General features: G+C 68.3%; 52 protein-coding genes and 1 pseudogene (1 of these 53 cut by a window edge). 10 read left to right on the top strand and 43 right to left on the bottom strand.

Annotated elements, in window-relative coordinates; genetic code table 11:
* The 4 genes from CY658_RS20365 to CY658_RS20375 all read right to left on the bottom strand — a co-directional run.
* Positions 1-248 (bottom strand): helix-turn-helix domain-containing protein (locus CY658_RS20365; protein ID WP_143713725.1); only part of this gene is annotated, 248 nt, incomplete at its 3' end.
* 66 nt (positions 249-314) lie between these two features.
* A complete protein-coding gene (locus CY658_RS32805) occupies positions 315-452 on the bottom strand; it encodes a hypothetical protein (protein WP_180839004.1) in 138 nt (45 codons plus the stop codon).
* Positions 453-790: 338 nt separating this feature from the next.
* On the bottom strand, positions 791-1,996 hold the full coding sequence (locus CY658_RS20370; protein WP_101491936.1) for a porin: 1,206 nt from the start codon (positions 1,994-1,996) through the stop codon (positions 791-793).
* A 159-nt stretch (positions 1,997-2,155) separates the two neighbouring features.
* Complete coding sequence (locus tag CY658_RS20375; protein WP_257884944.1) at positions 2,156-3,733, bottom strand: amidohydrolase family protein; 1,578 nt, start codon at positions 3,731-3,733, stop codon at positions 2,156-2,158.
* Positions 3,734-3,833: 100 nt separating this feature from the next.
* Here CY658_RS20375 and CY658_RS20380 point away from each other — a divergent pair, with 100 nt between their 5' ends.
* From CY658_RS20380 to CY658_RS20390, 3 genes are all read left to right on the top strand, one after another.
* Positions 3,834-4,766 carry a LysR family transcriptional regulator gene (locus CY658_RS20380; protein WP_101491937.1) on the top strand — a complete coding sequence of 311 codons (933 nt, stop codon included), beginning with the start codon at positions 3,834-3,836 and terminating at the stop codon, positions 4,764-4,766.
* 100 nt (positions 4,767-4,866) lie between these two features.
* Positions 4,867-6,285, top strand: a complete 1,419-nt coding sequence (locus CY658_RS20385; RefSeq protein WP_101491938.1) for an amidohydrolase family protein — start codon at positions 4,867-4,869, stop codon at positions 6,283-6,285.
* Positions 6,286-6,309: 24 nt separating this feature from the next.
* Entirely contained in the window at positions 6,310-7,287 is a 978-nt protein-coding gene (locus tag CY658_RS20390) for a Bug family tripartite tricarboxylate transporter substrate binding protein (RefSeq protein WP_101491939.1), read from the top strand.
* A gap of 34 nt (positions 7,288-7,321) precedes the next feature.
* Here CY658_RS20390 and CY658_RS20395 read toward each other — a convergent pair whose 3' ends face one another.
* From CY658_RS20395 to CY658_RS20425, 7 genes are all read right to left on the bottom strand, one after another.
* On the bottom strand, positions 7,322-9,097 hold the full coding sequence (locus tag CY658_RS20395; protein ID WP_101491940.1) for an amidohydrolase: 1,776 nt from the start codon (positions 9,095-9,097) through the stop codon (positions 7,322-7,324).
* 9 nt (positions 9,098-9,106) lie between these two features.
* Positions 9,107-10,129, bottom strand: coding sequence for a porin (locus CY658_RS20400; protein ID WP_101491941.1), 1,023 nt, complete (start codon positions 10,127-10,129; stop codon positions 9,107-9,109).
* A 35-nt stretch (positions 10,130-10,164) separates the two neighbouring features.
* Positions 10,165-11,151: a Bug family tripartite tricarboxylate transporter substrate binding protein gene (locus CY658_RS20405; RefSeq protein ID WP_257884945.1), complete on the bottom strand. Its 987-nt coding sequence runs from the start codon at positions 11,149-11,151 to the stop codon at positions 10,165-10,167.
* Between the two features lie 86 nt (positions 11,152-11,237).
* Positions 11,238-12,227: a quinone oxidoreductase family protein gene (locus CY658_RS20410; RefSeq protein ID WP_095946534.1), complete on the bottom strand. Its 990-nt coding sequence runs from the start codon at positions 12,225-12,227 to the stop codon at positions 11,238-11,240.
* Positions 12,228-12,282: 55 nt separating this feature from the next.
* Positions 12,283-13,203, bottom strand: a complete 921-nt coding sequence (locus CY658_RS20415; protein ID WP_101491943.1) for a dioxygenase family protein — start codon at positions 13,201-13,203, stop codon at positions 12,283-12,285.
* A 92-nt stretch (positions 13,204-13,295) separates the two neighbouring features.
* Entirely contained in the window at positions 13,296-14,330 is a 1,035-nt protein-coding gene (locus tag CY658_RS20420) for a tripartite tricarboxylate transporter substrate binding protein (RefSeq protein WP_095946536.1), read from the bottom strand.
* Positions 14,331-14,392: 62 nt separating this feature from the next.
* Complete coding sequence (locus CY658_RS20425) at positions 14,393-14,929, bottom strand: cupin (protein ID WP_095946537.1); 537 nt, start codon at positions 14,927-14,929, stop codon at positions 14,393-14,395.
* Positions 14,930-15,115: 186 nt separating this feature from the next.
* Between CY658_RS20425 and CY658_RS20430 the strand changes: the two genes are divergently transcribed.
* The gene (locus CY658_RS20430) at positions 15,116-16,045 is read left to right on the top strand and encodes a LysR family transcriptional regulator (protein WP_101491944.1); all 930 of its coding nucleotides are present in this window, start codon (positions 15,116-15,118) and stop codon (positions 16,043-16,045) included.
* Between the two features lie 33 nt (positions 16,046-16,078).
* On the opposite strand, the gene CY658_RS20435 is transcribed toward CY658_RS20430, so the two are convergent.
* The 14 genes from CY658_RS20435 to CY658_RS20500 form a co-directional block, all read right to left on the bottom strand.
* Positions 16,079-17,017 (bottom strand): VOC family protein, encoded by a 939-nt coding sequence (locus CY658_RS20435; RefSeq protein WP_101491945.1) that lies wholly within the window; start codon positions 17,015-17,017, stop codon positions 16,079-16,081.
* A gap of 25 nt (positions 17,018-17,042) precedes the next feature.
* A complete protein-coding gene (locus CY658_RS20440; protein WP_101491946.1) occupies positions 17,043-18,800 on the bottom strand; it encodes an FAD-dependent monooxygenase in 1,758 nt (585 codons plus the stop codon).
* A gap of 44 nt (positions 18,801-18,844) precedes the next feature.
* Entirely contained in the window at positions 18,845-19,399 is a 555-nt protein-coding gene (locus CY658_RS20445; RefSeq protein ID WP_101491947.1) for an antibiotic biosynthesis monooxygenase, read from the bottom strand.
* A gap of 31 nt (positions 19,400-19,430) precedes the next feature.
* Positions 19,431-20,024 (bottom strand): malonic semialdehyde reductase, encoded by a 594-nt coding sequence (locus CY658_RS20450; RefSeq protein ID WP_101491948.1) that lies wholly within the window; start codon positions 20,022-20,024, stop codon positions 19,431-19,433.
* Positions 20,021-20,758, bottom strand: a complete 738-nt coding sequence (locus CY658_RS20455) for an NIPSNAP family protein (RefSeq protein ID WP_101491949.1) — start codon at positions 20,756-20,758, stop codon at positions 20,021-20,023. The genes CY658_RS20450 and CY658_RS20455 overlap by 4 nt, the downstream gene beginning before the upstream one ends.
* Positions 20,755-21,141 carry a nuclear transport factor 2 family protein gene (locus CY658_RS20460; RefSeq protein WP_095946546.1) on the bottom strand — a complete coding sequence of 129 codons (387 nt, stop codon included), beginning with the start codon at positions 21,139-21,141 and terminating at the stop codon, positions 20,755-20,757. Before CY658_RS20460 ends, CY658_RS20455 begins: the two co-directional genes overlap by 4 nt.
* On the bottom strand, positions 21,134-21,853 hold the full coding sequence (locus CY658_RS20465) for an ABC transporter ATP-binding protein (RefSeq protein ID WP_101491950.1): 720 nt from the start codon (positions 21,851-21,853) through the stop codon (positions 21,134-21,136). Before CY658_RS20465 ends, CY658_RS20460 begins: the two co-directional genes overlap by 8 nt.
* A 2-nt stretch (positions 21,854-21,855) precedes the next feature.
* Positions 21,856-22,665 carry an ABC transporter ATP-binding protein gene (locus CY658_RS20470; protein ID WP_101492385.1) on the bottom strand — a complete coding sequence of 270 codons (810 nt, stop codon included), beginning with the start codon at positions 22,663-22,665 and terminating at the stop codon, positions 21,856-21,858.
* The gene (locus CY658_RS20475; protein ID WP_101491951.1) at positions 22,662-23,615 is read right to left on the bottom strand and encodes a branched-chain amino acid ABC transporter permease; all 954 of its coding nucleotides are present in this window, start codon (positions 23,613-23,615) and stop codon (positions 22,662-22,664) included. The genes CY658_RS20470 and CY658_RS20475 overlap by 4 nt, the downstream gene beginning before the upstream one ends.
* 4 nt (positions 23,616-23,619) lie before the next feature.
* Positions 23,620-24,507, bottom strand: a complete 888-nt coding sequence (locus CY658_RS20480) for a branched-chain amino acid ABC transporter permease (RefSeq protein ID WP_101491952.1) — start codon at positions 24,505-24,507, stop codon at positions 23,620-23,622.
* An 11-nt stretch (positions 24,508-24,518) separates the two neighbouring features.
* The gene (locus tag CY658_RS20485) at positions 24,519-25,688 is read right to left on the bottom strand and encodes an ABC transporter substrate-binding protein (RefSeq protein ID WP_101491953.1); all 1,170 of its coding nucleotides are present in this window, start codon (positions 25,686-25,688) and stop codon (positions 24,519-24,521) included.
* Positions 25,685-26,599, bottom strand: a complete 915-nt coding sequence (locus tag CY658_RS20490) for an NAD(P)-dependent oxidoreductase (protein ID WP_257884946.1) — start codon at positions 26,597-26,599, stop codon at positions 25,685-25,687. Before CY658_RS20490 ends, CY658_RS20485 begins: the two co-directional genes overlap by 4 nt.
* A 71-nt stretch (positions 26,600-26,670) precedes the next feature.
* Entirely contained in the window at positions 26,671-27,624 is a 954-nt protein-coding gene (locus tag CY658_RS20495) for a VOC family protein (RefSeq protein ID WP_180839005.1), read from the bottom strand.
* A gap of 58 nt (positions 27,625-27,682) precedes the next feature.
* A complete protein-coding gene (locus CY658_RS20500) occupies positions 27,683-28,537 on the bottom strand; it encodes a fumarylacetoacetate hydrolase family protein (RefSeq protein WP_101491955.1) in 855 nt (284 codons plus the stop codon).
* 153 nt (positions 28,538-28,690) lie between these two features.
* On the opposite strand from CY658_RS20500, the gene CY658_RS20505 reads away from it, so the two are divergent.
* Positions 28,691-29,401, top strand: a complete 711-nt coding sequence (locus CY658_RS20505; protein ID WP_101491956.1) for a GntR family transcriptional regulator — start codon at positions 28,691-28,693, stop codon at positions 29,399-29,401.
* Positions 29,402-29,495: 94 nt separating this feature from the next.
* Here the strand turns inward: CY658_RS20505 and CY658_RS20510 are convergent.
* Both CY658_RS20510 and CY658_RS20520 read right to left on the bottom strand, forming a co-directional pair.
* Positions 29,496-29,900 (bottom strand): annotated as a pseudogene (locus CY658_RS20510) (LysR substrate-binding domain-containing protein); the annotation flags it as partial.
* A 623-nt stretch (positions 29,901-30,523) separates the two neighbouring features.
* Positions 30,524-31,417, bottom strand: a complete 894-nt coding sequence (locus CY658_RS20520; protein WP_101491958.1) for an arginase family protein — start codon at positions 31,415-31,417, stop codon at positions 30,524-30,526.
* Positions 31,418-31,948: 531 nt separating this feature from the next.
* Here CY658_RS20520 and mrdA point away from each other — a divergent pair.
* Entirely contained in the window at positions 31,949-33,925 is a 1,977-nt protein-coding gene (gene mrdA, locus CY658_RS20525; protein WP_101491959.1) for a penicillin-binding protein 2, read from the top strand.
* Between the two features lie 122 nt (positions 33,926-34,047).
* Here mrdA and CY658_RS20530 read toward each other — a convergent pair whose 3' ends face one another.
* Genes CY658_RS20530 through CY658_RS20540 form a run of 3 tightly spaced genes read right to left on the bottom strand, consistent with a single transcriptional unit; the run spans position 34,048 to position 37,408 of the window.
* A complete protein-coding gene (locus CY658_RS20530) occupies positions 34,048-35,274 on the bottom strand; it encodes an SAM-dependent methyltransferase (protein ID WP_101491960.1) in 1,227 nt (408 codons plus the stop codon).
* Entirely contained in the window at positions 35,271-36,062 is a 792-nt protein-coding gene (locus tag CY658_RS20535; RefSeq protein WP_101491961.1) for a DUF1365 domain-containing protein, read from the bottom strand. The genes CY658_RS20530 and CY658_RS20535 overlap by 4 nt, the downstream gene beginning before the upstream one ends.
* Positions 36,059-37,408, bottom strand: a complete 1,350-nt coding sequence (locus CY658_RS20540; RefSeq protein ID WP_101491962.1) for an NAD(P)/FAD-dependent oxidoreductase — start codon at positions 37,406-37,408, stop codon at positions 36,059-36,061. Before CY658_RS20540 ends, CY658_RS20535 begins: the two co-directional genes overlap by 4 nt.
* A gap of 230 nt (positions 37,409-37,638) precedes the next feature.
* Here CY658_RS20540 and CY658_RS20545 point away from each other — a divergent pair, with 230 nt between their 5' ends.
* Entirely contained in the window at positions 37,639-38,217 is a 579-nt protein-coding gene (locus CY658_RS20545) for a sigma-70 family RNA polymerase sigma factor (RefSeq protein WP_257884966.1), read from the top strand.
* A 2-nt stretch (positions 38,218-38,219) separates the two neighbouring features.
* The gene (locus CY658_RS20550) at positions 38,220-38,876 is read left to right on the top strand and encodes a ChrR family anti-sigma-E factor (protein WP_101491964.1); all 657 of its coding nucleotides are present in this window, start codon (positions 38,220-38,222) and stop codon (positions 38,874-38,876) included.
* Here CY658_RS20550 and CY658_RS20555 read toward each other — a convergent pair.
* The 4 genes from CY658_RS20555 to CY658_RS20570 are packed head-to-tail and all read right to left on the bottom strand — an operon-like array spanning position 38,839 to position 41,736.
* Positions 38,839-39,270, bottom strand: coding sequence for a DUF2177 family protein (locus CY658_RS20555; protein WP_101491965.1), 432 nt, complete (start codon positions 39,268-39,270; stop codon positions 38,839-38,841). The two genes, CY658_RS20550 and CY658_RS20555, sit on opposite strands and share 38 nt — an antisense overlap.
* The gene (locus CY658_RS20560) at positions 39,267-39,899 is read right to left on the bottom strand and encodes a DUF6134 family protein (protein WP_101491966.1); all 633 of its coding nucleotides are present in this window, start codon (positions 39,897-39,899) and stop codon (positions 39,267-39,269) included. Before CY658_RS20560 ends, CY658_RS20555 begins: the two co-directional genes overlap by 4 nt.
* Positions 39,896-40,687, bottom strand: coding sequence for a DUF1295 domain-containing protein (locus CY658_RS20565; RefSeq protein WP_101491967.1), 792 nt, complete (start codon positions 40,685-40,687; stop codon positions 39,896-39,898). The genes CY658_RS20560 and CY658_RS20565 overlap by 4 nt, the downstream gene beginning before the upstream one ends.
* Complete coding sequence (locus CY658_RS20570) at positions 40,687-41,736, bottom strand: SAM-dependent methyltransferase (RefSeq protein WP_101491968.1); 1,050 nt, start codon at positions 41,734-41,736, stop codon at positions 40,687-40,689. The genes CY658_RS20565 and CY658_RS20570 overlap by 1 nt, the downstream gene beginning before the upstream one ends.
* Before the next feature lie 325 nt (positions 41,737-42,061).
* Here CY658_RS20570 and CY658_RS20575 point away from each other — a divergent pair, with 325 nt between their 5' ends.
* Both CY658_RS20575 and CY658_RS20580 read left to right on the top strand, forming a co-directional pair.
* Positions 42,062-42,388, top strand: coding sequence for a LysR substrate-binding domain-containing protein (locus CY658_RS20575; RefSeq protein ID WP_225616983.1), 327 nt, complete (start codon positions 42,062-42,064; stop codon positions 42,386-42,388).
* Positions 42,389-42,516: 128 nt separating this feature from the next.
* A complete protein-coding gene (locus CY658_RS20580; RefSeq protein ID WP_101491970.1) occupies positions 42,517-43,134 on the top strand; it encodes a DUF4337 domain-containing protein in 618 nt (205 codons plus the stop codon).
* Between the two features lie 86 nt (positions 43,135-43,220).
* On the opposite strand, the gene CY658_RS20585 is transcribed toward CY658_RS20580, so the two are convergent.
* The 9 genes from CY658_RS20585 to CY658_RS20625 form a co-directional block, all read right to left on the bottom strand.
* Positions 43,221-45,971 carry an NAD(P)/FAD-dependent oxidoreductase gene (locus tag CY658_RS20585; RefSeq protein WP_180839006.1) on the bottom strand — a complete coding sequence of 917 codons (2,751 nt, stop codon included), beginning with the start codon at positions 45,969-45,971 and terminating at the stop codon, positions 43,221-43,223.
* A gap of 177 nt (positions 45,972-46,148) precedes the next feature.
* On the bottom strand, positions 46,149-46,805 hold the full coding sequence (locus CY658_RS20590; protein ID WP_180839007.1) for a winged helix-turn-helix domain-containing protein: 657 nt from the start codon (positions 46,803-46,805) through the stop codon (positions 46,149-46,151).
* Positions 46,806-46,916: 111 nt separating this feature from the next.
* Complete coding sequence (locus tag CY658_RS20595; protein ID WP_101491973.1) at positions 46,917-48,278, bottom strand: TolC family outer membrane protein; 1,362 nt, start codon at positions 48,276-48,278, stop codon at positions 46,917-46,919.
* An 86-nt stretch (positions 48,279-48,364) separates the two neighbouring features.
* The gene (locus CY658_RS20600) at positions 48,365-49,018 is read right to left on the bottom strand and encodes an SCO family protein (RefSeq protein WP_101491974.1); all 654 of its coding nucleotides are present in this window, start codon (positions 49,016-49,018) and stop codon (positions 48,365-48,367) included.
* A 29-nt stretch (positions 49,019-49,047) separates the two neighbouring features.
* Positions 49,048-50,832, bottom strand: coding sequence for a multicopper oxidase family protein (locus CY658_RS20605; protein WP_257884947.1), 1,785 nt, complete (start codon positions 50,830-50,832; stop codon positions 49,048-49,050).
* Positions 50,833-50,866: 34 nt separating this feature from the next.
* Entirely contained in the window at positions 50,867-52,204 is a 1,338-nt protein-coding gene (locus CY658_RS20610; protein ID WP_101491975.1) for an HlyD family type I secretion periplasmic adaptor subunit, read from the bottom strand.
* A gap of 36 nt (positions 52,205-52,240) precedes the next feature.
* Positions 52,241-53,923: a type I secretion system permease/ATPase gene (locus tag CY658_RS20615; protein ID WP_101491976.1), complete on the bottom strand. Its 1,683-nt coding sequence runs from the start codon at positions 53,921-53,923 to the stop codon at positions 52,241-52,243.
* Between the two features lie 31 nt (positions 53,924-53,954).
* Entirely contained in the window at positions 53,955-54,224 is a 270-nt protein-coding gene (locus tag CY658_RS20620; RefSeq protein WP_101491977.1) for a hypothetical protein, read from the bottom strand.
* Between the two features lie 41 nt (positions 54,225-54,265).
* A protein-coding gene (locus tag CY658_RS20625; RefSeq protein WP_101491978.1) for a peroxidase family protein crosses the window boundary here: on the bottom strand, positions 54,266-55,900 show its final stretch. The gene runs 9,360 nt beyond the window's last position; the window shows 1,635 of its 10,995 coding nt (coding positions 9,361-10,995); its start codon lies beyond the right edge, outside the window; the stop codon is at positions 54,266-54,268.

Raw genomic sequence — 55,900 nt, forward strand, 5'->3', positions numbered from 1 at the left:
CGCAGATTGCGCCGCTGTTTGCGCGATTTGGTTGCCTCGATCGCGAGCCAGGTCGCGAGCTTCTCGGCATAGGGATCGAGCTTGCTTGAGCTCGTCCGCTTGGCGTAGCGCGGCTCTTCATCGCCGGCTCGCAGGTACTTCTTTACGGTGTTGCGAGACAGGCCTGTACGCCTGGCTATCTCGCGAATGGACATCTGCTCGCGCAGGGCCCAGCGTCTGATGACACTCAATGTCGCCACGTCTATCACTCCTAGGATCCCCTGCTTTAAAAATCAGCAGGGTAGGGTTTTACGTGGGTCAGTCTTAGACGGAAATTACTGCGTTAGCTGGGTCAATTTTCGGCGGCAATCAACAGAGACGATTTGAACGACTCCCACCCAGGCGCCGCCCGATTTTTGTTGCCTGGAGATCGGGAAATACAGGGCATTGCCGTCGCAGACGATGTCGAGCATACGACCAGCGTAGTTCAGAATTCATGTTGTTTCAACAAGCGCCACCCCGTTGAGGTCGCCCTAGGAATTCCACTGCAGATCGAGTTCTACCGCCGATCCCATCAGCCTGTCCCACGAACCTGGATGTCGGCTGTCAGCCTCGATGCAGACATCGGCGACTCCGAGTCCGACGACAGCAATCGCTGCAGAGCGGGCGCTCGAGGACGTTGCTCAGTCGTTCGATGTACCGCGGCGCGTCTTTTCCCCCAAGACGCCCTCGTGGGCGGTCGATACGCAGGTGGTGTCGCGTTCCGGAGCGCTGCGAGCAGCGAGGCGCGACATCGAAGCGCGAGTCGTCTTTAGAACGCGTGGCGAATGCCGAAGTCGTAGCCCGTGGACGTCTTTGGCGTGAGCCCCGCGCTCTGCACGAAGGCCGGGCCGCCCGTGGTGAGCGCCGCGCCGTTCTTGTTGCGTACGTGGCCCACGGTCGCGTACAGCGCGGTGCGTTTCGACAGATTGTGCACGTAGCCCAGCGCTAGCTTGCCGGCCTTCGGGTTCTTCGTAGTGGCAAACGGTGCGCCGGTGGGGTCCTGGTCGTAGGTGACGTGCGAGTACGCTGCGCGGATCACCCCGGCGCCGACTGGCACGGTGACGCCGACGACGTAGCCCTCGAGGTCCGCCTTGCGCATACCCCCGCCGAGCTGGGGCTGAGCCAGATCGCGCGCATGCCGCGAGCGCGACCATTCGCCGAAGAGCTTGACGCTGCCGAAGTTGTACGAGGCACCGAGGTTCATCGTCTTCACCGAATCGGTGCTGCCCGCGTAGTAGTTGTCGGCGACGGTGCTGTCGCCGTAGGCCGCGGCCAGCTGCAATGGACCGCTCGCGTAGCCGAGGCGCCCGCCGATGTAGCGGCCTGCGCGAGAAGGCGCGACTGTGCCGGCGTTGCGTGCGCCGGTGACGGGGTGCACGCCCGGCGGCGTCGCAGTGCCGGGCGTGTAGCTGTCGCGCTCGTGCAGCGCGTACTGCAACTGCCCGTGGAAGCCGCCGAGGTTCGGCGGCAGGAAGTAGCCGATGGAGTTGCTCGCGCGCACGTAGTTCGCGTTGCCCGCGAAGGCCGTGTTGGCCGCGAGGATCAGGTTGCCGCCGGCGCCGTTGGTGTTGATCGGGTCGAACAGCGTGTCGTTCCAGAAGGTCGGCGTGAAGTCGCGGCCGAGACGAAGCTCGCCGAAGCCGCCCGAGAGACTGACGGTCGAGCGGCGCGAGAAGTTGGCGATGCCCATGGCGCCGTCGTCGTTGGTGATCGGGGCTTCGAGCCAGAAGCTGGCGGCGAGGCCGCCGCCGAGGTCTTCGGTGCCGCGAAAGCCCAGGCGGCTGGTGTTGTAGCCGGAGTGGCCGAGGGCGGTGCGGCGCACGGTCACGGCGGGCGTGAGGCCGCGCGGGTCTGCCGAGCGATTCGAATAATTGCTGACCATCGCATCGATCACGCCGAAGACGGTGACGGAGGATTGAGCCGAAGCGGTGCCGGCCAGGGAGATGGTGGCCAGTGCAATCAGGGATTTGTTCATCGCGTGGAATTCAGAAGGTGGGAAGGCGCAGGACGAGCGGCGCCACGACAGCCCGGGAACGGGCTGCACGGAGGTGTTCAGTGAGCGGAGATGAAGAGGGGCGCGCGCGACGAGGACGTCACGCGGCACCTGCGGGCCGGGGGAGGCCTGCGCCGTGCGCTAGGTCGTGAAGGTGATGCTGGCCTGCTGCGGCCCGATGCGCTGCTGCGCGGCCACCTGCTGGGCCTTGAGCTTCGCCCAGTCGACGCCGAGCATCTTTCCGTGCCGCTTGCGCGCTTTGCCAGCGACCCACACGCTGTCGACGTCGGCCTGTGAGGCGAAGTTCATCACCCGGTCGGCCAGGCTGCCCAGCATCGCGAAGCCGATGCGGTCGGTGCGCAGCAGGACCAGGTCGGCGCGCTTGCCGACAGTGAGGCTGCCCGTGACATCGTCCAGGCGCACGGCCTTGGCGCCGAGCGCGGTGGCGAAGTCGAGCGTGTCTTCCGATTTGTAGTTGCGCACGATCTCGCGGCCTTCGGGCTCGAGAAAGAGGCTGAGGAAGGCGCAGCGTACGTGTTCGAAGTAATCCTGTTGCAGCACCGAGTTCACGTCGATGCCGATGCCGGTGGCCACGCCGGCATGGCGCGCGCGGCCGTGCGCGGAGGCCATGAGGTGCGGCGTCATCATGTAGGGGAATTCGCCAACCACCGTGGCGCAGAGCATCCCGCCGGTGTCGCGCAGCATCTTGAGCTCTTCATCGGTGAGGCGGTTGCCGTGGGAGGCGTGGTAGTCGGGCCCGAGTAGCCCCGCCTCGTGCAGGTCGACGATGCCGGAGCCGCGGTGGCCGATGGTGCCGGCGGGTTGCGGCTGCGCGGTCTTGTGCACGTGCGCGGCAATCATCTTCACGCCTGTGGCACGGGCGCGCTCCCATTCCTTGCGCACCTCGGCGACGGGGCGGCCGGTGGCATTCGACGGGGCCAGGCCCAGTTGCAGCAGGCCGTTGCTGTCGGAGAACAGCTCCTTCTGCAGGCGCTCGACAGTCTTCCAGTTGGTTTCGGTCGTCGTGTTGAGGTCGGCATGCACGCGCGCCGTCGAGATCGTTGAGCCCGGTCCGAAGGCGGTTGCACGTCCGAGCTGGAAGGTGAACCAGCCGGCCACGCCCGAGTCCTTGACGCCGCGCGCGGCGGACAGCGCTTTCTCTTCGGTGGGCTGGCCGTGGGCGTAGTCGAGCACGGTCGTCACGCCCGCGTCGATGGCCTGCAGGCCGCCGATCAGTTCCGCAAGGTAGTTGTCCTCGGGCGTCATGCAGGCCATGGTGCGCCGCTGCCAGCCGATGTAGCCCTTGGCGTAGGCATTGGGTTCGGCCTTGACGATGCGCCCCGCATCCAGGCCGTGCCACATGTGGCGGTGGCCGTCGATCATGCCGGGCATCAGGATCATGCCGCGCGCCTCGATCACCTCGGCATCGCCAGCGGGCAGGCGCTTGCCGATGGCGGCGATCTTGCCGTTCTCGACCAGCACGTCGGTCGCCTGCAGTTCCTTGTTCAGCGGGTCCATCGTGAGCAGGTCGGCGCCGCGGATCAGCGTGCGCCGGGCGGGGCCGCGCGGGGTCGCCGCGGGCTTCGGCGCCTGGGCCATCGCCTGCGGGGCAAAGGCCGCTGCGGCGGCGGCGCCGGCCGACAGTCCGAGGAAAGCCTTGCGGGTCAATCCGGCCGGTGGCGCCGAGCCCGAAGGCGGGGCGATCTTGGGTGGGGTCATGTCTCGTTCCGTGGTTGTAAGAGTCCGAGGATGTTGACATTTTCGTTTTTGACAATAAACATCGCCCGGAGAAAAAACTGTTTTCCTGAGAGGAAAGAATATGGACCGCCTCACGGCCATGTGTGTGTTCCGCAAGGTGGTCGAACGCGGCAGTTTCACGGTCGCCGCCGAGCAGATGCGCATGTCCAACGCGTCGGTGAGCAAGTACGTCGCGGCGCTCGAAAACCACATCGGCACGCCGCTGCTGGCGCGCACCACGCGGCGCATCAACCTCACCGATGCCGGGCGCAGCTACTACGACAAGTGCGTGCGCATCCTCGACGACGTGGAGGAGGCCGAGAAGTCCGCCGGCCAGCTGCAGACCACGCCGCGCGGCCTGCTCAAAGTGCGCGCGCCGGTGTCGCTCGGCACGGCGCACCTGGGCCGCACGGTGGCGGATTTCCTGGCCGGCTTTCCCGAGGTGACGATCGACATGACGCTCAACGACCGCTTCGTCGATCCGGCGGAAGAGGGCGTCGATGTCGCGCTGTTCATCGCCGACCACGTGAAGGACCCGACCGGCGCCACCCGGGCCATCGCGAAGATGCCGCGCATGCTGGTCGCCGCACCGGCGTACCTGGCGGCACGCGGTGCGCCCGAAACGTTGGCGGACCTCGTGCGCCACAACTGCCTGGTCTACACGCGCGGCCAGACGCCCGACGAGTGGCGCTTCACCGAAGCCGGCAGCGAACGCATGGTGCGCGTCGGCGGCAACTGCCGCTGCAACAACAGCCTGGTGCTGCGCGAGGCGCTGCTGGCCGGCGCGGGCATCGGCCTGCTGCCCGCTTTCCTGGTGACGGGGCATCTTGCCGACGGCAACCTGCACACCGTGCTGCCCGGCGTGGTGCCCGAACCGCGCACGCTGTTCGCCGTGTTCCCCCAACCGCGCCGGCCCTCGCCGAAGGTGCGCGAGTTCGTGAACTTCGTGGCGCGCAGCTTCGCGGCCGACAGCCAGTGGCAGCTCGAAGCCGAAGACGCCACGGCAGTGGCTTAGATTTTTTCCTTTCAAGAAATCATTTCTTTCTTTGGACGCCGTTTATTGATCGAAACGAAATCGTCAACATCCTCGGACCCTTTGAAACCCCGAGTGAGACATGACGCATACCCTGATCAAGAACGCCAGCATCCTGACGCGAGACCCCAAGCTCGGAGACCTGCTCGGCAGTGACCTGCTGATCGACGGCGACCGCATTGCCGCCGTCGGCCCGAACCTGCAGGCGCCGCCCGACGCCGAAGTCATCGATGCGAAAGGCATGGTGCTCATGCCCGGCCTGATCGACGGCCACCGCCACGTCTGGGAAATCATCGACATGGGCCGCCTGGTCAAGACGCGTCCGGCCGAGTACGCGCCGTACTACCAGCAGTGGAAGATGCGCACGATCGTCTCGATGACGCCCGAGGACAACTACCTCGCGGAACTGATCGGCGGCCTGCAGGCCATCGACTCCGGCGTGACCACCGTGCTCGACTACGCGCACGGCCAGCCCAGCGAAGACCGGGCCATGGCCGCTGCGCAGGGCCTGCGCGACTCGGGCATTGCCGGCTGGTTCGCGTTCCAGCTCGGCGTGTCGTCTTCGTACAAGCCGGGCGACACCGTGTCGCTGGCCAAGGCCGACGGCGAGCGCATCGCGATGACCAACGAGTCGCACTGGAAGACCGCCGAACGGTTGCAGAAAGAGTTGTTCTCCGACAGCACGGCGCTGCTGCAACTCGGCCTGGCACCGAGCGGCAACAACGGCAGCCGCATCGACGACATCCGCAAGGAATGGACGCGTGCGCGCGGCATGGGCGTGAAGATGCTCGCGGCCCACATCCACAAGCCCGAGCGGCCCCACGCACCGGGCGTGATGGGGCATCGCGATTCGGGCATGCCCGACCTGCATGAAGCCGGCCTGCTCGGCCCCGACTACCAGGCCACCCATGCCAACCGGTTCACGTCGGACGAGCTGAAGATGCTGCGCGACACCGGCGGCATGATCTGCGCGACCGCGATGGGCGAGTTCCCGTACGTGATGTCGCCGAGCAAGGGCCCGTCGGTGCACGGGCGTGCACGCGCGGCCGGCGTGCCCACGGGCATGGGCATCGACATCTCGCTTGCGCTCACGGGTGATTACTTCGAGCACATCCGCGCCACGTTCTGGAGCCTGTACCTCGACCCCGAATGCCGCGGGTATGTCGGCCGGTACACGTCGGAAGACATCCTGGACTTCGCCACCTCGATGGGGGCGCAGGCGGTTCGTTTGGGCGGCGTGACGGGCACCATCACCGTCGGCAAGCGCGCCGACCTCGTGCTGCTGAGCACCGACCGCATCGGCTTCGGCATGGCCGGCAGCCTCGCGGACCGTGTTGTCACCTTCGCCGGCACGCCCGACGTCGACAGCGTGTGGATCGCCGGCAAGGCGCGCAAGCGGCACGGCAAGATGCTCGGTGTCGATTGGGCGAACCTCAAGGCCCGGCTGGTGGAAGCGCAGGAGCGGGTGGGGGCCCAGGCCGCCAGCATCAAGTTCGTCTGAGGCGCTGTCTTCGCAAACCCCACCATGAAAAAAATACTGAGACTCTTCGCGTTCGCCGCGCTGCAACTGGGCGCCGTGGCCTCGCACGCGCAGGCCACCGACAGCTGGCCGAACCGGCCGGTGCGCATCGTGCACGGCTTTGCGCCGGGCGGGCCCATCGACCACCTGGCGCGCTTGCTGGCCGCACAGTTCCACGAGCACTTCAAGCAGTCGGCCATCGTCGAGGCCAAGCCGGGCGCGGGCGGCACGATGGCCGCGCGCTATGTGGCGCGTAGCGCACCCGACGGCTACACGCTCTTTCTCATGGCCTCCGGCCATGCGGCGGCGCCCAGCCTGTACGGCGCGTTGCCCTACGACGCGGTGAACGACTTCACGATGATCTCGATGGTGGCGCAGAGCCCGTTCGCGATCATCGCCAACCCCAACGCCAAGTTCGTCACCGTGCAGGAGCTGATGAAGAAGGCCAAGGCCGCGCCCGGCACCATCGACTACGGCTCCGGCGGCAACGGCAGCGGCATGCACCTGGCCGCGGCGCTGCTGCAGTCGCGGGCGGGCGTGCGCTTCAACCATGTGCCTTACCGCGGCGGCAGCGCCACCGCGCTGGCGGTGGTGAGCGGCGAGGTGCCGATCATCGTCACGTCGATGGCGGGCATGAGCGCTTACATCGACAGCGGCAAGGTCAAGCCGCTCGCCGTGACCTCGCGCCAGCGCTTCGCGCTGTACCCCGACGTGCCGACCCTCGCTGAAACCGTGCTGCCCGATTTCGACGTGACCGCCTGGTATGCCCTGGGCGGGCCGAAGAACCTGCCGCCGGCCGTCGTCGCGAAGCTCGCCGAGATGGTGCGCGTCACGCTCAAGCGCCCCGAGGTCGCCGAAGGCCTGCGGCTGCAGGCGGCCGATGCGTGGTCCACCACGCCGGCGGAGGCGCAGGCCTTCGTCGCGAAGGAAGTGACGCGCTGGACCCAGGTGGTCCGCGACGAGAAGATCTCGGCGCAGAACTGAGATGCGGCTGGCCATGCGCTCCGACGGCAACCGGTCAATGGCGAGGCGGCGCACCTGCGGCGTCATCGCCGTGGTCGTGCAGGTGGCCGATGGCCTTCAGCACGCGTGCATCGGTGCGCGGTGGCAACGCGGCGCCGTGGCGCGGCGCCACGTGCACGGGCTTGCCGTCGACGAAGGTCAGCACGGAGCGGATCTTGTGAATCGCGTCGGGTGCCACCGTGAGGAAGGGCGCATCGAGCACCGCGAAGTCTGCGAGCTTGCCCACCGCCAACGAACCGCGGTGCGGCTCGCTGAAGGCGAGCCACGCGGCGTTGGCCGTGTACAGGCGCAAGGCTTCTTCGCGCGTGAGCAGGTGGTCGGCGCGGCGCTGCACGGCGCCGCCGACGGCGCGGCCCGTCACGTGGTACTCGATGGCGCGCCACACGTTGATCACGCCCACGCGCGTGGAGTCGGTGCCGCCGGCCACCATCAAGCCCTTCTGCAGTGCCAGGCGCGTGGGCGGCGAGGCCTGCGCGGCCTCGGCGCCGTGGGCCGCCTGGATCGCGGGCGCCTCGAAGTACGGGCCCATCTGCACGGTGTACGCCATGCCCAGCTTGCGCATGCGTTCGAAGGTCTGTTCGGAGCCTGTGTTGATGTGCGTGAGGGCCCAGCGCAGGTCCTTGAAGGGGCGCGTCTGCGCGACCTTCTCGAGCACATCGAGGATGGCCTTCGCGCCGTCTTCGGTGTAGGCGTGGATCTCCAGCGGATAGCGGCGCTCGGCCGCGAACAGCGCGGCCTGCGCCAGCTCATCGCGCGCCGACTGCGGCGGGTTGAAGCCCGCGCTCATGCGCACGCCGTCGTTCATGCCGAAGGCCAGAACTTCGCCCACGCCGAGAAAGCGCAGCATGTCGTCGCCGAACAGCGGCGGCAGGTAGGCCAGGCTGGTCTGGAACCAGGCGGTCTCGTTGCCGGGCGCGAGGGCCGATGCGCGGTAGGCGACGCGCACGGTCAGCGCCTTGTCGCGCCACAACGTGAACAGCGGGCTGTAGATGGCGTGGTCGCCTGCGGCCGGATCGACGACGCCGGTCACGCCCAGGCGGTTGAGTTCGCGGAAGAAGGCCTGCAGGCTGGCGCGGTTCTCGGGCTCGGGGCGCGCGCTGATGCGTGCGAACAAGGCAGAGAAAGGTCCGATGCCGCCGAACAGCTTGCCGGTGGCACGGCCTTGCGCATCGCGCTCGACCGTGATGCCGGGCGGCAGCGCGGCGCCGGTGTCCAGCCCCAGCACGTCGATCGCCTGGTTGTTGACGACGGCGTAGTCGTACAGGTACTGCACGTAGGCCGGGTTGTGCGGCAGGGCGTTGCTCAGGTCCTGCGGCGTCGGCGCGCGCTGTTCGGCGAACTGCGCCGGATGCCACGCGCCCATCACCGCGACCCATCGGCCGGGCCCGCGCTTCGCGGCCTCTTGCGCGAGTTGGTCGAGCGCGCCGGACAGCGTGGTCTGTTCGTACCAGTAGCTTTCGAAGGTGAAGCCCTGGCCGCCGCGGATGGCGTGGATGTGCGCATCGATGAGCCCGGGCACCACCGTCTTTCCTCCCAGGTCGATGACGCGGGTGTGCGCGGTGCGCAGCTTGCGGATGGCGGCGTTGGAGCCGACCGCGACGATGCGGTTGCCGCGCACCGCGAGCGCCTGCGCGTGGGGCTTGGCGGGGTCCATCGTGAGGAGTTCACCGTTGAGCAGCAGGGTGTCGGCAGCGTGCGCCGCAGGCAGCCACAGCAGCGCGAGCGCCGCAGCGGCTGCCACGACGAGCCGTTGTCGTATCGGTCGTTTCATGGGCCGCGTTCAGAAGGCGTGGTTCACGCCGAGCTGAATGCCCGACGAGCGCCGGCCCGCCATGCCCGCCGGCGACGAATCGGCCACCACGTAGGCGGCATTGCCACGGTTGCTGATGCGCGAGTAGGCGCTGTACAGCGTCGTGCGCTTGCTCAGGTGGTGCGCGTAGCCGATGGCGAACTGACGGGCGGTGCCGTCCGTCTCGAGGCCGGGGCCGGAGCGCTCGGAGCGCGCGAACGACACGCGGATCTGGCCCGCACCGATGGGAACCGATGCACCGATCAGCGCGTTCGTCTGCCGCTCGCGTGCCAGCCGATGGCGCAGGTAGTTGGCATAGGCCTTGACCACGCCGAAGTCGTAGCTGCCGCCGACGGTCACCGTGCGGTAGTCGTCGGGGCCGATGGCGGTCTGACCGTAAGCCGCTGCCACATTGACCGGGCCCGATTCGTAGCCCAGCCGTCCGCCCCGGTAGCCGGCGCCTTCTGCGCCTTCCGCCGCCGCGAACATGAACTGCCCGTACAGGCCGCCGAGGCCGCGCGGCAGGAAGTAGCCGGCCGAGTTGCTGGCGCGGGCCTGCGTGCGCGCACGGCCCAGGCCGAGCGGCCAGCCTTCGACGATGTTGCTGCTGCCGCCGACGCCGACCGTGCCGAATGGCGAGAAGCTCGACACGTTCCAGAACGTGGGCGTGTAGTCGCGGCCCAGCCGCAGCTCGCCGAGGTCCTTGCTCATCAGGCTCACGGTGGAGCGCCGGCCGAAGCCGCCTTGCGTTTCGCCGGTGTCGGGCAGCACGGCGGTCTCAAGCCAGAAACCGGCCGCGAGGCCGCCGCCCAGGTCTTCCACCCCGCGAAAACCCAGGCGGCTGGGCAACAGGTAGCCGCCCTGGTCCATGGCCTTGGTCGAGGCGTTGCCGGCTTTCGAATAGGTGAAGTTCAGGTCGATGCTGCCGAACACCGTGACGGACGATTGGCCGTGCGCGGCGCCGAGGGCACCGGTGGCTGCGAGCGCCAGCAGAAGTCTGTGTTGTTGTCTCATGTTTTTCTTTCGAGGCGGAGCGGTTGGTTGGGAGTTCAGCTGTCGATGCGGATGCCGGCGCGGCGGATGAGCGCGGTGGTGGCCACGATCTCTTCGCGCACCTGCTGCGCGAAGGCTTGCTGCGGCATCGGTGCGGCGTCGGCGCCGAGCTTTTCCAGGCGCGCGCGCACCTCGTCGGTCTTCAGCGCACGCACGGTCTCGGCATGCAGGCGCGCGACAGTGTGTTCCGGCGTTTTCGCCGCCACGAACATGCCGACCCAGAAGCGGTGGTCCGCATCGCCGAAGCCGCTTTCGGTGGTGGTCGGCACCTGCGGCAGCAGCGGCGAGCGGCGAGGTGCGCCGATGGCCAGCGCCGTGAGCTTGCCGCTTTGCACCAGCGGGACGGCCAGCGCCAGCGGCGCAAGGAACCAGTCGAGGCGCCCGCCCATGAGGTCGGTGAGAGCCTGTGGCGTGCCGCGGTAGGGGATGTGTGCGACCTCGATGTCGGTCGCGATGCGGAACTTCTCGCCCGCGATGTGCGAGGCGCTGCCGCTGCCCGACGAGCCGTACACGAACTTCTGCGGGCCGGCTTTCACCTTGCGCACGAGGTCCTGCAGCGAGGCGAAGCCGCGGTCGGGCGGCACCACCAGCACGTTGGGCATCGACGCCAGCATGGTGACCGGCGTGAAGTCGTTCAGCGTGTCGTACTTGAGCCCGGGGTAGAGCGCGGCGTTGGCCACGTGGCCGGTCGAGTGGATCAGCACCGTATGGCCGTCGGCCGCGGCATTGACCACCGCGCTGGCGCCCAGCGTGCCGCCCGCGCCGGGCCGGTTGTCGACCACGCAAGGCTGGCCGAGGTACTGCTGCAGCCGTTCGCCGACGATGCGGCCCACCACGTCGGTGGTCGATCCGGCGGTGAAGGGAATGACCAGCTTCACCGGCTGGCTCGGGTAGGCGGGCTGCGCGAAGACCGCGGCGGGAAGGGTGGCGATGCCGCCTGCGGCTGCCGTGAGGCGAAGCAATGTCCTGCGATGAATGTCCATCGTTGTCTCCTTGTTGTTCGTGGGGAAGGGCCTGCCTGCGGGCAGGCCCCGAAGTGATGTGCGGGGGCAGGGCGCCCCGGGGCCGCTCAGGGCGCGAGAACCAGCCGCTCCATCGAGCCTTCGAGCACCTGCAGGTAGGCCTGGCGCGCGCGGTCCAGCGGCAGCACAGAGCCGTCGTTCACATCGAAGCCCTGCAGGCTGCCGTCCTCGAAGCCGGGCAGCAGCGTGCGGAACACCTCGGCGCACTGGCTGGCCGTGAGCTTCAGGCTGTCCACGCCGAGCATGCGCAGGTCGCGGCGATAGAACGCCATGATGTCGAAGGGCACGTTGCGATCGGGCGTGGAGATCAGGATCTGGGTGCCGCCGACCTTGAGCGACGCAAGCGCTGCCGCGAAGTACGGCGAGCCGACGGTGTTGTAGGCAATGTCCACGCCTTTGCCATCGGTCATCGACAGGACGGTTTGCGCGATGTCGTCACGCGTGCCGTCGATCACCTCGACCTGCGCGCTGGCATGGCCTGTGTATTGCGTGGCGCCGCGTTCGATGCCGATCACACGTGCGCCGGCACGCGTCGCCAACTGTGCCGTGGCCTGGCCGACCTTGCCGTTCGAACCCAGCACCAGCACGGTCTGGCCGGGGCCTGCGAGGTGGGCGCGACGCAGTCCTTCGTATGCTGTCACAAAGGGCACGCCCACCGTGGCCGCCGAGGCCATGGCGATGCGCTCCGGCTTGGCGACGAGCGCCGCCACGGGCAGCACGAGGTAGCGCGCATGCGTGCCGTCGCGCGTGATGCCGAGGTCGCCACCGGTGCCCCACACCGCGCGGCCGATCCATTCCGACGGGCCGGCGACGACGCGCCCGGCGTAGTCGCGTCCCGGCGTGCGGGGCCAGATGGCGTACGGCATCAGGCCCAGCGCCGCCTTGACGTCACTTGGGTTGATCGCCGCGGCAAGGACTTCGACGATGGCGCAGCCGGGCGGGGTTTCGGGCTGTGCAATGTCGATCAGGTCGGGGTTCAGTGCTTCGGGGCTCGGGGCCTTGGCGCTGAGGCGAAGGGCGCGCGGTGGTGTGCTCATGGTGCGATGTCTCGTGGTGCGAAGTGAAGTGAAGGAAATGCGTGCGTGTGTGCGTTCAGGGCAGCGGCGGCGTGGGCAGGCGCGTTTCGCCGGGCTCCAGCCGCAGTTCGAAGTCGAGGTGGAAGTGGCCCGCGCTGTCGGGTTCGAAGTCGCGCAGCAGCGAACCGACCGCGCCGAAGGCCGCGTCGCTGTAGGCGTACGGATCGCGTGCATCGAAGATCTGCGTCGTCAGCACCTTGTGGCCGGGCGCGATGGCGATGAAGTGCAGATGCGCCGGGCGCATGTGGCTGCGGTTCTGCAGCGCCAGCAGTTCGCCGCAGGGGCCGTCGGTGGGAACGCCGTAGCCCGAGGGCTGCACGCTCTCGAACCAGAAGCGGCCGTCGGCGTCGGTCTCGAAGACAGCGCGCAGGTTCATGTCTTCCTGCTCGGGGTCCTGGTTTTCGTACAGACCGCTGGGGGCTGCCTGCCAGGTCTCGATGCGGGCGCCGGCGATGGGCGTACCGTCCAGCGAGAGCACGCGGCCTTTCACGTGCAGCGTTTCGCCGGACGTGTCGTCGGTCGCGATGCGCACGCCGTTGGGCCGCACCGGCTGGTTCGCACGCCAGAAGGGCCCGATGAGCGCCGGCTCGGTGCCGCCCGCGGCGAGCACGGCTTTGGCGTCCATCAGCAGCACCAGCGTGGCCATGCCGAGGATGTCGGCAAGCAGGATGCCTTCGTGCTTGCGCGGGCCCGTGGCCTGGCCGATGCGGACCATGAAGTCCAGGCCCTTGAAGAGCTCTTCGTAGCTCAGCGTCACTTCCGTGGCGAAGGCATGCAGGTGGCGGATCATCGCGTCGAGCACGGTGCGGGTGCGTGCGTCGTGCGTGCCCTGGTTGGCGGCCAGAACGGCCTGCAGCAGTGCCTCGGCGTTGGCGGGAATCGAGCGCTGGGCGGTCGGTGCCTCGGTGTCCGTGGGGGTCTCGGCGACAGAAATCATGGGAAGTCCTGGAGAGTGGAGAAAACGAAATCGGCACGGCGCCGCCCGGCCCGCATCGGCGCACCGCTGGGGGTGAAGGGGCGTGGGGCCGGCTAGTCGGCGCGGATGCGCGCGCGGGTGGCGACGGCGGTCCAGCGCGGCACGTCTTCGGCGACGCGCGCGGCGAGGTCGGCGGGCAGGCTTGCGACCGTCTCGAAGCCGAGCTCGCGCGTCTGGCGCTGCACGTCGTCGAGCGCGAGGATGCGCCGCACCTCGGTGTGCAGTCGCTCGATGGCGGCGGTGGGCGTGCCCGCCGGCGCGAACAGCGCCTGCATGGTTTCGGAGCGGTAGCCGGCAAAACCCGACTCCGCCACCGTCGGCACCTGTGGCAGCTCGGCCCAGCGTGCGCGGCTGCCGACGGCCAGCACCCGCAGCGTGCCCGCCGCGATGTGGGCCTTGGCAGCGGGCAATGCGGTCAGCGCGCAATCGACCTGTCCGCCGAGCACCGCCTGCACGGCCGGGGCCGCGCCGTTGTAGGGCACGTGCAGCAGCTCGATGCCGGCGCGCTGCCAGAGCAGTTCACCGCCCAGGTGCACGCTGTTGCCCTTGCCGGGTGTCGAGTAGGTGAGCGCGCCCGGCCGGCGTTTGGCGGCGTCTATCAACGCCGACAGGCTGGTGAGCGGGCTCGTCGCCGGCACCACGATCACGTCGGGCGAACTGACGGCGAGCGACACCGGTGCGAACTGGCGCAGCGGGTCGTAAGGGGGCTTGTCGGCGAACAGGGCCGGGTTGGTCACGAAGGCGGACGAGACCAGCAGCAGCGTCTGGCCGTCGGGTGCGGCGCGCGCCACCGACGCGATGCCGATGTTGCCGCCGGCGCCCACGCGGTTGTCGACGAGCACCGGTTGGCCCAGTGCTTGCGCGAGCCGCACGGCCACGATGCGCGCGATGATGTCCGAGGTGCCGCCGGCGGCGAAAGGAACGACGATGCGCACGGGGCCCTTGGGGCTCCAGGCCGGCTGGGCGCGGACCAGGCCGGCGCCCAGCGCCGCGAGCGTCGCGGCGAGGACGTGTCTCCGGTTCATGCCGTACGCCACGCCGCATGTCGGCATGCGGTGTGCGGCCTGGAAGTCGTGGGGGATCGTCATTTTTTTTGTCTCCTCGGGTGGTGCCTGTGAGCCTTGCGCAGTTCGGGCGGTCGGCGCGGCGACTACTTGCTTTCCGACGCCGTCTCCTTGATGTAGCCGTCGGTTCCGTAGACCAGGCCGGTGGCCTCTGCAGCCCTGACGACATCCTCGTGCCAGGCGATGCGTCCGCATTCTTCGTCGGTTCCACCGACGACCGAATACACCACCAGCGCGTGATCGTTCGGATTGCGGAAACCGCGCATCACGCCGATGGGGCACGAGATCACGTCCCACTGGTTGAGCATCACGGAGTACTGGCCCTTCTCGCCCCAGATGACCTCCATCTGCCCGTTCAGCGGACAGAAGACTTCCTCGGTCTTGTGTGCGTGAAGGCTGGCACCCTGGCCAACCGGGATTTCGATGAAGGTCACGCCGAAGCGGTGGTTGCCTGGAATTGCCGGCTGGACGCCTTTGTTCTCCAGGACGCCGCGGTTCATGATCTTGTAGATGTTCTTCTTCATCCCCGGCAGCCGGCTCTCGATGAAGGTCTCGCCGTAGGGCGCGACCTTGCCCCAGCGGGCGATGCGGGTGGATTCCATTTCCTGGAGGGTGGGGTCCATGTCTATTCCTTGATGCGATGAGGTTCGGAGTCGTCGAAAAAGCAGCGGTTTACGTTCTGCGAGGCCCACTGTAGGCAACGGTCTTTCATGCGTCCATTACCATTTTTCGAGCGATTCGATAACATTTCGGTATGGGGCGTGTGATGCCCATCCAACACTCTTGCGGCAACGACCTGGAACCCCTGCATGGACCTGCGACAGCTTCGGTATTTCGTGGTGCTCGCCACGCAGCAGCACTACGGGCGCGCCTCTGCCGTGCTGCATGTGGCGCAGCCGGCGCTGAGCCGGCAGATCCGCCTGCTCGAGGAAGAGCTGGGTGTGCGCCTGTTCGAGCGGCACGCGCGCGGCGCCACGCCGACCGAGGAGGCCGTGTTTCTCATGGAGCGCGCATCGTTCCTGCTGCGCTATGCCGAGCAGATGAAGCAGGACATGACGGCGCGCCAGCGCGACCCGCGCGGGCCGGTGGCCATCGGCCTGTCGCCCGCGCTTGCGCTGCTGCTCGCGGTGCCGCTGGCGCGCGCGGTGCGCGAGCAGTTTCCCGATGTGCGGCTGCGCATCGTCGAAGGCTTCTCGCAATCGCTGCTGGGCATGCTGGAGCAGGGGGCCGTCGACGTCGCGATCCTCAACGGTCCGATGCAGCTGGCCAACGTGCTGGCCACGCCGCTCATGACCGAATCGCTGTGCCTCATCGGCCGCACCGACGACGCGCGGCTGCTGCGCCTGACGAAGATCAAGCTGCCTCGGCTGGCGGGCCTGCCGTTGGTGATGACGGGCGTGTCCAAGTCGGGCGTGCGGCTCGAGTTGGAAGCGGCGGCGGCGCGCGCGGGCGTGGTGCTGAACCCCGTGGTCGAGGTCGAGACCTTGAGCGTGGCGGCCCGTCTGGTGGAAGAGGGCCTGGGCCTCACGGTCCACTTCGCGGCGGTGGTGCAGGACGAGATCGAGGCCGGCCGCCTGGTCGCGATTCCCATCGAGGGGTTGCGGCTGCGGCGCGTGCTGGCCCGCGCCTCTGACCGGCCGCCGTCGCGCGCGACCGAAGTGCTCATCGACATCCTGCGCGCCGTGGTGCAGGAGCGCGTGGACGCGGGGCGCTGGCCGCACGCGGTGCTGGACCGCTGAGCGCGGTCGCCTCGCGCCGGTGGTGCGGGCGCGTCAGGCCTCGCTGTTGCGAATGAAATCCTCCGGCACATCCGGCCCCCACGCATGCAGCGAATCTTCCGGTGGAAAGTCGCCGGCGGGCCAGGTCGATCCGGCGGGCACGAAATCGATGTCGGCGGAGTACTCGGCGAAGGAGCCCCACGGGTCGCGTACGTAGTGGAAGTAGTTGGAGCCGAGCACGTGGCGGGCGGTGCCCCATCCCGCGTGGTGGCCGCCCTGGCGCATCTGCTCGGCGCCCTGGCCCACCTCGTTGATGCCCGGCACGTCCCACGAGCTGTGGTGCCAGCCGCGCGCGCTGCTCTTGGCATACGCCACCAGGTGGTGGTCGCTGCCGTGCCTGGCGTGGTTGAACGCGACGAGGTCGCCCGAGCGGTCCGACAGCCGCAGTCCTAGCGCGTCGTGGCAGAAGGTGACGGCGCGTTGAACGTCGGGCGTGAACAGCAGCACGTGCGACAGCCGCGTCGGGTGCACCTTGCGCGCCTGGCTGCGCGGCACGGCGCCGCGTTCGCCGGGGCGGTGCTCCGGGGTCGCCAGCGGCTGCGGTGCCGAGAGCGTGCGCTTCGGCCCGACGCGCAGCTGCATGAGGTTGCCATCCGGGTCATGGAACCAGAAACCTTCGGGCGAGACGTAGGCCGTGTGCGCGGCCGGTGTCACGCCTGACGCCGCCTGGATCTGGGTCACGAGGCCCTCGTACTCCCCGGCGAAGCAGTTGAAGCTCAGGTAGGCCAGGCGCTTGGTGGGCCCGGTGTGGATGTAGCTCCATGGCCGGGGATCGCCGACGGTGCGCAGGGCGAGGCGGCCGGCCTCTTGTGACACGTCGAGACCGAAGCGGCTGAAGAACGCCTCGGCCGTGGCGAGTGCCGGAACTTCCAGCGCGAAGTGATCGATCGAATGAACGCCGTAGCGGGACTCACCGGGCAGGTTGCGTGACATGGCAGGCTCCTTGGTGCGAGGCTTCTCAACGGGACAGCGGGCGATCGAGGATGCCGCGCAGCGTGGCTTCGAGCAATGCCGGCCGGGCACCGCTGTCGTTCTGCTGGCGCCAGGCGATGTGCCGGTCGGGGCGCACCAGCAGGCAGCCCGATTCCGAGATGTCCGCCAGCGCAGCCCAGCGTCCGTACACGTCCTGCGCGTCGCAGCGTGGACCGCCGATCGATGCGACATCGATCGGCACGCCGAGCGTCGCGGCCACCTGCGCCGCCACGGTGCGCCAGGCGTCACCGCCCACGCCCGTCAGCAGCGTGAAGCGACCGCGTCCAACGAGGTCGAGTGTGGACAGCTGTTCCTGGCCGCGCTGCAGCCAGGCGTGCGGCAGGCTGGCGCCCGGGAAGGTGCTCGCGTGGTGGTAAAGCTCCGGGTCGCGCTCGGGCGTGGGACGCGTGGCGCCGTCGGGCACCACCGCCGACGAGGCGTAGACCTGTCCCATCTCGACGCCGTGGCAATTGAACTGGTAGTTCTGCAGCTCGACGGCGTCGCGCAGGGCCTGGCGGCGCTCGCGGCCGTGCGGCGTGTCGGCGAACAGGTCGTCCACGTTGGCCCAGCCGGCCGCTTCGTCCTGTCCGGGTTCGAAGCCCAGCGCCTCGGAAATCGGCCGCATGTCGCGCACCGACTTCATGGCCCGTTCCACCACCTGACGCCCGACCGGCAGCCGCTCGTGCGTGTAGCTGTCGAGCAGCCCGGGGCCGGCCTGGCCGCGCAGCACCATCGCGAGTTTCCAGCCGAGGTTGAAGCCGTCCTGCACGCAGGTGTTGGTGCCCAGGCCGTTGGCCGGCGGATGGCGGTGCGCTGCATTGCCAGCGATCAGCACGCGCCCCTTGTTCATCTGGCGTGCCACGACCTGGTTGATGGTCCACTTCGACACGGCCTTCACGCGGATCGGGATGTCCGGATCGCCGATGGTCGCGCGGGCGCGTGCCATCACGGCCGCCTCGCTGAGGTCGGGCTCGCCGGCCGCAGGGTCGTACATGAACAGCAGCACCCATTCGTTCCAGGGCCGCACGCAGATGTAGGTGCCGCTGCCCACCCAGTAGTCGTTGCCCGGCTGCGCCATCCAGTACAGGACGCCGGGGCGGTGCGCCGTGTACTTGGCAAGGTCTACCTCGAGCCAGCAGTTGACTGCCGCGCCCAGGCCCATCTGGCCTTCGGTCTCGAAGCCGATCTGCTGGCAGACCACGCTGTTGTCGCCGTCGCAGCCGACCGCGTAGCGCGACACCACCTCGAAGTGTTCGCCGCTGACGCGGTCGTGGCACACGGCATGCACGGCGTGCGCGTCCTGCCGCATCGACACCAGCTCGGTGTTGAAAAGGAAACCGGCGCCGCGCTCGCGCGCCGTGTCGAGCAGGATGGGCTCCATCAGGTGCTGCGGGATGTTGCACATCGACGAGGGGCTGGACAGCTCGTAGTCGGCGCGCCGCTCGGGCCCGGAGCCCCAGGTCTGCAGGCGCGCGATTTCGGTGCCAGCGAAGCTGGTGGCCCACACGTTGTTGCTCATCAGGTGGTGGGGCGTGGCCGCCTGCATCACGCGCTGTTCGATGCCGAGGTCGCGAAAGATCTCCATCGTTCGCTGGTTGGTGATGTGCGCGCGCGGCGAGTTGGCGGTGCCGGGAAAGCGGGTGAGCGTCAGGGTCTCGATGCCCTGCGCGGCCAGGTGGCAGGTGGTCGAGAGACCCGCGGGGCCGGCGCCGACGACCAGCACCGGAACTTCAATCTTGCGCATGGAAGCGTCTCCTTCTTTTTTCAATGAATGGTGCGGGCGGCGGTTCAGCGGAACAGCCAGCCGGCGACGCGGCGCGTGTAGCGCGGCATGATCACGTAGACCATCAAGGCCACCACCACGGCGGCATCGACGAAGCGGGCGACCAGTGGCAAGCCCAGCAGCGGCAGCCAGCGCGCCAGCGGATGCAGGGCCCAGGGCACGATGAGCGTCAGCGGGAAGATCGCCGACAGGGTGACGAGGAACTGCTTGTACGGCCTGGCGTGCAGTGGCTTGGCAACGGGCGGGGTGAACCAGTACTCCAGGCCGGTCTCGATCTCGACCTCTTCGGCGCGCAGGAACAGCGGCTCGACGCGCGCCAGCAGCGCCCGGCGGGTGTCGGAGTCGATCCACGCCGTGAGGTGCTCGTGGGAGTCGAAGCGCAGCACGATCGCGTAGGTCGTGGCGGCGCCGTGGGGCCGGATGATGTTGACGCCCATGTGCCCCGCAAAGCGCTGCGACTCGCGTGCGATGTCCTTGAGCCAGGCCTCGTACTGCGCATGGGTGTTCGGGCGGATCTGGTGCTGGATGACCAGGGTCACCAGGTCGATCGGTGTGTGCATTCGTGGCTCCAGTCGGTGAGTCGGCGGTGGGTCAGATCAGCGTGCAGGCCGTGTCGAAGTCCAGGCGCGGGCTGCGCCCGAACAGGCCCTCGTGCGCGCCGTGGCCGAGGTTGCACAAGAAGTTGGAGCGCACGCCGGTGCCCGCGAAGAACGCGGCGTCCACCGCCGCGTGATCGAAGCCGGACATCGGCCCGCAATCGAGCCCGAGCGCCCGTGCGGCGACGATGAAGTAGGCGCCCTGCAGCGTCCCGTTGCGAAACGCGGTCGTCTCGGCGTGCGATGCGCGCGACGCGCCGGTGAAGTTCTCGCGCACGGCAGGGTTGTGCGGGAACAGGGTCGGCAGGTGCGCGTGAAAGTGCGTGTCGTAGCCGACGATCACGGTGACCGGCGCGGTGCGCGTCTTCTCCACGTTGCCCGGCGCCAGCAGTGGCAGCAGCCGTTCGCGGGCCGTACGCGTGCGCAGAAAGACCAGCCGAGCCGGCGAGCAGTTCACGCTCGTCGGGCCCCACTTCATGAGGTCGTAGAGCGCGCGCAGCTGTGCATCGTTGACAGGTTCGTCGCGCCATGCGTTGTGGCTGCGGGCCTCGCGAAACAGCAGGTCGCAGCCGGCGTCATCGAGCGTCATGGCGCATCCCCGAAAAGCGGCGACAGCTGCGGGATCGGTGCCGGCCGCAGCAGTTGCCGGCGGCTGCTCGCGCACAGCGGCGCGATGGCGGCCAGGAAGCGCTGCCAGCCCTCGTGCGCCGCGAGCTGCACGTGATGCGCCTGCCACGCGTCGCCGTGTGCATGCACGCGGTAGGTGACGATCTCGTGCTGCTGCCCGACCAGGCTCACGAAGGTGCCGAGCCGCGTGCCCGCCGAGGCTTCGAGCGCGGGTTGCGCGTGGGCCTGCCATGCGGCCCAGTAGGCCGGCACGGTGCCCGGGCGCAACACGCGCGTGCTCTCTTCGACGAGGGGTGGGCTGCCGTCTGCACGCAACGCGAACAGCGGGCCATGCGAGGGCAGCCAGTCGTGCGTGCCGCTCCAGTGCGGACTAGCGGCCGGCACTGGCGCAGGAACGAGGAATCCGTTCTCCTGCACCGTCATCAGCGCGCGAACGCTCTGGAAATACGGCGCCAGCGCGGCGACGCCGTACAGGCCGTGCAGCCGCTGCTTCCAGTCGTCGAAGCTGTCGTAGCGGTAGAGATGGACCACTTCGTCGCCGGCACCGCTCAAGGCCGAGAAGTAGCCGATCAGCCGGTCCAGGATGGGCCGCACAGTGTCGTAGCCGCGAACCTCCTGGGCCTGCCAGAAGGCGGGCAGGCCGCCGGGCTGGAGGATGTAGCGTCGTCGTTCGATCAGCATCGCCGTTCCGCTCATGCGGCCTTCAAGGGAATGGGGGTGGAGGCCCAGGCCAGCATGCGCCAGTGGCCGGCGTCGCGCAGCCACACGCTGAGGAAGCGGTTGTCGAGGCGGCGGCGCGTGCCGTCGACCATGGCGTGCAGCAGCACGTGGCCTTCGATCACCGCGGTGTCGCCGTGGACCTGCACATGGGCCTCGTCACGCAGTGCGTCGAGGTAGCGCACGCGTCCGCTGGCCAGAGAGGCCAGGTACGCCTCCCTGTCTTCGCGGTGGGCCGAGGAATGGGTGTACGACAGCCCCGGGGCCAGCAGTTGGGCCAGGGCCGTGAGGTCGCCGCCCAGCATGGCGCGGTAGCGCGCGTCGTCGGCCTGCAGCACATCGGACAGGTCTTGTTCAGCCATGGAGGTACGCCTTCACGAGGGTCTTGTCGGCGAGCATGGCGGGCCACTCGCCCCGTCGCACCTCGTGGATCACACGACCGACCGACAGCACGTAGGCGCGTTCGGTCATCTCGGCCGCGATGGCGATGCTCTGCTCGACCAGCAGGATGCTCATGCCGCGCGCGCGCAGCTGGTTGAGTACGCCGAGAATCTCCTTGACGATCTTGGGCGCGAGGCCCGTGGTCAGCTCGTCCATGATCAACAGTTCGGGTTGCAGCAGCAGGGCACGCGCAATGGCCACCATCTGCTGCTGGCCGCCCGAGAGCACGCCGACGGGCGCGTGGCGGCGCTCGCCGACCAGGGGGAATAGCGTGCAGACCTCGTCCAGCGAGAAGCGGGCCTTGTCGTGGCGCGCGCGCCGCCCGGCGCTCTCGGCCAGCCGCAGGTTGTCGATCACCGACAGCTCGGTGAAGAGATTGCGGTTCTCCAGCACCACCGCGATGCCGTGCTCCGACCGGCGATGCCCGGGCACCGCTGTGATGTCGCTGCCGTCCTTGAGGATGCGACCGTCCACGGCCTTCAGCAGGCCCGAGATCGCGCGCACCAGCGCCGTCTTGCCCGCGCCGTTGGCGCCGACCACGGCCACCGCCTCGCCCGCGCCGACCTCGATGTCGACACCGTGCAGAACCGGTGGTCCACCGTAGCCGGCCCGCAAACCTTGTACTTTCAGCATGTTCAGACTCCCAGATAGGCTTCGCACACGCGCGGGTCGGCCTGCACCGCCGCCATGGTCCCGCTCGAAATGATTTCGCCGAAGTAAAGGACGTGGACCTGGTCGCAGCTGGTCATCAGCCCCATGTCGTGCGAGACCAGCAGGATGGTCAGGCCCTCGCGGTTGAGCGTGAGGATCCATGCGCGCAGCAGCTCGATCTCTTCGCTGTTCAGCCCCGACGACGGTTCGTCGAGCAGCAACAGTCGCGGTGCGCCGATGCAGGCGCGCGCGAGTTCGAGCACGCGGCGCTGGCCGGCCGGCAGGCTGCCCGCGCGGGCATCGCGCAGGGCCTCCAGCCCGAAGCGGCGGCACGTGGCTTCGGCCGATGCCCGCATCGCGTCGCGCTCGGCGCGCGCGGCCGGCGTGTTCAGCATGGCCTGCAGAACGCCGGTGCGCGTGGCCTTGTAGCAGCCCACCATCAGGTTCTCCAGCACCGTCATCTGCTCGAAGACCTGCGGCGTCTGGAAGGTGCGCACCAGCCCCGCGCGGCTGCGTTGCTGCACGCTGTGCGCAGCAATGTCGCGGCCGTCGAACATCACCTGTCCCGCGCGCGGGCGCAGGAAGCCCGACACGATGTTGAAGCAGGTGGTCTTGCCGCTGCCGTTGGGCCCGATGAGGCCTGAGATGCGGCCCGCGGGAACCTGCAGGTTGACGTCGCGCAGCACCTGCAGGCCGCCGAAACTGTGGGCCACGCCGCGCAGGCCCAGCAGGGGCGCGGTGCTGGCGGCCGCGGCCGGTGCGGCCGGATGACGGTCGAGGGTGAACGTGTTCATGCGTTCCCCCTTGGCGCGGTGGCTCGCGCCCACAGGCTGGTCAGCCCGCCAGGCAGCAGCGTCACCACCAGCACCAGCGACAGGCCGAACAGCACCTGGTGAAAGTCACCCAGGCCGCTCAGCAGCTCGGGCACCAGCGCGACGAACAGCGCGCCCACGATCACGCCCCACACCGAGTGCGCACCGGCGATCACCGGCACCAGCAGGAAGACGATGGAGCGCTCGACGGTGAAGCTCTGCACGCTCACGAACGAGACGTAGTGGGCGAACAGTGACCCCGCAAGCGAGCCCAGCAAGGCGCACAGGACGAAGATCACGGTCTTCAGCCGGTGCATGTCGACCGCCATCACCTCGGCCGCCGCAGCAGCGTCGCGCATGGCGCGCATCGCCAGCCCGGGCCGGCCAGCGACCAGGTTGCGCGCCAGCAGCAAAAGCAGGCCCAGCAGCGGCCCCACAAAGTAGTAGTAGCGCGAGGGCGTGTCGAGCACGAAGCCGAACAGCGAGAGTTTCGGAATGCCGCCGATGCCGAGCGTGCCGCCCGTAAGGCCGTCCCATTCGAGGAACAGCACGCTGGCGATGCTGCCGATGGCCAGCGTGGCCAGGGCCAGGAAGAAGCCGTGCAGCCGCAGCACCGGCGCACCGACCGCGGCGGCCAGCGTGCCGCTGATCAGCAGGCCAACGGCGATGCCCGCGAGCACGGGCCAGCCCAGCGTGACGGTGCAGTAGGCGGAGGCGTAGGCACCGATGCCGTAGAACGCGGCCTGCGCGAGGTTGACGATGCCGCACTGCCCGAGCAGCAAGCCCAGGCCGAGCCCGCCGATGGCGAGGATGGCGGCAAAGTTGAGCATGTCGACGTGGTGGCGTGACAGCAGCTGGGGCAGCACGGCCCAGGCCAGCGCGAGCAGTGCGATGGCGAGGCGGCGATGGCGAAGCGGGAACGATGCAGTCATGGCTTCAACCTCCCTTGCGGCCTGCGCGGCCGAGCAGGCCGTTGGGCATCAGGATCATGATGGCGATGAGCAGCGACAGCGCGATCGCGTCCTTGTAGCCCGACGGAAAACTCAGCACCGCCAGCGACTCCAGAAGGCCCAGCGCCAGGCCGCCGACCACGGCGCCCAGCGGGTTGCTGAGGCCGCCGAGGATGGCGGCCGCGAAACCCTTGAGCGTCAGGCCGATGCCCATCTGGTAGTTCACCGCGATCAACGGCGTCACCAGCAAGCCGGCCACGGCGCCGAGCGCGCCGCCGAGCACGAAGGTCAGCGCGCGCATCCGCGCCACGTTGATGCCAGTGGTGGTGGCGCCGTCCGGGTCGAGCGACGCGGCGCTCATCGACAGGCCGATCAGCGTGCGCGTGTAGAACAGCCGCAGCGCGATCACCACCGCGCCCGCGATGCCCACGAGCCAGAGCGCGTGGATGGTGAGAAAGGCGCCGAAGATCTCGACCACGCCTTCGCCGCCGAAGCCGGGCAGCAGGTGCGAGTCGCGGCCACCGAAGAACAGCGCCGCGGCCGACAGCGTGAAGGCCAGCCCGATGGTCAGCAGGAGAAAGCCTTCCTCGCCTGCGCCGCGGCGGGTCATGGGCCGCACGAACAGCCAGTCGACGAGAAAGCCCGTGACCGCGCCCGCGGCGATGCCACCGGCGATCGTGACGGCGTAGGGCAGGCCGGCTCTCTGCAATGCGAAGACGGCCACCAGCGAGCCGATGACGGCGAACTCGCCCTGCATCGCGTTGACGATGCGGGTGCCCTTGAAGATGACGGCCATGCCCATGCCGACGAGGGCGTAGACGAAGCCGTTGACGATCCCCGAAAGGACTGCCTGGAGTACGAGACTGCTGGTCATGACGGTGCGGCCTACTTGGCGGCCTTGTAGTCGAGCCGGGTGAACTGGCCCTTGACCAGCTTCGAGTACGTGAAGCCGGCCAGCGTCATGCCGCCCATGTCGGGTGCGGCGAAGTCGTAGCGCGTGGTCACGCCCGCGTAGGGACGGCGCATGGCCGCGCATAGCTTCTCGTTGCTGGTGTCGGCGCCGTTGGCCTTGATGGATTCAGCCAGTGCCATCACCGCGTCCCAGCCCGCAGCCGAGAAGTGCTTGGGCAGCTTGCCGTACTCCTTCTTGTAGGCGTCGACGAATTCCTTCTGCGAGGGCAGCGGGTCTTCGGCCACCAGGAACTCGGAATGGATCACGTTGTCGGCGGCGTCGCCCATGGCCTTGACGAGCTCGTAGCTCGCGGTGCCGTGCACGGCAATGATCGGTGCGTTGATGCGGACCTGCCGGACGTTGCGGAACGGCGTGGCCGAGGTGGAGACGACGATGATCGCGTCGGGGTTGGCGGCACGCAGCTTCGCGGCCTGCGTGGTGACGTCGGTGGCGGCGATCTCAAATTTCTCGACCTGCACGAAGGTGACGCCGTACTCGCGGCCCAGGTCCTTCATGGCGTTCCAGATCACCTGGCCGTAGCCGGAGTCGTGCAGCACGCCCACCTGCTTGGCGCCTGTATCACGGGCATACGACAACACGGCGCGCGCGTTGAGTTCCTGCGAGGGCGTCATGTGGAACACGCAACTGCGCTCGCGCTCGACCGCCGGGCCGATGCCGCTGAACGCCACGAGCGGCAGCTTTTGCGCCTGCGTGAGGCCGCCGATGGCCACGGTCTGCGCAATGCCCGACGGGCCGATGATGGCGCGCACCTTCTGCGTGTGGATCAGCGCGTTGGCCTTGGCGACGGCCGAGTCGGGGCTGGAGCCGTCGTCCTCGAGCACGATCTCGAGCGGCCGGCCGTTGATGCCGCCGCGCGCATTGACCACCTTCTGCGCCAGCAGCACGCCTTCGCGTTCGGGCAGCCCGACAGCCGCGAGGCCGCCGGTGGTCGAGAGCAGGGCGCCGACGCGGATCGGTTCGCCGGACGGTGCGCTTTGCGCGAAGCCGGTCGAAGCCGATGCCGCCAGCGCGAAGGCCAGCAGCGTGGCCTGCAGTGGATGGCGTGAAAGAGTGGGAAGAGGGGAATGGGGGCGATGTGTCATGGGGTGTCTCCTTGTCGGTCTTGGATGGGTGAGAGGGAACGCAGCAGCGCGGGCAGGTCGGCGAGTGCGGCCACGTCGAGCCCGGCCAGGCCCTGCGCCTGCATGAGCGCGAGCGATTGCCGCACCTGCGCGGCGATGGGCAGCGCGGCCTGGTGGTGGTTCGCCACGGCAAGGGCGAGGTCCATGTCCTTCACGACGAGCGAGATCGGGCCGACCGGTGCGTAGTCGCGGTGCGCGATCTTTTCGGCCTTGCCGGCGTAGTGCGCGCTGGCGACGATGCTGTCGTTCACTGCGTCGAGGATCGTGTCGCGCGTCAGGCCGGCACGCTCACCGAAGTCGATCGCCTCGCCGAGCACGGCGGTGCTCATGAACACCATGAGGTTGATCAGCAGCTTGACGACGCGGGCTTCTTCGCCGGTGCCGACATGGCGCTGCCGCGCTGTCAGCACGGCGAGCAGCGGGCGCAGGCGCTCGAAGACTTCGGGCGGGCCCGAGACGAAGGTGCTGAGCCGGGCGCTGCTGGCCAGCGTCACGGTGCCCGACACGGGCGCGCGCAGGTAGTCCACGCCGCGTTCCGCGAGCACCCGTGCCACGTCGGCCGAGGCGGCGGGCGACACGGTGCTCATGTCGATGTAGGCAGCCTGCGGCCGGGCGCCTGCGGCCAGGCCGTTGGGGCCTGCGACGATGTCGCGCAGACCCTGGTCGTCGAAGATGGTCGAGAAGACGACGTCGGCGCGCGCGGCCACCTCGCGCGGTGAGTCGGCCGCGGTCGCGCCCGCCGCAACCATCGACGCGACGCGCGCCGAGTCCCGGTCGCAGACAGTGAGGCGATGGCCGGCACGCAGGAGGTTCAGGCACATGGGCGCGCCCATGGCGCCCACGCCGATCCAGCCGATCTCTGAAGAGGTCACGGTAGACACCTTTGGGAAAAGGAAAGCAAAAAAGGGAGGGAGCTCGCGGCTCCCGGCGCGGGGACGTCGCCTCAGCGCGGCGTGTGCCAGGGGTCGATGAACGCGGACACGGGCATGGGTGGTCCCCACTGCGCGAGCGCGTCGTCATCGACCTGATGCAGGCCCGGCGTGCAGCCGGGCTGGACAAGGTCGCTGTCGGTGAAGTGCTCGACCAGGTTGCCGTCGGGGTCGTACCAGTAGTCGAACACCTGGCTGCCCAGGATGTGGCGCCCGACGCCCCAGAAGGGACGCCATCCGCGCTTGAGCAGCCACTTGTTGCCCAGGAACTGGGCGTCCATGTCCTGCACCTCGAAAGAGGTGTGGTGCACACGCGCTTCATCGCCCGGGAACAGCGCGAGCGTGTGGTGGTCAGTCCAGCGCGCCGCGCCCTTGCAGTGGAAGAAACCGCCCAGCAAATTCTCCGGCTGCCCGTCGAACAGCAGGTCGGACGGCGCCATGCCGAAGCGCGATTGCAGCCACTCGGCGTTGCGCCGGAAGTCGGGCGTCAGGATGGCTACGTGGCCCAGGCGCAGCACCGGCGTCGCCTCGAACTCGGGCCGTTGCCATTCGCCGTAGCGGACCTTGGCCTGGCCGTGGTTGATGCGCAGCGGCTCGCGGCACGGCAGTTCGGCGCGATGGGGTTCGATGCCGTGGACCAGCTCGAACGGCAGCCCGTCGGGGCTGCGCAGGCGCACGCGCCAGCCGCCGCCGGGCCGCTCGATCGGCTCCACCGGGGAGGCTTCGGGAAATTCGGCCACCTGCGCCAGCATCTCCATGCGGTCGGCGCGCATGCCGATCGCTGCCAGCCCCGGGCGCCCTTGCGCCTTGCGCGCGATGTAACAGTCGCTGAGCGCCGATGCGGCGCGCAAGCCGATCTCGTCGGCCGTCTCGTAGCTCGGCACGAGGCCGAAGTCGGCGAAGAAGCGTCCGGTGAGGTCCAGGTCCTCGTGGTCGAAGATGACGTAGGCAATATCAGCGGCGGGCATGGCGGCGATCCTCGTGAGTCGAAAGAAAGGCGAAAGGCGACAGCGGGGCGTGAGGCGCTCAGCGCTCGGCTTGGACCGTGTTGCGCAGCGTGCCGATGCGCTCGATCTCGACCTCGCAGACATCGCCGGCGCGCAGGTAGACCTGCGGCTTCTTGCCGAAGCCCACGCCGGCGGGCGTGCCGGTGACCAGCATGTCGCCCGGAAGCAGCGTCATCACATCGCTGGCCAGAGAGATCAGCATGGCCACGTCGAACAGCATGTCTTCGGTGCTGGCCTTCTGTTCGACCACGCCGTTGACGCGCGTCACCAACTGCAGCCCCTTCGCACCGGCCGGCAGCTCGTCCGCGGTGACGAACCACGGGCCGCAGGCGCCGGTGCCGTCGAAGTTCTTGCCCATGGTCCATTGCGGCGCCTTGAACTGGTAGTCGCGCACCGAGCCTTCATTGAAGACCGTGTAGCCGGCCACATGCTCGAGCGCGCGTTCCGGCGACACATGCCGCGCGGTGCTGCCGATGACCGCGACCAACTCGCCTTCGTAGTCGAGCTCGTCGCTGGCGAGCGGCTTGATCAGCGGCTGCTCATGTCCGATCAGGGACGAAGCCACCCGCAGGAAGAAGGTGGGGTACGTGGGCTGCTTGTACGGGCTTTCGGCCACGTGGTCCAGGTAGTTCAGGCCCACGCACAGGATCTTCTGGCCGGTGCGCACCGGCGGCAGCAGTTGCACGCTTGCCAGGTCGAGCGCGGGCGCGTCGCGCAGGGCGTCGGCCAGCCGTGTGCGCCAGTCGGGCAGTGCCAGCAAGGCGGCCACGTCGTCGGGAATCGTGGCGGATCGAGAGGCCAGATCGAGCCAGCGGCCATCGGTGTGAACGGCGAGGCCGGTGCGGTCGCCAAGCGAGTAGGATAGGATTTTCATGAGTTCGTCCAGTTGTCGGGATTTTATAAAATCATAGCTATCGTAGATCATTGATTAATTCGTATAAACCCGAATGCGGCGTTGTTGCCGCGCGTGGTCGACTGGCGTGCTGCCTCTTGACCGCGCTGATCTCCGACTGAAAGCCCATTCCCCATGTCCACCCTCAGCACGCTTCGCGAACCGCCACCGCCCGCCCCGGGCATCAAACGCACCCAGGCCACGCAACTGCTGGCCCGCTTGCGCAACGACATCGTTCATGGCCACATGCCGCCCGGAGAGCGGCTTGTGATCTCGACCCTGGCCGAAGCCATCGGCGCGGGCCAGACGCCGATCCGAGAGGCGTTGATGCGACTCGTGAGCGAGGGGCTGGTGACGCTGGAAGACCAGCGCGGTTTCTCTGTCGCGCCGGTCAGCCGCGATGAACTGCTGGAGCTCACGGCCACCCGCGCGGAGATCGAGGCGCTGGCCCTGCGCTGGGCCATCGCGAAAGGGGACGATGACTGGGAGGCCTCGGTGCTGGGCGCCTATCACCGGCTGCAGAAGGCGCACAAGCTCGCCGGCGACGGCCACTCGATCGACCCGGGCTGGGAAGAGCGGCACAACCATTTCCACGCCATGCTGGTCGGCGCCTGCGGCAACAAGGTGCTGCTGCAGTTGCGCGCGCAGCTGTACGACCGTGCGGACCGCTATCGCAAGCTGTCGACGCGCTACCTCAAGGCGCCGCGCGACGACCTCGGCGAGCACGAGGCGATCATGAAGGCTGCGCTCGCGCGCAACTGCGTGGAGGCGGAGCGGCTGCTCAAGGCGCACATCCACCTGACGGCGCAGATCATCCTGGATGAAGGCGGCGCGCCGATGCGCTGACGCCTGCCGCTGGCGACCCTTGCAGCTGGGGCTTTAATGGCGGTAGGGGCGCCACACGGCCGACTGGGGGCACGCGAGGGGGTTCTAACGCAACTCAGTCCTCGTCGAGCGCCGCAAAACTCGCGACCAGAAAATCTATCAGCGCCCTCACAGAGGGCAACTGACCGCGGCGTGAGGAGAACACCGCATGAACGATCTCGCGGCGTGGAGCCCAGCCAGGAAGCACCTGCGCGAGCTCGCCCCGGACAAAGTGTTCACGCACCATCATGGTTGGTAGCTGGACCACGCCCAGGCCGGCAGTGGCCGCCGCTCGCAGAGCCAGCATGCCGCGAGTGATCAGGCGCGGCTGATGGTGGACTGCCACCTGGCTGCCATCGGGGCCGAACAGGGCCCACACATGCTCTCCCTGTGGCACGCCCAGACCGAGGCTGGGCAGCAGTGCAAGATCAGCAGGCACCTGCGGCGTCGCGATGCTTTCCAGCAGCTTCGGGCTGCGCCACGGGCAGGGGACGCGTGGCAATGGCATGCAACACCCAGTAGCTGACGAGTGCCAACACCACGCCCGCCCATCAGGGCATCAAGGCCACCAGATCCATGAGTTCCTCGGCCATGCTGGACTTGCGCCGTCTCTCCATTGATTCCCCTCCGAAACCTTCGAATAGGGTTGGAGAACATTTTGCAACAATGTTGACGACGTTCGCCGAGCAAGGCCGTCGCTGATGTCATCGCGGAGCGCTTTGGGGCTAAGGACGGGCAAGTACCCTGACGTGGGCCGTAGGCTATTGCCAGACGAAGACCGGGGAACAAAGCGGGGAACAAACCAAAGAAAGAGATCCAGATTCCCAGTAGATGTAGGCGTTCCAGGACATCATTCAGTAGACCCCAGCCCATCACAACGACCAAGGGCGTTCACTGAAGTTCAGTGAACGCCCTTTTTCATTGGGAGATCGGCCATCTGTCGTGCAAGGACGTCCGATGAGATTGGATGGCATCCAAAGCTAGATTGGGGAAGCCCTGAATCAGAATTCGGCGCGATCTGAAGCAGCCAGTCGGCAAACGACCCAAAGTCTGTCGTTCAAAGCGTGCCCCACTGCGCCGGCAAGCCGACGTTGCGCGCTGTGTTCAAGACGCTGCGGCTCCGAGCGCTGCGGCCAGCACATCGGCTAGGCCGCGCCCGGCGCTGCCGTCCTCATCAAGGCGCGGGTTGTAGATGGTGACCTCGAGGCCGACGGCCTTCCCGCTCGCCAGGGCCACCCGAAGCGCGGCCTCCAGTTCGTTCCATGACAGCCCGCCCGGCACGCGGAAATCGACGGCGGGCATGATCGCGTCGTCGAGGCAATCGGCATCGAGATGGATGAAGAAGCCGTCGAGTTCCTCTCGCTTCAAGTGCGCGACCGCTTCGCGCGCGGCGGCCTCGATGCCCATCGCATGCACGGCGGGAAGGTCGATCGCCTTGAGTTCCTTGGGGAGCGGCTGGCTTCCGTATGCTTCCTGATCCTTGTGATCGCGATACGCGAACGCGACAGTGTCTTCGGGACGGACCAGAGGACCGCGACCTTCGATGTCGGTCAGCTGTGCCGGTCCATAGCCGGTGACGAAGGCCAGGTCCATCGAGGCGCCTTCGCCATTCGGTTCCGCCTCGGGCTGGAAGAAATCGGCGTTGCCGTCGATGAAGAGCAGGCCGTAGCGGCCACGCCGTCGAAGCGCGAGCATCGAGCCCAGCACGATCGTGCAATCACCGCCCAGAACGATCGGAAACTCGCCCGCGTCGAGCACCGCTTCCACCGCGTCGGCGAGCTGGGGCGACCACGCCGCAATGGCCCTGGCATTCAGGGTGCCCGTCTCGGCGTCGGGCGTGGGGTCCTTCGGAGGCACAGCGAGCCGCCCGGCGTGGCGTGCACGGATGCGCTGCGCAAGGCCGAGGGCGAGGAGCTGGTCGGGCAAGCGCTCTACGCCGTCCGTCGCCAGGCCCAACGTGGAAGGGGCTTCGAGAATTGCATAGCGAAGGGTCGGCATAGGCGCCTCCGTGAGAGACCGTTTGCGGAGCGGGTCACTGCCTGTATCTTTGTGGCCCTCCGGCTCGCGGACGAGCGCTCCACCATAACTGGCATCTCAGGTCAGACGCAACTCTGGAGTACTTTCATCGCTGTCACACCCTTTTCGTTGTGCTGCGCAAATTCCATGACGTCCACCTGAATATTTGGTCGACTCGGACGGGTTGCCAACCTGCTTTTTCGTCCTGCAGTCGCTGCGGCGGCCGGGCCACATGCAGGTGCGTTGGTCATCGTCCGCCTTGGGCATGCTTCTTGGCTGCTCCCGGAATCAGCTTGCACAGGCCGGACGGTGAATGCATCTGTGGCACGCGTGGGAGCGCGGTCCGGTGACTTGAAAACTTCGCAAACCGCCGTCGGCCGCATTGGCTGACTTTTTCCTGCGCGTTCATTCGTCGAATGACAGTCGGGTCGCGGAACCTTCGGGCGCACAGGGCCTCCTATCGGGCTTTACGCCACTTCTTCTGTTCCCCATCCCCCCATCCCCTTTCGCTAGATGAATGAAATCCGCAACGCCGCCGCCGAGCTCGCACTTTTTCGCCGCCGTGTGGTGGTGGTCGGCTGCGCGGTGCTGTTCGGCTTCGGACTGATCGGCGCACGGCTGGTTTTCCTGCAGGTGGTGCGGCACGACGAGCTGTCAGGGCGGGCCGAGAACAACCGCACGGCGATCGTTCCGGTGGTGCCCAACCGCGGGCAGATCCTGGACCGCAACGGCGTGGTGCTGGCGTCCAACTACGCGGCGTACACGTTGGAGATCACGCCGTCGAAGGTGGGCGACATCACCACCGTCATCGACGAGTTGGGCGGGCTGGTCGAGGTGACGCCCAAGGACCGTCGCCGCTTTCAGCGCCTGCGCGAAGATTCGCGCAGCTTCGACTCCCTTCCCATCCGCACCCGCCTGAGCGATGAAGAGGTGGCGCGCTTTGCGGCGCAGCGCTACCGCTTCCCAGGCGTGGAAATCAAGGCGCGGCTGTTTCGCACCTATCCGTATGGCGAGGTGGGCGCGCACGTGATCGGCTACATCGGCCGCATCAACCAGCGCGAGAAAACCGCGATGGACGACTGGGCCGAAGACGAGCGTGCCAACTACCGGGGCACCGACTACATCGGCAAGGTCGGCATCGAGCAGAGCTACGAACAGGCGCTGCACGGCCAGACCGGTGTGGAGCAGATGGAAACTTCAGCCGGCGGGCACGCGGTCCGCCGCCTGGCCCGTCATCCCGCCAAACCCGGCGACACGGTGATGCTGTCGCTCGACATCAAGCTGCAGAAGCTGGTGGAAGACATGTTCGGCGAGCGCCGGGGCGCGCTGGTCGCCATCGACCCGAAGACCGGCGAGGTGCTGGCCTTCGTGAGCAAGCCGACGTTCGATCCCAACCTGTTCGTCGAGGGCATCGACACGGAGAGCTGGAAGGCGCTGATCGAGTCGCCCGACAACCCGCTGCTGAACCGCGCACTGCGCGGCACCTACCCGCCGGGCTCGACCTACAAGCCCTTCATGGCGATGGCGGCACTGCAGACCGGAAAGCGCACGGCAGATAAGGTGGAGAACGACCCGGGCTTCTACAACTTCGGCGGGCGTACGTTCCGCAGCCATCGGGGCGGGCTGGGCGGCGTCGACATGCACCGCGCCATCCAGTTTTCGAGCAACACGTATTTCTATTCGCTGGCCAGCGAGATGGGCGTCGACCTCATTCACGACTTCATGGCGCCGCTGGGTTTCGGACAGTTCACAGGCATCGACCTGCAGGGCGAGTCGCGCGGCGTGCTGCCGAGCAAGGCATGGAAGCGCGCGGCCTACCGCCGCGCCGACATGAAGACCTGGCACCCGGGCGAGACGATTTCACTGGGCATCGGGCAGGGCTACAACAACTTCACGATGCTGCAGCTGGCGTCGGCCAACGCCACGCTGGCGAACGGCGGCGTGCGCTACCAGCCGCACCTGGTGCGCGCCATTCGCGACACGGCGAGCGGCGCGGTGGTGCGGCAGGTGCAGCCTCCGGCCCAGGACCTGGGCTATGCGCGCAAGCACGTCGAGGTGGTGCGCGATGCGATGGTGGCGGTGACCAAGGGCGGCACCGGCACGCGCGTGTTTGCGGGCGCGGCGTACACCTCGGCCGGCAAGACGGGCACCTCGCAGGCCGTGGGCCTGAGTCCGAAGGCGCGCGCGAGCGGCAAGGCACTGGATGCGCGCCAGCGCGATCACGCGCTGTACATGGCGTTTGCCCCAGCCGAAGACCCGACCATTGCCGTGGCGGCGATCGTCGAGAACGCGGGCTTCGGTGCGGCGCATGCGGCGCCGATCGTGCGACGGGTGTTCGACTATTGGATTGCGGGGCAGTACCCGAACGATGCCGACATGGCGGCGGTCCAGGTGGGGAAGGCCGGGGCGCCCATCGGCAAGCCGTTGGCGGCCAGTGAGGTGCCGATGCTGGACGCCGATGCGCAGGCCGGTGAAGCTTCAGTGCTTTAAGAGGCCGGGCGAATGTGCAATGACATGGGGTTTTTCGGCGCGCAAAGCTGACGCGACCGCCAAATTGGCATCGTTGTGTCCCGGACGCCGACAGTCGGCTCGGTTCAGGCTGCGCCGACGAATCAGGCGGGTCCGGCTTCAGCCGCGCGCAACCGGTAGAGGCCGACATCAACGAGCCCCGCGCGGAAGCCGGCCTCGCAGTAGGAGAGGTAGTAGGTCCACAAGCGCTTGAACGCGGCGTCGAAACCGAGTGGCTCGATCTGCGGCCAGGCGGTGAGGAACCGGCGACGCCACTCCGCCAGGGTTCGTGCGTAGTCCTTGCCGAAGCAATGGGACGCCTCGATCACCAACCCTGCGCGCTGCGCTTGTTCCCGCAGCACGCGCGGACTGGGGAGCATGCCGCCGGGAAAGATGCAATGCTGGATGAAATCAGCCCCCTGGCGGTAGCTGTCGAACTGCGCATCGGCGATCGTGATCGCCTGCAGCACCACGACGCCACCGGGCTTGAGGCGCTCGCGCAAGGTGACGAAGTAGGTGGGCCAGTAGGCCTCGCCGACGGCCTCGATCATCTCGATGGACACGATGCGGTCGAAGCGGCCTTGCACGTCGCGGTAGTCCTGCAGCCGCAGGTCGACGCGGTCGGCCACGCGCCAGACTTGCGCGCGTTCGCGGGCGAAGGCCAGTTGCTCGCTCGACAGCGTGACGCCGGTGACGCGCGCTGCGTGTCGGCGGGCGAGGCTCGCGGCCAGTGTGCCCCAGCCGCAGCCGATCTCGAGCACGTCGGCCCCTTGCGGGGTGTCGAGCATATGGGCGATGGCATCGAGGCGACGCGCCTGGGCGGCTTCCAGCGTGTCGTCGTCGGCGTCGCTGAACATCGCGCTCGAATACAGCATGCTGTCGTCCAGCCAGTGCCGGTAGAACGCGTTGCCCAGGTCGTAGTGGAACGCGATGTTGTGCCGGCTTCCGCGCCGGCTGTTGCTGCGGGTCAGGTGCCGCAGCCGCGCAGCCCAGCGCGTCAGCGCGCGCCCCTTGAGCAGCGATCCCCAGGCCGACTCGTTGGCCAGGCCGAATTCGAACAGGGCCAGCAGGTCCGGGCTTTCCCACTCGCCATCGCGGAACGACAGGGCCAGGCCCAGATCGCCTTGCAGCGCCAGGCGCAGCAGCGGGCGCCAGCTCAACAGGCGCAGGCTCGCGTGCGGCCCGGGTTCGCGGCCGGCCACTTCGATGCACCGGCCGCCCGGCAGGCTCAAGGTCAGCCGGCCGAAACGCGTGTGGGCCACCAGCCGGCGCAGCGGCGAGAAGAACGGCGCGGCACCGAGGGCGGGGGCGGAAGGTGTGGTCAGGCTCATGGGGTCTTGTTCGAAGAAACGATGGTGAGGTCGCGCTCGGGGGCCGCTGGTCGCGGGTGCAGCGGCACGCGCTTGATCCACAGGCGCAGGGCCTGCCAGTGGATGGCGGCCACCACCTTGAGGGTCAGCAACGGATGGGTGACGAACACGCGCAGCAGCGCCAGGTCGCTCAAGGGCGCACGCTGGCCGTCGAGCCGCGCATTGAGCACGGCACCGGCCGCGTCGTGCACGCTGATGCCGACCGAGACCGCCTCGCCCGGCGGCGCGATGCGAAAGCGGTAGTGCAGGTCCATGCCGTTGAAGGGAGAGACGTACATCTGCTTGTCGCAGTGCTGCTCGATGAGGGGCGCGCCGTCGTCGTCAGCGACCGGGATCAGGTAGCTGTGCCGCTGCCCGAAGGTGTTGTTGACCTCGTACAGCAGCGCCTGCAGCGCGCCGCCGGGTGCATGGCAGAACCAGACGCTGAGCGGGTTGAACACATGGCCGAGCAGCCGCGGCATGGCCAGCAGCCGGATCGCGCCGCCGGTCGGAAGGCCGGCCTCGCGCAGCCGCGTCTCCACCTGGGCCCGCAGGTCGCGGCCCGAGCCGTCGCCATGGTCGGCGGCATGAAAGCTGAACAGGTTGAACCGGTCCACCGAGAAGCAGCGCAACCGGGCGTGCAGCTGCGGCAGTTCGTCGATGTCGACCAGCAGGTTGTAGACCCGGTAGCTCAGCCGATGCCGCTTCGGCCGCAGCCGCTGGTGCATGACGCGCCCGATGTAGAGCGCGGAGCCTTCGTGTGCGTTCATGAGGCGACGGCCTGCGCGCGTTGCGGCAGGTGGATGCGCCCGGACTCCTGCGCCACGCGCCAGGGCCGGCGCACGCCGCCGAGCGCTTCGGCGACGGCCAGGCCGGCCTGCAATCCGTCCTCGTGGAAGCCGGCGCCGAAGTAGGCGCCGCAGAACCAGGTGCGGCGCTGGCCCTGCAGCTGCCACAGCTGGCGCTGCGCGGCCATGGCCGCGGCATCGAACAGCGGGTGGTCGTAGACCTCGGTGCGGATCAGGTGCTCGGGCCGCGGGGCGATCGCGGGGTTCAGGGTCAGGAACAGCGGCTCGGCCGCCGCGCCCTGCGGCAGGTGGGGCTGCAGCCGGTTCATCCAGTAGGTCACCGTCGGGGTGGCTCCGCTGCCGCGCGTGCCGAGGTAGTTCCAGCTCGACCACACGGCGCGCCGCGCCGGCATCAGGGCGGGGTCGCGGTGCAGCACGGCCAGGTTGCGGCTGTAGGGAAGGGCACCGAGCAGGGCCTGCTCGGCAGCGGTGGGTGCGTCGAGCAGTGCGAGCGAGCGGTCCGCATGGGTGGCCAGCACGACCTGGTCGAAGCGCTCGGGCCACCAGCCGGCGTTGGTGCGAAGCCGCACACCCGCCGGCTCGCGATGCAGTTCGAGCACGGCCCGGTCCAGCTGGAGGCGGTCGGCGAAAGGCTGGCTGAGGCGCCGCACGTATTCGCGGCTGCCGCCCACCACGGTGCGCCATGTGGGGCGGTTGCTGACCTGCAGCAGTCCATGGTTCTCGCAGAAGCGCACAAAGGCCGCGACCGGGTAGCGACCGACCTGCGCCGCCGGCGTGGACCAAATGGCCGCAGCCATCGGGTAGAGGTGGTCGTCGCGAAACGCGCGACCGTAGCCGTGGGCATCCAGGTAGTCGTCGAGCGCCTGGTCGCCTGCGACCTGCGCATCGCGCGGTGCCTCGCGGTAGAACCGCAGCAGGTCGCGCAGCATGGCCCAGAAGCGGGGGCGCGCCAGGTTGCGCTTTTGCGCGAACAAGCCGCGCAGGTCGGTGCCGGCGTATTCGAGCCCACCGGCGTCCAGGCTCACGGCGAACGACATGTCCGAGGCCGCGGTCGGCACGGCCAGGTGCTGGAACAACGCGGTGAGGTTCGGGTACGCGGGCTCGTTGTAGACGATGAAGCCGGTGTCCACCGGCACGCTGCCGTCCCGGCCCGGCGCGTCCACGGTATGGCTGTGGCCGCCCAGTCGGGGCTCGCTCTCGAACACCGTGACCTCGTGGCGCTGGGACAGCAACCAGGCGCAGGACAGGCCCGCGATGCCGGTGCCGACGACGGCGATGCGCTGGCCGGAGGACACCGAAGCAGGCATCGGCAAGGCGGCAGGCGGGGCAAGCGGGGCGAGAGGAGGCAGCATGGGGAGCCTTTGGCGAGTCTTGCTGCCTGTACGCAGGAAATGGTCATTTGGATTGCCCGCGTGTCGCTGCGATGATCCGAACGCCGCTCCTTTGCGTATGACAGGACATGGCCGCTGCTCCCGATCCGTCCAACCCCTCTGCGGGCACTCCGGTGCCCCGCAGTCGACGAGCGTCCCTCTTGACCGTGGTCTCCCCCGATTCCCCGCCGCCTGCCCGCCCCGACGATCTCTGGGCCCAGGCGATGGTGGCTGTGGCGCAGCAGCAAGACCGGGACGCGTTCGCGCAGCTGTTCTCGCATTTCGCGCCGCGCATCAAGCACTACCTGATGCACAGCGGCAGCCCGGCCATCCAGGCCGAAGAACTGGCCCAGGAAGCGTTGGTGACGATCTGGCGCAAGGCCGCGCTGTTCGATCCGGCCCGGGCGGCCGCCACGACCTGGATCTTCGCCATCGCGCGGAACCTGCGCGTGGACGCGCTGCGGCGGCGCCAGGGTGTGCAGTCGTCAGAAGACGCGTTCGACTTCGATCTGCTCCCCTCGGACGACCCGGCCGTCGAAGACCAGCTGCACGACGCGCGCCTGAACGAACGCCTGCGCGGCGCGCTGCGCCTGCTCCCGCCCGAGCAGCAGCAGGTGCTGCATCTTTCCTATTTTGAAGACGCGCCGCATGCCCGCATCGCTGCCCAGCTGCGCATTCCGCTGGGCACGGTGAAGTCGCGCGTGCGCCTGGCGGTCGCGCAGCTGCGCCGCCTGCTGGAACATTGATGATGGACATCCGACACCACCCCGACGACGACCTGCTGCTGGCCCGGGCCTCCGGCCACATGCCCGCTGGCATGCGACTGGTCCTGGCCAGCCACCTCGAACTGTGCCCGCTGTGCCGCGAGCGCGCGCGCGCACTCGATGCCGTGGGCGGCATCCTGCTCGACGACCTGGCGCCGACCCCCCTGGCCGACGACGCCCTGGCGCGCACCTGGGCCCGGATCGAGGCGCACGAAGGCGCTGAACCCGCGCCCGTGCGAGTCAGTGCGCCCCCACCGCTGCCGCCCGGCGCGCGCTGGCCGCGCGCGCTCGCGCACTGCAGCGCCACGCCCTGGCGCTGGATCGGCCCCGGCATGCGCTGGAGCCGCGTGACAGTGCCCGAGGCCCCGGAAGCCAACGTCTTTCTTCTGCGCATCGCGGCCGGCAAGTACCTGCCGCAGCACACGCACCAGGGGCAGGAGTTCACCCAGGTGCTGCATGGCCGCTTCCACGATGGCCGGGCCTTGTTCGGCGCCGGCGATTTCGATGCGGCCGATGCCGAGATCAACCACCAGCCGGTGGTCCAGGACGGCAGCGAGTGCATCTGCCTCGCCTCGCTGGACGGCCGGCTGCGCTTCGACGGGGCTATTGCGCGTTTCTTCGGCGCGCTGGTCGGGATGTGAGGCGCGTCGCGACCCACGCCGACACGCCGCTCACGGCCGTGCCCCAGGCCAGGTCGGCGGCCGTGACGGCCCAGGGCCAGTCGCGCAACGTGGCCTGGTTCGTCAGGTCATAGGTCGCGTAGGCCACGAGCCCGAGCAGCGCGCCGCGCCGCAACGCCACGGCGGGCTCGCCGGCTTCCAGTGCAGGCGCGATCGCCAGGACGACCAGGCCGAGCAGGTAGAGCGCATAGAACAGCGCAGCCGCCGCCCAGTCCACCTGCGGCGCCATCAGCGCACCGAGCGCGGGCTGGTACAGGCGCGGCCCCATGACCGACAGCCAGACGGCATCGAGCACCAGAAAACACACGAGCGCCCCGAGGTAGGCGGCAAGCAAGGTACGCGGGGATGGCTTCATGGGGTGCTCCGTGGAGGAGAGGTCAGTCGGTAGCTCAGCTGGTGGTCGCCCTTGGTGTCGGCGTCGAGCCCGATCCAGCGTTTGCTGTCGGTGGCATACCAGATGCGGATGCGCTGCTGCGCCGCCTGCAGTCGCCACCCGCGCGCACGCACGGGCTGACCGCGGACCTCGAGGGTCGCATCGGGCAGCGGCTCGAAGCGCACCGGCTCGACCTTGCCCGTCTGCGGGTCGATCAGCCGCTGCTGTTTCACCAGCCGGGGATTCCAGTAGGCAAAGCTCATCGGGCAGTCGCCGTCGAAGCGCTGCGCGACCTGCTGGCGGGTGCCGTCGTCGTCGGTCTCGGTGCGCATCTCACGCAGGCAGTCGCCGGCCCATCGCTCCTCGGCCTGGTGCCGATAGCGGTACACAGGGATGCCGAGCATGCGCACGGTGAACAGGGCGCGGCTGTCGACGCTGCGCGCCGCCGCCGTGCCGCCGACCACAAAGCGATGGGTCCCGATCGGCTTGCCATCGAGCGTGGCGGTGAAGTGCCATTCGCCCGCTTCCTCGTCAGCTTCCTGTGCCGCGGCCAGGCAGGTCGCCTGCGCCAGCATCAGCCCCAGTATGAGCCCCAGGGCGCGGTGCTTCATAGACGTGCGCCGCGTCGCGGCGGCCAGGGAATGAAGGCGCTGGTGCGTGCCGCGTAGCTGCGGTAGGCAGGTCGGCGCTCGGCGATGTCGTGCTCCAGCAGCGCCACGCCCGACACCTTGAGCAGCAGGCCGGTCATCAGCAGCGGAGACGCCAGGCACCACGCCACCGCCCATCCGCCCGCCGACAGCGCTGCCAACCCGAGGCCCCACCAGACGCAGGCCTCGCCGAAGTAGTTGGGGTGGCGCGACCAGGCCCAGAGGCCGCGGTCCATCACCGCATCCTCGCGGCGCGGGCCGCGCAGAAAGCGGGCGAGCTGGGCGTCGGCCACGGCCTCGAAAACCACGCCGCCGCCGACCAGCAGCAGGGCCAGCCCATCCAGCCAGGACAGGGGCGACGGATGCGCGAACGCGGCCAGCAGCGGCCAGCCGACGATCCATGCCAGCACCGCCTGGAGCCCGAACACGAGGTAGAGGCTCTTCAGGCCGAAGTGCGGTTCGTTGCGCGCACGCATGGCCCGGTAGCGGCGGTCTTCGCCGTGGCCCCAGTTGCGACGCCCGATGTGCAGCGCCAGTCGGCAAGCCCACAGCAGCAGCAGCGCGAGCATCCAGGCGCTGCGGCCGTCGAGCACGCGGGCGTAGGCGCCGGCGTAGGCCAGCGTCGGCGCCGCGATCATCAGGGACCAGATCCGGTCCGCCAGGCTGGCGTCGCGCACCACGACGCTGAACACCCAGACCGGCAACGCCACGCAGAGGGTGATCGCCAGACCCAGGGATGCGAGCGACAGCATCACCGTTTCTCGAACAGGTAGTGACCGACCCACCACTGGCCGCCCTCGGCGTAGCCGAACAGCTCTTCCACCGAGATGAAGAAGAGCCGCCAGCGAGTCCACCACACCGGCGCGTCGCGCTCTCCGTAGACGGCGGCCAGCAGGGGCATGAGGGTGGCGCGCCGGGCGTCCATGCGCGCCAGCCAGGCGGCCGAGGTCCGCGCATAGTGGCGGCCGTCCCTGCGCCAGCGCTGCAGCAGGCGCAGGTCGTCCTGGCAGCGCAACGCGAGATCGTCGCTCGGCATCATGCCGCCGGAGAAAAAGTGGCGGCTCATCCAGTCGCTGGCGTCGCGCGCCTCGAACGGGTAGGGCGCTTCGCGGTGCACGAAGACGTGCATGAAGAACCGCCCTTGCGGTTTCAACCAGCGGGCCACGTGTGAAAAGGCGCGCGGCCAGTTGCGCAGGTGCTCGAACATCTCCACCGACACCACCCGGTCGAAGCGCTCGCCGGTCTCGAAATCATTGAAGTCGCAGGTGATCACCTCGAGGTTGCCCAGGCCACGCGCGGCGGCCTCGGCCGTGATGAACTGTCGCTGCGAGTGCGAATTGGAGACCGCCGTGATGTGGGCGCGCGGAAAGTGTTCGGCCATCCACAGGCTCAGCGAACCCCAGCCGCAGCCCAGCTCCAGGATGCGCTGCCCATCCGCCAGGCCGGCACGTGCGCAGGTCTCGGCCAAGGCTGCCGCCTCCGCCTGCTCGAGCGTCTGCACCCCTTCAGGCCACCAGCAGCAGCTGTACTTGCGGTGGGGGCCCAGCACGCCGGTGAAGAACGCGGCGGGCAGTTCGTAGTGCTGCTCGTTGGCTTTCTCGGGCAGCAGGGCCAACGGCGCCTCCCGCAGCCCATCGAAAAATGCCTCCGAACGCAGGGCGACGGCTTCCGGGTCGCCGCTGTCCAACTCGACCAGGCGCTGGCGCAGCAGCCGCCGCACGCCCAGCCGAACGGCGCCGTCGGGCACCAGGCCTTGTTCAACCCAATGGATGGCAGTCGAGGTGCTGGAGGCTTGGGGCATGGCGGTGGGTGCAGGAGGAGGGTCTCCTCTTCCTACGCCGGGCCGGCCGCAATGGATCACTGTGCGTCGGCTTCAGCGCATGGGGAATGAGGCGATGGTGCGAAGTACGGCGGTCGAACACCTGGCGGCGTCACAGGCCAGGCCCACGATCTCTGGACACACTGGACATGCACAGCGATAGCTGCGAAGCGGACGTAGTTGTGCTGGTCAAGGTGGGTGCAACCATCCGGGAGCTATCCAGCGAACCGGGTGGGGCACATGACCCCAGCAGGTGATTTCGGTGAGCCGGTCTTCGTCGATACGGCCGTCGCACTGTTCTCGGCGCGTGTCGGCTCGGTCACCGAGGCGGCTGCACGGGCTGCGCCAGCTGCTCAACATCAGCTGCGCCCGCCAGCGCCTGCCGCTCGAGGCGGCCTTGACCAGCGACCATCTCTACCCGCTGGTGCACTACGCAGCCCACGGCCAGGCGGTGACGTTCTGCGGCGAGCTCGCACTGCGCCAGCAACTGGAGAACCAGACGATCGTTGCGCTCCCCTTGCGCGACCGCGAGATGAACGAGCGGCATTTCGAGGTGCAGAGCATGGCCGGTCGGCGCCTTCCCGATGCGGCGCGCGCTTTCGTCGAACACCTGCGCGAAGTGCTTTGCGCCTGACGCCAGGCACGCGCGCATCCAATGCATGAGGGCCGACGGGACTTTCCCCGAGGCACCTCGTCATGAAGGCCGGGCATACTCGCGCGCCCCTCAAATTTCCATAACAACAACGCCAAGAAAAGAACTTCATGTCAGGACACGGCTTTCACGTGCACGGCCCGCACGACCACGAACTCGAACACGCCGCTTCCAGTGGTCACGGCCACGGCCATGACACAGCGGCTTCTCCCGCCGAGGGCATGAGCACGACAGGAAAGATCGCCGTGATCACCGCGGCCATCGCGACCGCGGGTGCGATCTTTTCGTACATGGGCGGGGCCACGCAGGCCAACGCCGGCCTCTACAAGAACAACGCGGCCATCAAGAAGACCGAGGCTTCGAACCAGTGGAATTACTTCCAGTCGAAGAGCACCAAGCAGGCGCTGGCCGAGTTCGCACGCGACACCGCCACCGACGACGGCCGTCGGCAAGGGTGGGAGAAGAAGGTCGCGCGCTACGAGCAAGAGAAGACCGACATCCAGGCCGACGCAAAGAAGCTGGAGGACGAAGCCAGCCGCTGGGACGTGCAATCCGAGGAGCAGATGCACCAGCACCATCGCTGGGCGCAGGCCACCACGGTGTTGCAGGTGTCGATCGCACTGGCGGCCATTGCGCTGCTCACGCGGAAGAAGTGGGTGGAGCGCGCCATGTACGGTGTGGCGGCTGCAGGCGTGGTGATCGGCGCACTGGCAGCGCTGCACATCTAGGGCTTTGTGCCCCATGCAGGCAACCGGTCTCCCACACCGAGCGGGGGCAGGGATGCCGCGGTCGTTTCAGCGATCTGCAGAACAGCTTAGGCCGCCAACGCCACCGAATGCTGTTCCCAGTCCCCGCGCTCCAGCAAGGCGGTGATCGAAGAGACCGGCGCGTGTTCGCGCACGGCCGGAATGATCTCGTCCGCCTCGTCCGGTGACCCGACGAGCACCGCGCCGACGAGATGACCCTCGGCGACCACCAGCTTGCGATAGATGCCCTGCGCGGGGTCGGACTGGGTCAGCTCGAACTCGCCGGGCCGCGTGGCGTGCACGGAGCCCGCAGAGCGGACGTCGATGCCCGAGACCTTCAGCGCGGTCACGGGAACATGGCCACGATAGACGCGCTTGCCGCCGAGCGCATTGATGGCCGCGATCTCTCCCTGCTCGGCAGCCACTGCCCACAAGGGGATCGAGTGGCCCTCGAACTCGGCCACGTCGCCTGCGGCGTAGACATGGGCGGCACTGGTGCGCATCTGTGCGTCGACGACGATGCCGCGGCCGAGCGTCAGGCCGGCCGACTCCGCGATGTCGACATTGGCGCGCACGCCGGTGCACACCACGACCACATCGGCGGGGAGCCGGCGTCCGTCCTTCAGCACGATCTGCGCCACGCGGCCCTCGCTGCCCGGCTCCAGTTGCGCGGCGTCGGCCTCGGTGATGACATGGATGCCCTGGGTCGCCAGGTGCGCTTCCAGCAAGGCGCTGGCCGGCGTGTCGATCTGCCGGTCCAGGATCTGGCCGCTGTTCGACAGCACCTGGACCTGCGCCCCGAGTTGCGCCAGTGCCTGCGCCGCTTCCAGGCCGAGCAGGCCGGCGCCCAGGACGACCGCGGAGGTGCCGTGGAAGCGCTGCATGTAGTCGCGGATGGCCATCGCGTCATCGGCGTCGCGCAGGACAAAGCTGCCTTCGATGCCGTAGCCGTCGAGCGGCGGGACCCACGCCGAACTGCCCGAGCACAGGATGAGCCGGTCGTAGCCCAGCGTGTCTCGCGTGGCCAGCGTGAGCTCGCGGCGCTGCGTGTCGACGCTCGATACATGCGTGTTGAGCCACGCGGTGACACGGTGCTCGGCATACCACTGGTCGGGGAGCAGGTGCAGGCCCTGGACGCCGGTCGGCATGCTGATCAGCTTGGCGATGGCCATCCGGTTGTAGGCGTTGTGGTTCTCGCGGCCGATGAGATGGATCTCGCACTCGGGGTGGCGACGGCGCACATGGTCGGCCGCCGTCAGGCCGGCCACGCCGTTGCCCACGATCACGACGCGACGGATCGTCGGGTCGAAGGGCACGACCTCGGTCTTGCGTGTTTCGCGCACCACCGGGGCCGCCCCCCGCTTCAGGTCGATGCGGATGGGCCCGGCATTGCGGACCCGCGCCATGCAGGCCAGGCGGGTGCCGTCGGCGCAGCCGAGCCGGGCCAGCGTCGCCCGCTCGTCGCTGCCCATGGGGGCGAGCCGCTCGCCGCCCGACACGACGGCGATCGGGTCGGCGCCGCACACGCCGGAACGGCAGCCGGCGTTGATGGGAGCGCCGCAGTCTTCGAGGGCTTCGAGCAGTGTCTGGCCCTTGCGCAGGGGGGTCTTCGTGCCGGCGGGGTCGATGCAGAGTTCTGCAGGCTGCGCAGACGCATCCGCCGGCGCGGCCGTACCGGCCTCGTTCGCCGGCAGGGCGGCGGCCGGTGCCTTGCGCGCGGGATCGCTCGGGCTGCGGTGCAGCCGCATCGTCTCGATGAAGATCGGTGCCAGCCGGGCACCGTCCCTGACGCCCTTGCGCAATTCACGGCGCAGGAACAGGCGCTCGACCTGCAGCGACCGTGCGATCCACGTCAGGCTCGCGATGATGGTCAGGCCGCGCAGCGTGGCGACGACTTCGGGGGCGATGGACATTCCGCTCAGGCTGCTCAAGGTGCTGACGATCAGCGGGGCGGTGAACCAGTAATACAGGGAGAACGCGGCCGCCGCGAAGAGCACCGGCGAGACATTGCGCGTCTTGCTGCCCAGCATCTCGATGAGGTTGAAGAGCGTCAGGCTGGCGGCCATGTAGACCAGCATCTGCATGACCGTGGAGACCGGGCCGATCTCGCTGGGTGAAGGCACGAGGTAGTAGCCGAGGATCAGGCCCGGAAAGAGGCCTGCGAAGAAGCTGCGGAAGTTTCGGTACGCCGGGTTCGGGTCGTACTGGTCGGCCAGATACGCCGCGCCGGGGTTGAGGTCGTAGCAGTTCTTGGCGCAGCCCACGCACGGTTCGCAGTGCGTGTTGGCGATGCGGATGAACGGTGTCTGGCCGTACAGCCGCTGCACCGGAAGCAGGGGACAGATACTGCTGCACCAGCCGCTCTTGCCCTTGAACAGCAACCCGCCGATGAGCGCTGCGCCCATGGCTGCAGCCAGCAGGCCGGCGGTGGCCATGCCGTTGCCGTTGAACAGCAGCTTGCGCGCGACGACCGCGGAGATCAGCAGGCCGATGCCGATCGGAAATGCCGCGCCCTGCGACAGGCGGCGGCTCGTGAGTGCCCGCGTGATGCCGAGCCTGCGGGGTATCTGGTTGATGGCGGCCAGCGGGCAGATGTTGCGCCACAGCCCGGGCGCCAGCATGAAGACGAGCGGCAGCGAGGGCACGATCAGCCCCCAGAACAAGGGCATGGTCGTGGCGGGTCGAAGTGCCAGCATCACGGCGAGGGCCAGGGCCGAGAGGATGCTCACCACGCGCAGTGCGCGCCACACCGCTTTCGGCACGATGGTCGGCAGCTGCATGAAATTGGCGAAAACAATGGCGGGAGAGGGCTTGAACATGGGTCGGTGGTACCTGCGTGAGAAGGTGTCGCCATTCATGCCCCGGGGGGACGCTGCGACAGTGGTGGCGCCATCGGTGGGTGATGGGGCTCTGCGAGTGATCGGATTCTGGCCAGCCGCACGTCTTAAGGTTGCTATCTTGTGTGCGGCACGCTTACGAGTCTGAAGACGCCGGGCTCAGGTATTCAGGCGGTAGCCGACCCCGCGGATCGTCCGGATGATCTGTCGCCCGAGCTTGCGCCGCACGTTGGACAGGTGCACTTCCAGGGCGTTGCTTGTTGGGGCGCCATGAATCCCCTGCACCAGCAATTCCACCTGGGCCTTGGGGACCGTGTGATCGAATCGCAGCGCGAGTGCCTCCACCAGGTTCCATTCCCGCTCGGTCAGCGCGACAGGCATGCCGCAGCGGACCGTCGTCCGGTTGCCCAGGTCGAACTCGACGTCGCCGCAGCGCACACGCGGCGTTGCCAGGCCGGCGGCGCGGCAACGCAGGGCCCGCACCCGTTCGGCCACCAGCTCGGGGCGGCACGGCATCAGCACGAAGTCGTTCGCGCCCGCGCCGAGGGCCTCGGCGAGTGCGGTCGGGCGAGGTGCTCCCACCATCAGCATCAGGACCGGTGTCGTGATGTGCTGCAGCCGCAACGACCGGACCCAGTCGAGTCCCGATCCGTCGGGCAACTGCGAGCAGACGAGCAGTACGTCGTAGGACTCGTTCTCCAGCATATCGATGTCGCCGAGGCGATCGACGCTGTCGATCAGGAAGCCGTCCTTGCGCAAGTGGGTGAACAGGCCGTCGTCGACCCGTGCGCGATCCTGAACCAGAAGCAGTCGCATGGCGTCACCTGCATGTTCGGCATCGTCATGGCCGCAAGCAGTCACTGGTGCGGTCGGTACGTGCCATGGCATGCCCCTTTCAGCCGGTCTTTCGGAAGAACATTCGCTTCGTCATGGGCGAGCCGGCGTTCTCTTGGACACGGAGACGGGCGCCGCACTGTCAACCGGGGTGCGACCGTGGGTCGCAAGCGCGGCATCGATGGCGTTCAGGTCCTCGGGCAGCAGCGTGCCGTTGGCCTGCCGCAGCTTGAGATTGCCGAGCAGCACCGAATAGCGCGCCACCGCCAGGTCGCGCTTGGTCTGGAAGAGCTGGCTCTGCGCATTGAGCACGTCGATGTTGATGCGCACGCCCACCTGGTAGCCCATGCGATTGGCCTCCAGTGCGATCTGGCTGGAGACCTCGGCGGCTTCCAGCGCTTTCACCTGGCCGGCTGCCGACACCAGTCCCAGGTAGGTGGCGCGGGTGGCCTGCGCGACGCTGCGGCGCGTGGCCTCGAGCACGCTGCGCGACTGGTCTTCGAGCGCCAGCATTTCCCTGACGCGGTTCTCGATCGCGTAGCCGGCAAACAAGGGCAGGTTGAGCGCGACGCCCACGGTGAGGGCCTTGATCCGCGAGCGGCCCGGCGTGGTGCTGGTGCCCTGGGGGTTGTTCGTGACGTTGTAGCCCAGGGTCGCATCGAGCGTGGGCAGGTGACCGGCCTGCGCCTTCTGCACCTCGAGCCCGGCCACGTCCAGGCCCAGCCGGGCCTGCTGGATCGCAGGGTGTGCGGCATCCGCGTGCGAGGTCCAGACCTCGATGTCGGCGGGCGCGAGCGGGGGCAGCACCACGGGCGCCGCCAGCGGCACGGGCACGCTGCCGGTGCTGCCGACGAGTTGGTCGAGCACGATCTTCTTCACCTGCAGGTCGTTCTCGGCGGCGATCTCCTGCGCAATCACCAGGTCGTAACGGGCCTGCGCTTCGCGCGCGTCGGTGATGGTGGTGGTGCCGACTTCGAAGTTGCGCTTGGCCGATGCCAGCTGCTCGGCCACGGCGACCTTCTGCGCGCGCACCAGGGCCAGGCTGTCCTGGCTGGCGAGCACGTCGAAATACGCCTGGCTCACGCGCACGATGAGGTCCTGTTCGGCGATGGTGAGCACGGCCTGCGCCACCTCGGCCTGGCGTTGGCCCTGTTCGTAGGTGGCCCAGTTGGCGGGGCGGTACAGCGGCTGCGTGGCGTTGATGCCGACGCTCTGGGTGTTGAACCCGCGCGTCGTCGCGCTGCCTTCCGTCGAGAGGTCCTGCCGGGTGTGCGAGGCACCGGCCGACAGGCCGACGGTGGGCAGGATGCCGGCCTTGGCCTGCGCGGCACGCGCCAGGGTGGCCTCGTACTGGGCCCGCGCGCCCTGGTAGGTGGCGTCGTAGCCGCGCGCCGACGTGTAGATCTCGACCAGGCTCTGGCCGTGGACGGGTAGCGCGAGGATCGCTGCGAGCACGACGCCCCATGGCGGAACGAGATGCTTCCCGGTGGAAGGTGCCCGTGAGCCCCGTCCACCGGGTGGGGGTCGGCGCAGGCGTGGGTTCAGACCGTGCTCCGATGGTCGGCCGGCGAAGTGGTGCTGCCTGCGCGGCGAATCGCGGCCGGGCTGCGGTCGACATGCAGGATGGCGCTCACGATCTGCTCAGGTGCCGCCAGCGCCGGGGCCATCGACCAGCGGTCATAGGCGTCGTTGCCGATGCGCACCATGCCGGTATGGCGATTGAGCTCCTTGTCGATCTTCGGGTCCGGGTCGTAGAAGCCCAGGGCAAAACGCACGAGGTCGATGCTGCGCCGGCTCCCGGTCAGGAAAAGCCAGCCCGGGTTGACGCTGTGCATCTCGGCGTAGTCGGCCAGGTGCTCCACGGTGTCGACCTCCGGGCGGATGGTGATCGAGTACATGAAGATGTCCTTGCCCACCCGATGGGCCAGGCGCTCCTGCACGCGCAGGAGGTTGTTGGTCATGAGCGGACAGATGCCTTCGCAGTCCGCGTACATCATGTTGATGGCGACGATCTTTCCGCGTACCAGGTCGTCGTAGAAGTTCACCGTCGCCCCGGTGTGGGTCTTCAGTTCGACGTTCGGCATGCGACGTCCCGGGCGTGTGGCCGTTGCCAGGGTCTCGGCGGAGGCGGGCAGGCCGAACGCATACAAGGAAGCGGCGCCCAGTCCGGCGAACAGGTGTCTGCGGTGGTTCATGAGAGTCTCCTGAAAGTCATCGGCGTGCTTCAAACTATGTCGAAGCGAACCATCATCGAGTGGTCCTCGTGGGTGAGGTTGTGGCAGTGCATCAGGTACTTGCCCGAGAAGTCGCGGAAGCGCACGAGCACCCGCACGGTCATGAGTTCGCCGATGACGTAGACGTCCTTGCGTCCGCGCTCGTTCACGGGAATGGGCTGGCTCACGCCGTTGACGCTCTTGCTGAGAATCCGTCCTTCTTCGAAGTGCACGTGGATCGGGTGCTGCCAGCCGTTGTCGGGGTTGATGAACTCCCAGATTTCGGCGGTGCCCTTGGTGACCCTGGCTCTGGCCGTGAGCGAATCGAAGAACAGCCCGTTGACGTTCCACATGCCGCTGTTGCGTTGGAATACCCAGGAGCGAACCGGTAGGGCGGCGAGTTCGCTGGCACTGGGCAGGTCGCGCAGCGGACGCAGCACGCTCGGCACCACGCTCAGGTCGGGTGTCGGGGGCTGGCGATCGACGATGAACTTGAGCACGCGCGTGCCCGGCGATTGCACCAGGCCGGGCTTGCGGGTGTCGACCTGCGTGAGCTGGTTGACGAGGTAGAGCGTGGTGTTCAGCGGGAAGCGCGAGAAGTCCACCACGATGTCCGCGCGCTCGGCCGGGGCGATCCGCACCCTCAGCTGGTTCACGATCGGTGCCGGCAGCAGGTTGCCGTCGCTGGCGATCTGGGTGTACGGGTACACGGTGGTGCCGCCCGTGTTCTGCAGCACGAACTCGTAGAAGCGCGAAGGCCCGACGTTCAGCAGCCGCAGCCGGTACTTGCGGCGTGCGACGCGCAGCACCGGTTCGATCTTGCCGTTGACCACGATCTTGTCGCCCAGCACGCCCTCGGGATTGAGTTCGTCGAAGGTCAGGCGGCCGCCCGAGTCGAATCGCTTGTCCGAGAAGCTCAGCGGGTAGTCGTAGGCGCCGCTGGGCAGCCGCAACCCCGTGGTCTCGTCGCCGGTGTCGAGCGCGTCGAAGACCATGTAGCGTCCGAACATGCCCTTCAGCACGTTCGGTGCCGTCACGCCTTCCGTGTGGTCGTGATAGAAGAGCGACCCCAGCGCTTCGCGCGAATCGCCGAGGCCTCCGAACTCGTCGAAGCCGGCGTAGAGGTTGGGATAGAAGTGATCGTTGAAGGTCCCCGGCGCGGTCAGCGTCACGCCGCCCTGGACGGCGCTGTAGAAATCGCTCGCGTAGCCATCGCTCTCCGCCGGCGTGTGCATGTTGTGCAGGTGCGTGCTGATCTCGGGCGAGCCGAATCCGGTGTGGTTCTGCGGCAGCTGGTTGCGGATGCGGCAGATGACCGACTGCCCGTAGCGCGCGTGGATCGTGGGGCCCGGCGTGATCACACCCGGCGTGTTGCCTTCATAGCCCCAGATGGGCTGCGGGGGGTAGTAGGGGTTGTTGCCGTTGAACAGCCACGCCGGGTTCTCCTTGGCCGTCAGCTGGTACAGCAGCGGCGTGCCGGCCTTGCCGGGCACGGTCAGTTCCGCGTAGCGCTGGTGCGGTGCACGCCCGCACTCGCCGCCTGCGATGTTCGCGTTGAGGGTCGGGGCCGGGGTCAGCGTGGCGAGCGGCGCGAGCGGCGTGACCTGGTTGGGCAGGTCCTCGACCCAGGGTGTCGTCGGCGGGCTGGGCGGCAGCGGCGTGGGCTGTGCGCGGGTCTTGCCCGCGGTCAGGACCATGGGGGCTGCCGTGGCTGCCAGCGAGGCCTTCAGGAACGTGCGTCGCTTGCTGCTGGCGGCAGGCGTCACGGGCTCGTGGAGATTGGAATCCTTGCGCATGATGTATTCCCCTCGTTGACAAAGAACAGCTCCGCTACATCTGCCGTCCCGATCGGCGGATGGTGGAGGTGATGGGCTCGATGACGTACTGAAGCGCGGTCTGCGAGACGCCCGCGATATAGACCTCGGCGGGCATGCCCGCCTGGAGCTTGAAGTCGCCGATGGCCCTGAGCGACTCGGCGTCGGCCAGGATCATCACGCTGTAGTAGGGCAGGTTGGTCTGGCGTTCGATCAGCCGGTCGCCGGCGACATAGGTCACCTTGCCCGTGACCATCGACGTGTTGCGGTACTTGAAGGCGGTGAACTTCACCCGCGCATGCTGGTTGAGGTGCACGTTGCTGATGTCTTCCGGGCGAATGCGCGCCTCGATCATCAGCTGGGCGTCGCTGGGCACGATGTCCGCAATCGCCTCTCCGGGCCCGACCACCGCGCCGGGCGAGGTGAACTTGAGGTCGATCACTTCGCCGCTGGCCGGGGCCACGACAACCTGCCGCTGCGCCGCGTCGTTCGACTTGCGCTGCTCCTGTTCGATCTCGCCCAGGCGCTGGGTGGTGGCCTTGAGCTGGTCGCTCGCGGCCTTCACGTAGTCGTTGCGGATCGACTGGATCTTCAGGTCGATCTCCACCAGGCGCTGGGCGGCACGCGCCAGTTCCGTGCGCCGCTCTTCGAGCTTGGCCGCGTACTCCATCACCACCGATTCGAGCTGGGAGATCCGGCTCGACGAAATGAACCCTTCCTGGATCAGCCCGCGGTTGGCCTCCAGGTCTTGCCGCTGCAGGGCGAGCGAGTTCTGCGCCTGCGCGATCTGCGCGTGCACGGCGACGATTTCCTGGTGCACGCGATCGCGCTGCGTTCTCATGAGCGTCGCTGCGCTGTCCAGCGAATGGCGCTGGGCCTGGAACAACGCCGTTTCCTTGAGCAGGGCCTGGCCGATGCGATCGTCCTGCTTGGCCGCGCGCAGCAGGTCTTCGGGGAAGGCGAGCGTCTTGGCGACGGCCTGCTCAGCCTCCAGGCGCACGAGCATGGCGCGCTCCAGATGGACGCGATAGCTCAGGCGATTGCGGTCGGCGTCCACGCGCACGTCGCCCAGGACCAGGATCGGATCGCCGGCCTTCACATGCTGGCCGTCGCGCACCATGACTTCGCGCACGGTGCCGCCTTCCAGGTGCTGCACCGGACGGCGATTGAGGTCCACCTTGACGAACGCGGGGGCCACCACCGCCATCGAGAGCGGGGCGAAACCCATCCACAGGCCCAGGGGCAGGATCGCGCCGAGGATGACCCAGCATCCGCTGCGCGCGAGGCGTCGCGCATGCTCCCGGCTGCTGCGTGGGGCGGCAACGGGCGGCATCGGGAGTGTGGCGGTGCTCATGGTGCAGGGTCCTTGTTCGCAACGGTGGCGCGGCGCTCAGGCGGCCTTCTGGTCCACGATCGCCTGGGCCTGGCGCTGCATGTCCCGCATCACCTCGCTCGCCGGGCCGAACTGCTGGATGCGGCCTGCGGCGAGCACCAGGATCTTGTCGACGTGGGCGATCAGCGACGGGCGATGGGTGACCACGACCGAGGTCACGCCGGCCTGGCGCAGGCCGCTCATCGCCTGGGCGAGCGCGACTTCTCCCGCGCCGTCCAGGTTGGAGTTCGGCTCGTCCAGGATCACCAGCTGCGGGTTCCCATACAGCGCACGGGCGAGCGCGATGCGCTGGCGCTGGCCCGGAGACAGCCGCGAGCCGTGTTCGCCCACCGGCGTGTCGTAGCCCTTCGGGAGGGTCAGGATCATCTCGTGCGCGTTGGCGCGCAGGGCGGCGGCAACCACCGCTTCGGAGTCCACCTTGTCCAGACGCGCGATGTTGTCGGCCACGCTGCCGTCGAACAGCTCGACGTCCTGGGGCACGTAGCCGATGTAGGGACCCAGCTCTTCGCGCGGCCAGTACGACACGTCGGCGCCGTCCAGGCGGACCCTGCCGCTGCTGGGGCGCCACACGCCCGTGAGCACGCGCGCGAGGGTCGACTTGCCGGCCGCGCTCGGGCCGACGATGGCCAGGGCCTCGCCCGGCGCCAGGGAGAAGACGATGTTCGAGAGCACCTGGGTGTCCGAGCCGGGCGCGCGGTACGAGATGTTCTCCGCGCTCAGGCGCCCTTCGGGGCGCGGCATGGTGACATGCGGCTCGCTGCGCTCGAAGTCTTTCGACAGTTCCTGCAGGCGTCCGTAGGCAGACCGCGCTTCGATCAGCGTGCGCCAGCTGCCCACGAGCTGCTCCACCGGCTGCACGGCGCGGCCCAGCAGGATGCTGGTGGCGATCATCACGCCGGCGGAGGCCTGCTGGCTCAGCACCAGGTAGGCGCCCAGGGCCAGCATGAGAATCTGGATGGCCTGGCGCGCGGCCTTGGTCCCGGCGGTGAACGCCACGGTGCTGCGGCTGGCGCTGGTCTGCATGGTGGCGATCTGGTCCTGCAAGGCCCTCCAGCGCACCAGCAGGCGCTTGGTCATTCCCAGGGCCTGCAGCACTTCGGCGTTGCGCAGCGAACTCTCGACGTACTGCGCCGCGCGGCGTCCTTCGTTCTGCAGGTTCTCCAGCGACCGGCGGCTGATGCGGTCGTTGAGCCAGGCCAGGCCCAGCATGAGGACGGCGGAGAACGCAGCACCCAGGCCGAGCGCGGGGTGGAACATCCAGATCACGAACACGTACACGAACACCCACGGCGCATCGAACACCGCGATCAGGCCGTTGGCGGAAAACACGGCGCGCAGCGCCGCCACATCGCGGATGCCTTCCGTGCGCATGCCGGTCGGGGTGCGGGCGGCGCGCTCCACGATGGCGCAGACCACCGGCGGGGAGAGCCGCTCGTCCACCATGATGCCCACCACGTTCTGCAGCCGGGTCCGCACATAGTCCAGCAGCAACAGGATCAGCAGCGCCACGCCGGTCCCGCCGAGCAGCACCAGCAGCGTTTCATGGCTGCTGGTCGAGATGACCCGGTCGAACACCTGCAAGGTGAAGAATGCGGGCACCAGGAACAGCAGGTTGATGAAGAAGGAGAACGCCGCGATGTAGAGCAGCAGCGGTCGCAGTTCCATCCACAGGGTTTTCATGTGCGTCTCCTGTGGTTCTATGGGGCGTTGCTCAGTTGACCCGCTGGTCTTGCGCCGCGGCCTGTGCCGCAGCTTCCAGCGACTTCACCCGCCGCACGAGCCGCTCGATGGTCACCATCTGCGCCGAGTAGGCGCGCGAGAGCTGCTGCGTCGCATCGCACAGGCTCTGGATGGCGACGCTCAGCTCGTCCTTCTTGGCGTTGACCATGCCGATGCGCGACATGACCAACGTCGCGACCTCGCGCGGGTCGGAGATGGAGCGAGGGGCCTGCTGCGGGCTTGCGTTGTTTTTCTCGTCCATGTCTTTCTCCGTGATCGAGGTTGTTGAAACGTCGGCGGCGCTCATGCCGACAGCACGAAATCGGCCTGCGTGATGGTGTTCGTGCCGACCCCGTTCACACCCATCATCAGGATGCTTTCCAGGCCGTCGAACTCGATCAGCGTGTTGGCCCCCAGGTCGGTGATGGACACGTTGGCGGCAAAGTTGCCCGCGTTGATCCCCATCGCGGAGATGTCGAGCCGGTCCTGCCCGTTGAGCAGGTTCCCGCTGGCATCGAAGCCGAGGATCGTGTCGTTGCCGAACCCCGCCGCGAACACGAAGACGTCGTTCCCCGTTCCGCCGTCCATGGTGTCGTTGCCCGTGCCGCCGGTCAGCCGGTCTGCGCCCGCCCCGGTGTTGAGGGTGTCGTTGCCGCCGGCGCCATCCACCACGTTCGCGGCATTCAGGAGGGCCACGGGCGCGAAGGTGATGCTGTCGTTGCCCTGGCTGCCGATCACGTTCTCCACCGAGTTCAGCGTGTCGGTGCCGGTCTCGGCGCTGGTGGCGGAGGTCGGCGTGACCGTCGCGCCGGCCGAGGTAGCGGACAGGTCGTAGGTGTCGGTGCCGAGGCCGCCGGAATAGCTGTCGTTGCTGTCGCCCACCGTGGCGATAAAGGTGTCGTCGCCCACATCGCCGTTCACCGTGTCGCTGTCCAGCCCACCGGTGAGCCTGTCGTCGCCCGCCTGGCCGTTGATGGTGTCGTTGCCCGAGCCACCCAGCACGATGTCGTCGCCGCCTCCCGCACTGATGGTGTCGTTGCCGCCCTGGCCGTCGATGAAGTTCGCGCCGCCGTTGACGACGATGGTGTCGTTGCCCTGGCTGCCGATGATGTTCTCCATCGTGTTGAGCGTGTCGGTGCCGATCTGCGCGCTCGTGGCGAGGTTGACCGTCACCGTCGCGCCGGCCGTGGTGGCCGACAGGTCGTAGGTGTCCACGCCGGCTCCGCCGACATAGCTGTCGTTGCCGTCGCCGATCGTCGCGACGAAGCGGTCGTTGCCGCCGCCGCCATTCATCGCGTTGGCACCGGTGTTGCCCGTCAGCGTGTCGTTGCCGGCGCCTCCGGTCACGTTCTCGATGTTCGCCACCGATTCGAATCCCGTGGCCGTGCCGGTGGCCAGGTTCACGGTGACGGCCGTGGTCGTGGCGCCGTAAGTCAGGGTATCGGCGCCGCCCTGGAGGTCGGCCGTGACCGCCTCGATGCCGGTGACGGTGCCGCCCGCCAGGGACGCGATCGCCGTGCCCGCCAGGACCACCGCGAGCGTCTGGCCCAGCGCCGTGCCGGCGATGGTCAGCCGGTCGTTGGCGCCCGCGCCGCCGTTGATCGTGTCCGCGCCGTCGCCGATGATGTAGTGGAAGAGGTCGTCTCCCGCACCGCCATCGACCGTGTCGTTGCCGGCGCCGCCGGTGAGCGTGTCGTTGCCCTCGCCACCGGTCACGGTGTCGTTGCCGCCGCCGGCGTCGATGACATCGTTGCCGCCCTGGCCGTCGATCACGTTCGCACCGCCGTTGACGACGATGCTGTCAGCGCCCTGGCTGCCGATGAAGTTCTCGATGGCAGAGAGTGCATCGGTGCCCGTCTGCGCGCCCGTGGCAGTCGTCGGGGTGATCGTCACGCCCGCAGTAATCGCGGACAGGTCGAGCGTGTCGACGCCGCCGCC

The sequence above is a fragment of the Variovorax sp. RO1 genome (assembly GCF_002849325.1).
In the GTDB taxonomy this organism is placed as follows: Bacteria; Pseudomonadota; Gammaproteobacteria; order Burkholderiales; family Burkholderiaceae_C; genus Variovorax.

What these genes read in the sequence shown, in the direction of transcription:
- CY658_RS20600 (WP_101491974.1), bottom strand. Translation starts at nt 49,018, where the DNA reads ATGAACCACCGCAGACACCTGTTCGCCGGACTGGGCGCCGCTTCCTTG.
- CY658_RS20435 (WP_101491945.1), bottom strand. Translation starts at nt 17,017, where the DNA reads ATGTCACGCAACCTGCCCGGTGAGTCCCGCTACGGCGTTCATTCGATC.
- CY658_RS20480 (WP_101491952.1), bottom strand. Translation starts at nt 24,507, where the DNA reads ATGACCAGCAGTCTCGTACTCCAGGCAGTCCTTTCGGGGATCGTCAAC.
- CY658_RS20470 (WP_101492385.1), bottom strand. Translation starts at nt 22,665, where the DNA reads ATGAACACGTTCACCCTCGACCGTCATCCGGCCGCACCGGCCGCGGCC.
- CY658_RS20550 (WP_101491964.1), top strand. Translation starts at nt 38,220, where the DNA reads ATGGACATCCGACACCACCCCGACGACGACCTGCTGCTGGCCCGGGCC.
- CY658_RS20570 (WP_101491968.1), bottom strand. Translation starts at nt 41,736, where the DNA reads ATGCCCCAAGCCTCCAGCACCTCGACTGCCATCCATTGGGTTGAACAA.
- CY658_RS20445 (WP_101491947.1), bottom strand. Translation starts at nt 19,399, where the DNA reads ATGCACACACCGATCGACCTGGTGACCCTGGTCATCCAGCACCAGATC.
- CY658_RS20580 (WP_101491970.1), top strand. Translation starts at nt 42,517, where the DNA reads ATGTCAGGACACGGCTTTCACGTGCACGGCCCGCACGACCACGAACTC.
- CY658_RS20395 (WP_101491940.1), bottom strand. Translation starts at nt 9,097, where the DNA reads ATGAAACGACCGATACGACAACGGCTCGTCGTGGCAGCCGCTGCGGCG.
- CY658_RS20460 (WP_095946546.1), bottom strand. Translation starts at nt 21,141, where the DNA reads ATGGCTGAACAAGACCTGTCCGATGTGCTGCAGGCCGACGACGCGCGC.
- CY658_RS20390 (WP_101491939.1), top strand. Translation starts at nt 6,310, where the DNA reads ATGAAAAAAATACTGAGACTCTTCGCGTTCGCCGCGCTGCAACTGGGC.
- CY658_RS20530 (WP_101491960.1), bottom strand. Translation starts at nt 35,274, where the DNA reads ATGAGCCTGACCACACCTTCCGCCCCCGCCCTCGGTGCCGCGCCGTTC.
- CY658_RS20565 (WP_101491967.1), bottom strand. Translation starts at nt 40,687, where the DNA reads ATGCTGTCGCTCGCATCCCTGGGTCTGGCGATCACCCTCTGCGTGGCG.
- CY658_RS20520 (WP_101491958.1), bottom strand. Translation starts at nt 31,417, where the DNA reads ATGCCGACCCTTCGCTATGCAATTCTCGAAGCCCCTTCCACGTTGGGC.
- CY658_RS20405 (WP_257884945.1), bottom strand. Translation starts at nt 11,151, where the DNA reads ATGGACATTCATCGCAGGACATTGCTTCGCCTCACGGCAGCCGCAGGC.
- mrdA (WP_101491959.1), top strand. Translation starts at nt 31,949, where the DNA reads ATGAATGAAATCCGCAACGCCGCCGCCGAGCTCGCACTTTTTCGCCGC.
- CY658_RS20380 (WP_101491937.1), top strand. Translation starts at nt 3,834, where the DNA reads ATGGACCGCCTCACGGCCATGTGTGTGTTCCGCAAGGTGGTCGAACGC.
- CY658_RS20590 (WP_180839007.1), bottom strand. Translation starts at nt 46,805, where the DNA reads ATGCGACTGCTTCTGGTTCAGGATCGCGCACGGGTCGACGACGGCCTG.
- CY658_RS20495 (WP_180839005.1), bottom strand. Translation starts at nt 27,624, where the DNA reads ATGCCCGCCGCTGATATTGCCTACGTCATCTTCGACCACGAGGACCTG.
- CY658_RS20505 (WP_101491956.1), top strand. Translation starts at nt 28,691, where the DNA reads ATGTCCACCCTCAGCACGCTTCGCGAACCGCCACCGCCCGCCCCGGGC.
- CY658_RS32805 (WP_180839004.1), bottom strand. Translation starts at nt 452, where the DNA reads ATGCTCGACATCGTCTGCGACGGCAATGCCCTGTATTTCCCGATCTCC.
- CY658_RS20455 (WP_101491949.1), bottom strand. Translation starts at nt 20,758, where the DNA reads ATGAGCGGAACGGCGATGCTGATCGAACGACGACGCTACATCCTCCAG.
- CY658_RS20440 (WP_101491946.1), bottom strand. Translation starts at nt 18,800, where the DNA reads ATGCGCAAGATTGAAGTTCCGGTGCTGGTCGTCGGCGCCGGCCCCGCG.
- CY658_RS20610 (WP_101491975.1), bottom strand. Translation starts at nt 52,204, where the DNA reads ATGAGCACCGCCACACTCCCGATGCCGCCCGTTGCCGCCCCACGCAGC.
- CY658_RS20385 (WP_101491938.1), top strand. Translation starts at nt 4,867, where the DNA reads ATGACGCATACCCTGATCAAGAACGCCAGCATCCTGACGCGAGACCCC.
- CY658_RS20615 (WP_101491976.1), bottom strand. Translation starts at nt 53,923, where the DNA reads ATGAAAACCCTGTGGATGGAACTGCGACCGCTGCTGCTCTACATCGCG.
- CY658_RS20485 (WP_101491953.1), bottom strand. Translation starts at nt 25,688, where the DNA reads ATGACACATCGCCCCCATTCCCCTCTTCCCACTCTTTCACGCCATCCA.
- CY658_RS20535 (WP_101491961.1), bottom strand. Translation starts at nt 36,062, where the DNA reads ATGAACGCACACGAAGGCTCCGCGCTCTACATCGGGCGCGTCATGCAC.
- CY658_RS20430 (WP_101491944.1), top strand. Translation starts at nt 15,116, where the DNA reads ATGGACCTGCGACAGCTTCGGTATTTCGTGGTGCTCGCCACGCAGCAG.
- CY658_RS20450 (WP_101491948.1), bottom strand. Translation starts at nt 20,024, where the DNA reads ATGACGCTCGATGACGCCGGCTGCGACCTGCTGTTTCGCGAGGCCCGC.
- CY658_RS20540 (WP_101491962.1), bottom strand. Translation starts at nt 37,408, where the DNA reads ATGCCTGCTTCGGTGTCCTCCGGCCAGCGCATCGCCGTCGTCGGCACC.
- CY658_RS20605 (WP_257884947.1), bottom strand. Translation starts at nt 50,832, where the DNA reads ATGCGCAAGGATTCCAATCTCCACGAGCCCGTGACGCCTGCCGCCAGC.
- CY658_RS20400 (WP_101491941.1), bottom strand. Translation starts at nt 10,129, where the DNA reads ATGAGACAACAACACAGACTTCTGCTGGCGCTCGCAGCCACCGGTGCC.
- CY658_RS20420 (WP_095946536.1), bottom strand. Translation starts at nt 14,330, where the DNA reads ATGACGATCCCCCACGACTTCCAGGCCGCACACCGCATGCCGACATGC.
- CY658_RS20500 (WP_101491955.1), bottom strand. Translation starts at nt 28,537, where the DNA reads ATGAAAATCCTATCCTACTCGCTTGGCGACCGCACCGGCCTCGCCGTT.
- CY658_RS20465 (WP_101491950.1), bottom strand. Translation starts at nt 21,853, where the DNA reads ATGCTGAAAGTACAAGGTTTGCGGGCCGGCTACGGTGGACCACCGGTT.
- CY658_RS20560 (WP_101491966.1), bottom strand. Translation starts at nt 39,899, where the DNA reads ATGAAGCACCGCGCCCTGGGGCTCATACTGGGGCTGATGCTGGCGCAG.
- CY658_RS20425 (WP_095946537.1), bottom strand. Translation starts at nt 14,929, where the DNA reads ATGGACCCCACCCTCCAGGAAATGGAATCCACCCGCATCGCCCGCTGG.
- CY658_RS20370 (WP_101491936.1), bottom strand. Translation starts at nt 1,996, where the DNA reads ATGAACAAATCCCTGATTGCACTGGCCACCATCTCCCTGGCCGGCACC.
- CY658_RS20555 (WP_101491965.1), bottom strand. Translation starts at nt 39,270, where the DNA reads ATGAAGCCATCCCCGCGTACCTTGCTTGCCGCCTACCTCGGGGCGCTC.
- CY658_RS20585 (WP_180839006.1), bottom strand. Translation starts at nt 45,971, where the DNA reads ATGTTCAAGCCCTCTCCCGCCATTGTTTTCGCCAATTTCATGCAGCTG.
- CY658_RS20410 (WP_095946534.1), bottom strand. Translation starts at nt 12,227, where the DNA reads ATGAGCACACCACCGCGCGCCCTTCGCCTCAGCGCCAAGGCCCCGAGC.
- CY658_RS20475 (WP_101491951.1), bottom strand. Translation starts at nt 23,615, where the DNA reads ATGACTGCATCGTTCCCGCTTCGCCATCGCCGCCTCGCCATCGCACTG.
- CY658_RS20415 (WP_101491943.1), bottom strand. Translation starts at nt 13,203, where the DNA reads ATGATTTCTGTCGCCGAGACCCCCACGGACACCGAGGCACCGACCGCC.
- CY658_RS20620 (WP_101491977.1), bottom strand. Translation starts at nt 54,224, where the DNA reads ATGGACGAGAAAAACAACGCAAGCCCGCAGCAGGCCCCTCGCTCCATC.
- CY658_RS20375 (WP_257884944.1), bottom strand. Translation starts at nt 3,733, where the DNA reads ATGACCCCACCCAAGATCGCCCCGCCTTCGGGCTCGGCGCCACCGGCC.